The sequence below is a fragment of the Ruegeria sp. BE10 genome (assembly GCF_056538905.1).
Genome location: NZ_JBQFTX010000001.1, coordinates 1 through 55962 on the forward strand (window position 1 = coordinate 1; position 55962 = coordinate 55962).

Genomic DNA, 55962 nt, shown 5'->3' on the forward strand with positions numbered 1-55962 from the left:
CGCCATTGTTGCCGCCGTTGCCGTTGCCGGAATTGCCACCGCCGCCATTGTTGCCGCCGTTGCCGTTGCCGGAATTGCCACCGCCGCCATTGTTGCCGCCGTTGCCGTTGCCGGAATTGCCACCGCCGCCATTATTGCCGCCGTTGCCATTGCCGGAATTGCCACCGCCGCCATTATTGCCGCCGCCGTTATTGCCGCCGCCACCGCCGCCGCCGCCGTTATTGCCGCCGCCACCGCCGCCGCCGCCATTGTTGCCGCCGCCGTCGTCACTGCTGCCGCCGCCGTTATCACCGTTGCCTGAAGCGCCAAAGGTGTCGCTGTCACTATCGCGATCAGATGCAGCCGTGGACGCCGTTGGCAAATCAGTCAGGACAGCCGCAAAAGCCGGACAACTATCAAGTGTACGGGCCAGAATGTCCTCGAAATCAGCTCGGCGTTGGATATAGCGCAACATGCGCGTATCGACGACTGAGCAGCCGCACAACGTTTCTGTCGATACCGATTGTCGGGCTGTTTTGATGTTGCATCTTTCCGCCTGCGCCGCGCTGGCGGTGATGAACGGTAATGTTGCTGAGACAAATACAAAAGATAATAAATGGGATTTCACGCGCATGGCGCCGCTCCTTCAGAACTCGTTACTAACACTATTGCACTACAGTTTGTGCTTTACGTTTTGGTACATCAATTGTGCCATACTTCAACCATAATTACACCCATTTTGGGTCACATTTACAAGGGGTGTTTAATTTGAATTAATTTTAGGAACAAATTTTACGCGAAAAAAATACACTTAAAACAAAGAGAAAGCCCGCCAAAACGGCGGGCTTTTCGTATATTTGCGCAGTTCATGCGCGCACAAAATTGTCAGATGTGTGGCATTGTTGCAATTGCGGCAACTATACTTAAGGGAGACTCAAGCAGACTTCGCCATACGCTTGCGTTCATGCGGGTCCAGGAAGCGTTTGCGTAGACGAACAGCGTTTGGGGTGACCTCAACCAATTCATCATCATCGATATAAGCAATCGCCTCTTCCAGCGAGAACTGAACGTGGGGCGTAAGCCGTACGGCATCGTCAGATCCGCTTGCGCGAACGTTGGTCAGCTTTTTACCCTTGAGAGGGTTTACTTCCAGATCATTGTCGCGCGAATGCTCACCGATAACCATGCCCTGGTAAACGTCGGTTTGTGGGGCAACGAACATGCGGCCACGCTCTTCCAAGTTCCACAGGGCATAAGCCACGGCCTGACCCTTCTCCATCGAGATCAGAACGCCTGCGCGACGGCCCGGGATCGGGCCCTTGTGCGCGGCCCAGCCGTGGAACACGCGGTTCAGAACACCGGTGCCACGTGTGTCTGTCAGGAACTCGCCATGATACCCGATCAACCCGCGTGAAGGGACGTGTGCGATGATCCGGGTTTTGCCTGCACCGGCGGGGCGCATTTCGGCCAATTCACCTTTGCGTGCACCGGTGATCTTTTCGATCACCGAGCCCGAAAACTCGTCATCGACGTCGATGGTGACTTCTTCGATGGGTTCCAGACGCTGGCCGTCTTCCTCACGGAACAAAACCTGCGGGCGCGAAATGCTGAGTTCGAAGCCTTCACGGCGCATATTCTCGATCAGAACGCCCATTTGCAATTCGCCACGACCCGCGACCTCAAACGCCTCGCCCCCGGGGGTATCGGTGATGCGGATGGCGACGTTGGATTCGGCCTCTTTCATCAGTCGGTCACGAATGACGCGGGATTGGACCTTTTTGCCGTCACGACCTGCCAGAGGGGAATCGTTGATGCCAAAGGTCACAGTGATGGTCGGTGGATCGATGGGCTGGGCGGGCAGGGCTTCTTCGACCTGCGGGGATACCAACGAATCCGCAACGGTGGCTTTGCTCATCCCTGCGATGGTAACGATGTCCCCAGCTTCGGCCACGTCGATGGGTTGCTGCGCGAGGCCACGAAACGCCAGAATTTTCGACGCGCGGAAGTTCTCGATCAGGGTGCCATCGCGGGACAGCGCCTTGAGGCTGTCGCCCGCCTTCAGCGTGCCGCTTTCCACGCGGCCGGTCAGGATACGGCCGATGAAGGGATCACTGCCCAGCGTGGTCGCCAGCATGCGGAACGGTTCGTCCTTGCGTTCGGCCTGTTGCGGGGCAGGGACGTGATCAACGATCAGGTCGAACAGCGCGGTCAGGTCCTTGCGCGGTCCGTCCAGTTCCATATCTGCCCAGCCCGAACGGCCCGATGCGTACATTGCCGGGAAGTCCAGTTGGTCATCATCAGCGCCAAGGTTGGCGAACAGGTCGAAACATTCGTCCAGCGCGCGGTCGGGTTCGGCGTCGGGCTTGTCGACCTTGTTCAAAACGACGATCGGGCGCAGTCCCAGCGCAAGCGCCTTGGAGGTCACAAACTTGGTCTGTGGCATCGGGCCTTCGGCGGCATCGACCAGCAATACAACGCCGTCAACCATGCTGAGAATCCGCTCAACTTCGCCACCAAAATCGGCGTGGCCGGGTGTGTCGACGATGTTGATGCGCGTGCCCTTCCACTCGACCGAGGTGGCTTTAGCCAGGATGGTGATGCCACGCTCGCGTTCAAGATCGTTGCTGTCCATGGCGCGTTCAGCCACAGCTTGGTTTTCCCGGAACGCGCCGGATTGTTTGAGCAGCTCATCCACCAGGGTCGTCTTGCCGTGGTCCACGTGAGCGATGATTGCGATATTGCGCAGGTCCATGAGAGGTCAGCCTTTGAACGGGAAGTTGCCGCGCGCATAGCGTGGTTTGACCAAATAGACCAGCCCTAACCGGCGATCAGTGGCCGGCCGTCTTGGAAAACAGGTGAATGATAAGGATTCCGGCCAAAATCATGATCAATCCAATGACGGCTGGCCAGTCCAGCCTTTGCCCGAAAACAATGAAGCCAATGATCGCGATCAGAAAGATGCCAAGCCCGGACCAGATCGCATAAACAATTCCGACTGGCATGTATCTTAGCGTCAGGCCCAGCAGGTAAAAAGCAATGCCATAGCTGACAACCACCAGAACGGAGGGCCAGAAACGACTGAACTGTTGGCTGGCTTGCAGGGACGTTGTGCCGATGGTCTCTGCGATGACCGCCAGCAACAAGATCAGATAGGCTTTGGGCACGGTAGGTATCTCGACAAATGTTTTGCGAGGTTGAGCATGAAAACGGCAAAGCGAGCAAGCAAAATTTCGGAATCTCGGCATGCGCAATGACGCTAAGGCAAAAACATTAGCCATTTGGGAAGTATGGATAACCTGACTATTTTTTGACCCTAGGTTATGTTAAAAACGCGTTGTTTTTTAATGATTTTTGTTTTCCAGGTTACATCGCATGACTAAATTTGCAGGAATAATAGTTTTTGTTTCGGCTTTGATCGTGGCGCTTGGGTGGCTTGCTGGCGGGGGGTCCGTCGACAAAAACGCGGCCAAGTTTGTTGAACGGTTAGATAGTTTTCAGGTTTGAGCGCCTGCCGAAACAAGGGAAAAAGAGGCCTTTGCGCCTCTTTTTTCTTTTCCTACATGGTTGCCGTGGCAGCGAAATAGGCATCTAGCTGGGGTTGCAGCCACGCCCATAAGTCGGGTGCGCCGCGTTTGACCGGAGTGCCGACACGGGTTTCGATCTGCGCATAACTGACATCATAATCCACCCATGATCCGCCGCCCGTTGCCAGGTTTCCGACTGGTGCCTGAAAACGGTCGACTGCCTTGGCAAAGCGGGCATCGGGACTGTCGGCTGCTTCGAACTCATGCCACAGAGACAGAAAGGTCGCCTTTTGATTATCCGGTAGCATCCCGAACAGGCGCTCTGCTGCGGCTTGTTCTTCGGCTTCTTGGGCCGCGTGGTCGACATGACCATGAATGGGGTTATCCCCGGCGTCGATCTCAACAACATCATGCAGCAGAAGCATTTGTAAAACGCGGTCAATGGACACATCGGGTGCTGCGTATTCGGACAGAATCCAAGCGTACAGCATGATGTGCCATGAATGCTCGGCCGAATTCTCGAACCGCTCACCGCTGAGCAGGCGCGAAGCCCGGTAGACGGATTTCAGTTGGTCGCTTTCGGCAAGAAATCCAAGGCGAGCTGAGAATGAAGTCTGTGCAGGGGTGTCTCCGTTCAGCAGGCATTGCGCTGCGGTATAGGCGTCTGGAAATTCGGTCTTCAGATAAGCGGCCCGCCCGCCGTTCAGATTGTCCTGAACAATAGCTTTGTGATCCGCCCTCGGGGCCGCGGCGCAGAGGACCTGAAACATCGGCTGGCAGCGATCAAGGGATTTCGCGAATCTGGCGTCTTGGGTCTGATCGGCCTCGAACTCTTGCCACAGGTTCAGACAAGCCTCGGCCTGCTCTTCGGGCAAAAGATCGAACAATTCTGACGCGGCGGCTTGCTCGGCCCGTTCGACCGCTTGCCAATCGGTTTGCAGATGGATCGGATGATCGCCGACAATGATTTCGACCAAATCATGCAGCAACAGCATGCGGATGACCCGATCAATGCTGACACCTTCATCAGCCAAGGGTTGCATAACCAGCGCCCAAAGCGCGAGTTGCCAGCTGTGTTCTGCCGCGTTTTCAGCGCGGGATTGATCCAGAAGAAAATTCGCGCGATCAACCGATTTCAGCCTGTCCACGCGTTTAAGAAATTCGATTTGCGCGGACAGTCTGTTTGTCATTGTTTTTCGATCGCTTTCAATTTGGAGCGGTGATCCGAGAGCCTCTGGATCACGAACTTGCGGGCTTTGCGCTCGGCCAACCGCACGCGAATTTCGGTCAGGAAGGCTTCTTCCAAAGTCTGCGAGGACGCTCCCAGATGTTCGCCCACTTCGACAAAGAAACGGTCGTCGCCGGTTTCATCCATCACTTTCATTGTGTCCTCGGCCAGCTTGGCGGCCAGGGTGGTGATGGTGTCAGACATCAGCGTGTGTTCTCGGTCAGGCGGCGTTTCACATAGTCGCTGACTTCGGTCATCAGAGTATCCATGTGACGATCCTGGAAGAAGTGATCGGCGCCATCAACCTCGTTATGGGTGATGGTGATTCCCTTTTGTTCGTGCAGCTTGTTCACCAGCGAGGTTGTGTCCGCAGGTGGTGCCACGCGGTCGGCTGATCCGTTGATGATCAGGCCCGAGGACGGGCAGGGTGCCAGGAACGAAAAGTCGTACATATTTGCAGGGGGTGACACGCTGATAAAGCCGGTGATTTCCGGGCGCCGCATCAACAACTGCATTCCGATCCATGCACCAAACGAGAAACCCGCGACCCAGCAGTGTTTCGAGTTGTTGTTCATTGACTGCAGGTAATCCAGCGCCGAGGCTGCGTCGCTCAACTCACCAACACCCTGGTCGTATTCACCCTGGCTGCGACCCACGCCACGGAAATTGAACCGCAAAACGGTAAAGCCCATGTTGTAGAATGCGTAATGCAGGTTGTAGACCACCTTGTTGTTCATGGTCCCGCCAAATTGAGGATGCGGATGAAGCACGATGGCGATCGGTGCGTCTTTTTCCTTTTGCGGGTGGTAGCGGCCTTCCAGGCGGCCTTCGGGTCCGGGAAAAATCACCTCGGGCATGTGTGCTTTGGTCCTGTCTTTTTCTTCTTGGTGCCGGGATATACTTGACGGTTATCGTCGGGCACCTTAGAACGGTTCTAATAATTTTGCATTGCGCAATGCGCTGCCCGTCGGAGATACGCACTGGCAGCGGCGGCGTCAATGTTTTCGCGCGGTATCGACCAAAAGGGGACGAGAATGAAGCTTTCGACCAAGGGTCGCTACGCGATGGTAGCTATGGCCGATATCGCCCTGCAACCGACAGATACGCTTGTAACGCTGAGTGAGATTTCTGAGCGGCAGGACATCTCACTGCCTTATCTTGAGCAATTGTTCGTGAAACTACGCCGAGCCGATCTGGTCTCATCGGTTCGCGGACCGGGTGGCGGGTATCGGTTGTCGCGGTCGCCTTCGGAAATTCGCGTGGTCGAGATTCTGTCGGCGGTCGACGAAACAGTGGATGCGCTGCAAAAAGGCGCAGGGGCGTCGGGTGCGTCATCAGGAAGCCGGGCGCAATCGCTAAGCAACCGTTTGTGGGAAGGGCTAAGCGCCCATGTTTATGTTTTCCTGCATCAAACCCGACTGTCGGACGTAATCAGGAACGATTTGGCCCCGTGTCCCGCGGTTCCGAGCCTGTTTGCAGTAGTGGACGAGTGAGATTATGCACTTGGTCTATGAAAACGCGATACCACTTCGCATTCGTGAAAAGGTGACTCCATGAGTCGTGTTTACCTGGATCATAATGCCACGACTCCTTTGCGCCCCGAGGCCAGAGAGGCGATGATCGCGGCGATGGAGGTTTGCGGCAACCCGTCTTCGGTGCATGCCGAGGGACGTGCCGCCAAGGCCTTGATCGAGAAGGCGAGGGCGCAAATCGCGGCGGCCTTTGGTGCGGATGGGGCGGATATCGTATTCACGTCGGGTTCCACCGAGGGGGCGGCGCTGACCTTACGCGGGCGTGGCCTGCATGGATCTGCTGTTGAGCATGACGCGGTAAGATCCTGGATTACAGAAGACTTGCCAGCGGACGCCTCGGGCCGCGTTCAAGTCTCCGATCCTGCTCAATCGACCTTGCAGCTGGCGAATTCGGAAACCGGTATCGTGCAGGCTTTGCCTGCGGGGCTTGCCGTAACCGATGCGACGCAAGCTTTTGGAAAACTACCGGTGGCCTTCAACTGGCTGGGTGCCCAAATGGCGCTGATCTCAGCGCATAAATTGGGTGGGCCCAAGGGTGTCGGCGCTGTTGTGATGAAACGCGGCACGGATTTGCCTGCCCAAATTCAAGGCGGTGGTCAGGAAATGGGGCGCCGGTCGGGTACCGAAAATGTCATTGGAATCGCGGGCTTCGGGGCCGCAGCAGAAGCCGCTGCACGGGATCTTGCCAATGGGGTTTGGGACAAGGTCAAAGAAATTAGAAATATTCTAGAAAATGCCCTTGAGGCCGGTTCTAAATTGACTATTTTTGTCGGGAAGGATCAGGATCGCCTGCCTAACACATTGTGTTTTGCCACTCCGGGATGGAAAGGCGAAACGCAGGTCATGCAAATGGACCTGGCGGGGTTTGCCATCAGCGCGGGTTCTGCCTGTTCCAGTGGCAAGGTGCGCGCCAGCGCGGTCCTCACGGCAATGGGGTATGATGAGGTCACGGCAGCCAGCGCAATACGCGTTTCGCTGGGACCTTTTACGACGAAAGAAGATGTGCTGCGTTTCGCCGAAACGTGGCTGGAAAAAGAGAAAAAGCATCGCGCGCGTGCCGCGTGACTTGACGGAGTGAAGGAAATGGCCGCTTTGGACCAGACCCAGGTAAAAGAAGGTGTCGATCAGGAAACCGTGGACGCGGTGCGCGAGGCTGGCACTTATAAATACGGCTGGGATACCGATATCGAAATGGAGTACGCACCCAAAGGTGTGAACCCGGATATCGTTCGACTGATCTCTGACAAAAACGAAGAGCCCGAATGGATGACCGAATGGCGTCTGTCGGCATTTGAACGCTGGACCAAGATGGAAGAGCCGACCTGGGCGATGGTACATTACCCGCCGATCGACTTTCAGGACCAGTATTACTATGCCCGTCCCAAGTCGATGGAAGAAAAGCCAAAATCGCTGGAAGAGGTCGACCCCAAACTGCTGGCCACCTATGAAAAGCTGGGCATTCCGCTGAAAGAACAGATGATTTTGGCCGGCGTCGAAGGCGCCGAGAATGCGCCCTCCGAAGGCCGTAAGGTCGCTGTGGACGCGGTATTTGACTCGGTCTCTGTTGGTACGACCTTCAAGGATGAGCTTGCCAAGGCCGGTGTGATCTTCTGCTCGATCTCTGAGGCGATCAAGGAACACCCTGAACTGGTTAAGAAGTACTTGGGCACTGTGGTTCCGGTATCCGACAACTTCTATGCCACGCTGAACTCGGCCGTATTCTCGGACGGATCGTTCGTTTACATCCCGCCGGGTGTTCGCTGCCCGATGGAGCTGAGCACCTATTTCCGCATCAACGCCGAAAACACTGGTCAGTTCGAACGCACGCTGATCATCGCCGATAAGGGATCATATGTGTCCTATCTGGAAGGCTGCACCGCGCCGCAACGTGATACCGCGCAGTTGCATGCCGCTGTGGTTGAGATCATCGTCGAAGAAGATGCTGAAGTTAAATACTCGACCGTTCAGAACTGGTTCCCCGGTGATGAAAACGGCAAGGGCGGTATCTATAACTTTGTGACCAAGCGGGCGGATTGCCGGGGCGACCGGTCCAAGGTGATGTGGACGCAGGTCGAAACCGGCTCGGCCGTGACCTGGAAATACCCGTCCTGCATCCTGCGTGGCAATGAAAGCCAGGGTGAGTTCTATTCGATCGCGATTGCCAACAATTATCAGCAGGCCGACACCGGCACCAAGATGATTCACCTGGGTAAGAACACAAAGTCGCGCATCGTGTCCAAGGGCATCAGCGCGGGCAAGGCGCAGAACACCTATCGCGGGCTGGTTTCGATGCACCCCAAGGCGAAGGACAGCCGGAACTATACGCAGTGTGACAGCCTGCTGATCGGTGACAAATGCGGCGCACATACGGTTCCATATATCGAGGTCAAGAACAACTCGAGCCGTGTGGAACACGAAGCGACGACATCCAAAGTGGACGACGATCAGCTGTTCTACTGCCGCCAGCGCGGTATGGACGAGGAAGAAGCCGTGGCCTTGGTCGTCAACGGGTTCTGCAAGGACGTGCTGCAGGCATTGCCGATGGAATTTGCCATGGAAGCGCAGCAGCTTGTTGCGATCTCATTGGAGGGCTCGGTCGGTTGACCGGTCGAGCTTGACTATCGGCAACTCTAAAAGGTCATTCCTTGTGGAAACAGCTGCAGATTTCAAAAGATGGGTTAGAAGCTCCAGACGCTCTGGCGTTTTTAGAGCTACAGCAGGGCAGGTGGTTCGGGCTCGGGTTCATGACCGAACAGTCTTTTTTTCCGTGATCAATCCAAAAGATACGATACAAAAATGTCACTTTGGGGGTGCGTTCTACGAAGTCGAAGAGCTTGGGATGATTTCAGAACACTTCCCTGTTGGCGGCAGTTTTTTGGATATCGGCGCAAATGTCGGGAACCACAGCCTGTACTTGGCGCTGTTCCTTCACGCGTCTCTAGTAGTTCCTGTTGAACCCAATCCAGTGGCTGCCGAGATTTTGGTTAGCAACCTCCACTTGAATGGGATGGAAAGTAAGGTTGATTTCAACTGGGTTGGGTACGGTGTTTCGAACGAGGCACGCTCGGACCTTGGTGTGTCTTGGAACGCCAGGAATTTGGGTGGGGGCAAACTGATTGAGCAACAAGGGTCTATTCCCGTTGTCCCGGCTGCAGAATTGGTTAAAGACCGCTCATTCGACTTTATAAAAATTGACGTCGAGGGTATGGAAATCGCCGTTCTGGAAAGTCTTTTACCCAGTTTGGGACAAAATCGCCCTGTGATTTTTGTCGAAGTGGATGACAAGAATGCTACCGAATTCCACGAACTGATCGCGACCAATGGTTATGAGGTGGTCGACCAGTTCAGGCGCTACCGCGTTAACGAAAACTTCCTGATCAAACCCAGCGAGGGACCGGCAAAGGTCGCTAAGTCTGCATAACCATCAGGTAGAAACCAAAATTCAAACAAGGCGGCAGGCAATCAAACTGGCGCGAAAAGAGGAAAAATCATGCTGGAAATCAAGAACCTGCACGTACAGCTTGAAGACGAAGACAAGCAAATCCTCAAGGGTGTGGACCTGACGGTCGAGCCTGGCAAGGTACACGCGATCATGGGACCGAACGGCTCGGGCAAATCGACGCTCAGCTATGTGCTGTCAGGACGTGACGGCTATGAAGTCACCGAAGGTACGGCGACGTTGGAAGGCGAAGACCTGCTGGACATGGAGCCAGAAGAGCGTGCTGCCGCTGGCGTCTTTCTTGCGTTCCAGTATCCGGTCGAAATTCCCGGCGTTGGCAACATGACTTTCCTGCGCACGGCGGTAAACGCTCAGCGGAAAGCGCGCGGAGAAGAGGAGCTGTCAGCGGCAGACTTCCTGAAAGAAGTGCGCGCCAAGGCCAAGACGCTGAAAATCGACGCCGATATGCTCAAGCGTCCGGTCAATGTTGGTTTCTCGGGCGGTGAGAAAAAGCGCAACGAGATCCTGCAGATGGCTATGCTGGAACCCAAGATGTGCATCATGGACGAAACCGACTCGGGTCTCGACGTGGATGCGATGAAGCTGGTGTCCGAAGGCGTGAACGCGCTGCGCAACGAAGGTCGCAGCTTTTTGGTCATCACCCACTATCAGCGGCTGCTGGATCACATCAAACCGGACGTCGTACACATCATGGCCGACGGTCGTATCGTGAAGACCGGCGGACCCGAGCTGGCGTTGGAAGTTGAACATAACGGCTATGCCGACATTCTGGCCGAGGTGAACTGATGGCTTTGCCACAAGAGAAACTGACCGCAACCGAGGAGCGGCTGGCATCCCTGGCCATGCCTGAGATGTGCGGATGCACCCGTGCCGCACGCGAGGATGCGCTTGCGCGTGTGCAAGAGATGGGCCTGCCTGGCCGTCGCGATGAGTACTGGAAGTACACACGTCCTGATACGCTGATCTCGGCTCAAGCACCGCGCGCCGAGGTTTTCGACGCGGGCGAGCCCATGATTTTCGAAGACATGGACAATCTGAAAATTGTCTTCGTCGACGGAGTATTCAGCCCCGAGGAATCCGATGATCTGACACTTGAGGGTGTGATGATCGACCGGATCGAGGATATCTGCGGCAAGGACATTCACTGGGCCAAAGAGCTGTATGGCACGTTAGAGAGCCGTGGCCAGACCCCGGTGCCACGTCCGTTGGCTGCGCTGAACACAGCCTTTGCCAAAGATGGTGTTGCCATCCATGTGACAGGCAAACCGTCCAAGCCGATCTGCCTGATGTATCGTCACGCCTCGGAAACATCGGACGCGATGCTGCATCACGTGATCCGTGTCGAACCAGATGCCGAGGTCACCGTGCTTGAGGTTGGTCCGGCCGCGTCGCGCTTTAACAAGGTGATGGAGATCGACATCGCCGACAATGGGACGCTGCATCATGTGCGCGCGCAAGGTCGCGATCATGAACGTCGGGCAATGACTCATATGTTCGCCCGTCTGGGAACGGAATCGACCTATAAGTCATTTACCCTGACCGCAAACGGCGTTCTGACCCGCAATGAGCAGGTCGTGGAACTGACCGGAGATGATGCGGTTGCCCATGTGGCAGGTGCATGTGTCGGAGACGGTGATTTTCACCATGACGACACAGTGTTTATCACCCATGACGCGGTGAACTGTGAAAGCCGCCAGGTGTTCAAGAAGGTTCTGCGCAACGGTGCGACCGGCGTCTTCCAGGGTAAGATCCTTGTGAAAGAAGGCGCGCAGAAGACAGATGGCTATCAGATCAGCCAGTCGCTTCTGTTGGACGACGACAGCCAGTTCCTCGCCAAGCCCGAGCTTGAGATCTATGCCGATGATGTGGCCTGTTCACACGGCTCGACCTCGGGCGCGATTGACGAGACGGCTCTGTTCTACCTGCGATCACGCGGCGTTCCGGTCAAAGACGCAACCAACATGCTGACACTGGCCTTTCTGGCCGAAGCGGTGGACGAGATCGAAGACAGCGAAGTTGCTGAAAAGATCGTGAACCGTTTGGAAGATTGGCTGGCGCGCCGCAGCTGATGCCAGTCACATCGGATATCGTGGCCACGTACCGGGGGCCGGGGCGCGTCGTGCGTCGGCTTCTGGATTTGGGGCAGCGGGAAGACAGGGCCTTGGTCTTTGTCATGGGGTTTTGCGTGGTGGCTTTCATCGCACAGCTTCCCGGCCTCGCGCGGCGGGCGCATTTGGAAGGGCTTGAGCTGAACGCGCTGATGGCCGCGGCTTTGCTAGGCACTGTTTTCATACTGCCGTTGCTGTTTTACCTTCTTGCGTTCGTATCATACGGGGCCGCTCGTTTGGTTGGCGGTCGCGGCACGGCTTATGGTGCCCGTCTGGCTTTGTTTTGGGCTTTACTGTCGTCGACACCATTGGTGTTGTTGAACGGTCTGGTGGCGGGTCTCATCGGGCCAGGACCTGCGTTAACCCTGGTAGGGGCAGCCTGGTTTGGCGTGTTTATCTGGTTCTGGCTGGCGGGCTTGAGACAAACACAAAGGCAGGCGGAATGAATTTCTCGACCCTAGGTAACATTGCGGTCCTGACGCTGGTCAACCCGGCTGAAGCGGCCCGGCACCTATTATCCTTTCGCGCCGGGCGCGAAGTTCTGTGGCTGGCCTTCTGTCTGGCCGTCGTTTTGAATGGGCTGGTGCAGTTTGGGATCGAACATCTGGTTCCTTCGCCGGAAGGCCTGAATGTTCCAACACCCGAACCGATTTTCATGAGCCTTATCCGCTCGGCCGCCCTAATGATGTTCAGCATTGCGGCGTTCCTGTTCGTCGGGCGTTTGCTAGGCGGGTGCGCGTCATTCGACGAGATCATGACGCTGACGGTCTGGTTGCAGTTCCTGCAAAGCGCGGCGATGTTCGTAACGCTTGTGCTGGCCATTTTCGTTCCGGTTTTGATGGTGCTGTTTTTGTTCGCCACAGCGCTGGTGAGCCTTTACGTCACGCTGCATTTCCTCAATGAAGCGCATAAGTTCGGAACGCTTTGGAAATCCTTTGGGGTCATAGTGTTGTCTGCGTTGATCGCAGCCCCCTTTGTCCTCGCTTTAACACCCAGCGGCCCGGTATAGGGATTTGAAGACCATGTATGACGTAGAAAAAATCCGCGCGGACTTTCCGATTCTGTCGCGTGAGGTAAACGGCAAACCGCTGACTTATCTGGACAATGGTGCCTCTGCGCAGAAACCTCAGGTGGTGATCGACGCGGTGACCCGCGCCTATGCCGAGGAATACGCGAATGTGCATCGTGGTCTGCATTACCTGTCCAACCTCGCGACCGAAAAGTACGAGTCCGTCCGCGGCACCATCGCCCGTTTCCTTGGGGCGGCGGATGAGAATGAGATCGTCCTGAACTCGGGCACGACCGAGGGGATCAACCTTGTGGCCTATGGCTGGGCGATGCCGCGCCTTCAGGCCGGGGATGAGATTGTCCTTAGCGTCATGGAGCATCACGCCAACATCGTTCCCTGGCATTTCGTGCGCGAACGGCAAGGGGTTGTCCTGAAGTGGGTCGATATCGATGCGGATGGCGGGCTGGACCCGCAGGCCGTGATCGATGCAATCGGTCCCAAGACCAAACTGGTCGCGGTCACGCAATGCTCGAACGTGCTGGGAACGGTGGTGGATGTTAAGGCCATTACCGAAGGTGCGCATGCCAAAGGCGTTCCGGTGCTGGTCGACGGCAGCCAGGGTGCCGTGCATATGCCGGTCAATGTGTCGGATATCGGCTGCGACTTTTATGCAATCACCGGGCACAAGCTGTATGGCCCGTCCGGTTCGGGCGCGATCTATATCAAATCCGAACGCATGGCCGAGATGCGCCCCTTCATCGGTGGCGGCGACATGATCAAAGAGGTCAGCAAAGATCAGGTGATCTACAACGACCCCCCAATGAAGTTTGAGGCCGGAACACCCGGTATCGTGCAAACGATTGGTTTGGGCGTGGCGCTTGACTACATGATGGACCTGGGGATGGAGAACATCGCCGCCCACGAAGGCGCGCTTCGCGACTATGCGATGCAGCGGTTGACTGGTTTGAACTGGCTGCAGGTACAAGGCACACGTCCCGATAAGGCCGCTATTTTCAGCTTTACGCTGGATGGGGCAGGGCATGCGCATGACGTGTCGACGATCCTCGACAAAAAAGGGGTTGCCGTGCGGGCCGGTCATCATTGCGCTGGTCCACTGATGAATTTCTTCGGCGTGACCGCCACCTGCCGCGCCAGCTTTGGTTTGTACAACACCAAGGATGAGGTCGACACGCTGGTCGATGCCCTTGAACTGGCGCATGATTTGTTTGCCTAAAAGCTGGCCGATCCGGGTGGATTTTCAGTTGCACCCGGATCGGAACAAGGATAGCTAACGGCCAAGGCACCTGTAGCTCAGCTGGATAGAGCGCTGCCCTCCGAAGGCAGAGGCCAGAGGTTCGAATCCTCTCAGGTGCGCCATACCACCTCGCATTAGCAGTTATTCTGAGTGTCTTATATTGGAGAGTGCTTCCCTTAATTTGACGCTATGATGACTGGTCCTGGTACAGTCCGGTAAGCGACAATATCTGGTCGATGGAACGCAGTTCATCGAGGTTGAGCTGTTCTTTTCATAAGGAATAATTCTAGGTTACATAAAAACAAAGAGCGCCCAGAGGCGCTCGTTGTTTTTTAAGATTTTGGAAGTCTTAACCGCCCCAGCTACGGACCTCACCGCAGTCCATATGGACGAAATTCGAGCGGGAGTACTTGCCCACTCCACCAGCGCGGCAGGACATTGCAGCCTTGGCCATTTGCGACACTGAACGCGACGACAGGCGAAGGTCAGCCGCCTGACCTTTCATGTGCAATGAGTTCTTGGCAACCCGACGAGAACGAGACCGAAGCATCGCGTTGGTTTGCGGAGAACGATAGCCGGACAGCAGCATATAGGGCTCATTTACATCCAGAAGGTTATGCGATGCAGCCATGATGTCGATCGTGCGCAGATCCATGTCTTTGCTCTGATCGGTCCGCCAGTCACGCATGAAGTGATTCACTTCTTTGACAGCGTCCTTGATGTATTTTCCATCGACCCAATATATCATGTCAATCCGTTCGCCGGTGCGACCGGAATACATACGAATACGGCGGATATCGCCGCCGCCTCGAAGGAAACCTGCTGCATTGGAATAGGTCGGTGCGGCCACAACTGCCGTAGCTGCAAATGCGCCCAGAAGGGCACGCCGGGTCAAGCCCGATGTACTGCTCATCGTCATTTCAGTTTCGTCCCGTACTGTTCCTGCCTGCACACGATGTTACGCGCGCGATATTAATTTTTTCCCATCCCAGATGCGGGATTTATGACACAGTCGGATTTGTCCGCCAAGAAGTCTTTCGGATTCATCAATTCAAGGGGGAATTTTCGGCAGTTTTTTGCGCAGGTGATGCGAATATGTATAATATTGAGACATTTGGCGGCGCATTTCCGCCGGGCGATGCAAAGACGCATCACGCACCGAAAGATGCGCCAGGTTGATACGTTTGTGAATAGACAACGCGCCCAAGGCGTAACCATATTTGATCCGCGCGCATTTCTGCTGCGTAAAATAATGAATAATTAAGGCCATCCAATGTTCTCAGGTATTCGGACCCGTTCTGGTATTATTTTCACCGCATGTTTTCTGGCTTCGGCGTCCGTAGTGAATGCAGACACCCGGCCAGCGACGGCGTTTCAGATGGCTGTTGCCGAATTTGCGCCCTCGGGGTCAGGAATCGCCGAGTTTTACCGCGAGAATGGTTTTGCCCCGGTTTGGGTTGGCGAAACGCCGCTGCATTCGGCGCGCCGCGCACGGCTGATCCAGGCCTTGTCATCGACCGATATGCATGGATTGCCGCAGGGTTCGGACAGCGTCCAGTCCCTTGTGGAACAGATGCAAGAGGCCCGTACGACGCGCGATCTGGGCGCTGTTGAGGTCAGTCTGACCCGCGCCTTCGCTGAATACGCGCGCAATCTTCAGTCGGGCGCGCTGCGCCCATCCCAGATTGATGATGGGTTAGTGCGCAAGGTTCAAAGGGCTTCGACAAAGGAGCACTTGCAGGGGTTGATCGCAGGGGAAAATGGCTCGTATTTCGATCAATTGGCCCCGCAGACAACCCAGTACCGGGCCTTGATGAAGCAGAAGTTGGTGCTGCAGGACCTCATCCATCAAGGCGGTTGGGGCGCGACGGTTCCTGTTGCTAAGTTGGAATATGGCGACACCGGACCCAATGTAATAAAACTGCGCAATCGTTTGGTTTCCATGGGGTATTTGCGTCCTACCGCCAGCCCGGAGTTTGATGCGGCTTTGTTGGGTGCCGTTCAGGCGTTCCAGACAGATCATGGTCTTGCGCCGGACGGTGTGGCCGGTCAGGGCACGATTTCCGAGCTGAACCGCAGCGCCTCAGACCGTCTAAAGGCTGTCTATGTCGCATTGGAGCGCGAGCGCTGGTTGCCGCGCGAACGGGGTGAGCGGCACATTTTGGTAAATCAGGCTGATTTCTCGGCCAAGATCGTCGATGACGGTCTGATCACGTTCGAAACGCGCGCGGTGATCGGCAAGAACACACATGACCGACGCAGCCCCGAGTTCTCGGACAAGATGGAGCATATGGTCATCAACCCCAGTTGGTATGTGCCGCGCTCGATCATCACCAAGGAATACCTGCCCCAACTGCAATCAAATCCCAACGCCGTTGGCCATATCCAGATCACCGACCGCAGCGGTCGGCAGGTCAATCGCGGCGCGGTGGATTTCACCCAGTTCAACGCGCGGAACTTCCCGTTTGCGATGCGCCAACCGCCCAGCAAAAGCAATGCGCTGGGGCTGGTGAAGTTCATGTTCCCCAACAAGTACAACATCTATCTGCATGATACGCCTCAGAAAAGTCTGTTCGCGCGTGAGGTGCGGGCGTTCTCGCACGGGTGTATCCGCCTGGCAGATCCGTTTGATTTCGCCTATGCGTTGTTGGCCAAGCAGGAAGAAAACCCAAAGGCGTTTTTTCAGCGTGTTCTGGCCACGGGTAAGGAAACCACGGTGCAATTGGAACAGCATGTTCCGGTTCACCTGATCTACCGCACGGCTTATGTCGGCCCCAAGGGTGAGGTTCAGTATCGCCGGGATGTCTATGAGCGTGATCGGAAAATCTGGGAGGCCTTGCAGAAAGCAGGGGTGGCCCTGCCGGACGTTCAGGGGTAATCAGCGGGGCAGATCCTTAAACCGGGAAGCCCGATATGCACTATACCATCCAGCAAATCGCCGACGCTCTTGGGGCAGACTGCCAGGGCGATACTGGCCTGATCGTTGAACGCGCGGCTGAGCCGGGTGATGCAGCGGCGACCGATCTGGCGATGGCGATGTCTCCGAAATATGCCGAGGCTCTGAGCGGCAGCTCGGCACGGACAGCCGTGTTGTGGGAAGGTGCGGATTGGCAAGCGCTAGGGTTGGAGGCGGCCATCTTTGTGCCCCGTCCGCGTATGGCGATGGCCGGGATCACCACAATGTTGGATCGCGGGCAGGGCGTAGCGCCGGGTATTCACCCTTCGGCCGTGATCGACCCGACCGCGGAAATCCCCAAAGACGCAGCCATCGGGCCCTTGGCCGTCATCGGTGCGCGGGTTCGTATTGGCAAAGGCGCAGTTATCGGCCCGCATTGCGTGATTGGCATGGATACGGTTCTGGGCGAAAACGCCATGTTGCGTGAGATGGTTAGCATCGGGTCCAGGGCGCAGATCGGTGATCGTTTCATTGCCCAACCCGGCGCACGGATCGGGAGCGACGGGTTCAGCTTTGTTACCCCCGAGGTTTCGGATGTTGAGAATGTCCGCAAAACAATGGGCGACAAAGGTGATGCGCGGGCGCAAAGCTGGCTTCGCATTCACTCGCTGGGTGCAGTTGAGATCGGGGATGACGTTGAAGTCGGCGCCAATTGTACCGTCGACAACGGAACGATCCGGAATACCTGCATCGGAAACGGGTCCAAGTTGGACAATCTTGTGCATGTGGGGCACAACACACGGGTTGGGCAGGATTGTCTAATTTGTGGTCAGGCTGGCGTGTCCGGCTCGGTCGAGATTGGCAATAACGTGGTACTGGGTGGCCAGACCGGCGTGGTCGACAACATCTTTATCGGTGACGGCGTGATAGCGGCGGGCGGCACTAAAATCCTGTCCAACGTTCCTGCGGGTCGGGTATTAATGGGATATCCGGCCATCAAAATGGAAACCCATACCGACATCTACAAAGCACAACGTCGTTTGCCCCGCATGGCGCGTGACGTCGAGGCGTTGAAAAAGGCTGTTTTCAAACAGCCCCCGAGTGATTAAATCATCCGCAACGGGAAAATCAGAGGACCGACATGAGCATCACCGACCGCGTCATCGCAATCATTGCTGAGCAGGCCGTGCTGGAGCCTTCGGACGTCACGCCCGAAAGTACACTTGAAGATCTGGGTATCGACAGCCTGGGTCTGGTCGAGAGCATTTTCGCCATCGAAGAAGAGTTCGATATCTCGGTCCCGTTCAACGCGAATGAACCACAAGCCAGCGATTTCGATATCTCAAATGTGGCAGCGATCATTGCCGGGATCGAAAAGCTTGTGTCGGAAAAGGTCTGACCTGAAGTTATGAAACGCGTTGTTATTTCCGGGGCCGGGACGATTAATTCGCTGGGTCACTCTGTCCCTGATACGCTTGAAGCTATGCGCGAAGGGCGTTGTGGTATCTCGCAACTTGAATTCCGCGATGTTGAGCGGCTTTCCATCAAAATCGGCGGCCAAGTGCGCGGGTTCGAGGCCGAAGGGCGGTTTAATCGCCAGCAGATGAGCCTTTACGATCGCTTTACGCAATTCACGCTGACCGCAGCTAAAGAGGCGATTGACCAATCCGGGATCGAGTTTCACGGAGATCTTGCTGCTCGGTCCGGTGTGGTTCTTGGCACCGCCGGTGGCGGCGTGTCCACTTGGGACGATAATTACCGTTCCGTCTACGAGGACGGTAAAAACCGTGTGCATCCATTTGTGGTGCCCAAACTGATGAACAACGCGGCGGCCAGCCATGTGTCTATGGAACATAACCTGAAGGGGCCAAGTTTTACGGTTTCAACCGCTTGCGCCTCATCCAATCACGCGATGGCATTGGCGTTTCAGATGGTCCGCAGCGGCGCAGCACCTGCAATGATCACGGGTGGATCAGAATCCATGTTGTGTTTCGGCGGCGTCAAAGCCTGGGAAGGCCTGCGCGTGATGTCCAAGGACGCTTGCCGCCCGTTCAGCGCCAACCGAAATGGAATGGTGCAGGGCGAAGGGGCCGGGGCTTTTGTCTTTGAAGAATACGAACATGCGCGCGCACGAGGGGCAGATATTCTGTGTGAGGTTGTCGGCTTTGCCATGTCCTCGGATGCGTCTGACATCGTAATGCCCAGCAAACAGGGCGCGGCACGGGCCATGGCCGGTGCGCTGACCGATGCGCGCCTGAATGCGGATCAGGTCGGATACATCAATGCGCATGGGACGGGCACAGCGGCGAATGACAAGACCGAATGCGCGGCGGTGGCCGGTGTGTTCGGGCCGCATGCAGATGACCTGATGATTTCGTCGACGAAATCCATGCACGGGCATTTGATTGGGGGTACTGGCGCGGTCGAGTTGCTGGCATGTATCATGGCGTTGCGCGACGGGGTGATCGCCCCAACCATCGGTTATGAAGATCCAGATCCCGAATGTGCATTGGACGTGGTGCCAAATGAGGCGCGAGACGCGAAGGTGGATGTTGCGCTTAGCAATGCGTTTGCCTTTGGCGGGTTGAACGCGGTTTTGGCTCTGAAACGGGTCTGAAGCTTAGGAAGCAAAACGACAAAACGCCGCCCGAAGGACTGGGCGGCGTTTTCTGTTTTACTAGTCATTAGTTTTTGATGACTTCCAGCTGGTCAAACCCGGCAGTGAACCCTGCTAGAGATATTTCCAATTGCAGTGCCTGCGAAGGTGCCAGAACAGAAACCATCGACAAGGTACCTTTGGTCCCACTCTTCAAAGCTTCGACGTCTTGCTGGGTAAAGCCCACTTGCGCAAGGCACCCAATGGGGTTGCAGTGGTGATAGTTGTATCGTTTGCCCGGCGCTCCGTCGATCGACAAGGATATCTGAGCTTGCAAAAGCACTTCGAGGGGCACAACGATGATCGCAGCAGCTACGGCCGGAGCTTCTTCGGGCAGCTTTTCAATCGTAATTTCCGCAATAGGCTGGTCTTGCTGACCGGTCAGAATCTGTCGCATGACACAAGGTTCGCTGTCAGTTCCTGTATTGATGCACATGACTGCCCAGTCGCCGGTCTCTTCCTTAAGGTACTGCTCGCCAATACGCGGGCCGGATTCCCCAAGATCCAGGTCAGCACCGGTTTGGGTTTGCGGAGCCTCGGCATCCTGCGTTGCTTCTTGTGCATAAGCGGCACCACACCAAAGCGCAGCGGCCACCAGGCTGAGAGATAGAGTGTTCTTGATCATGAATGCCTCGGCAATGTGATTGAGCTTTTTGACCCGTCTATCATCCTTGGATCATGGTGTCAGGCATTAAGCTGCACAAATGGGTGACCGTAGTCAGCTTTTTGCCGCTTTCCAGTGCTTGAAACCTGGATGAAACAAAAAAGAAAGGGAACCGGTGGAGCGGCTCCCTTTCATAAAATTTTCTCCCCGTCGGACTGGCCGACTTAGTTATGCGCAGACGTTACGAAAGGCGGTCGCATGCGTCAACTGAAAACCTAAAATTTTAATGGAAGAACCAGCATTGCTTTAAAAAAACCGCGCCCGAAGGCGCGGTCAGTCGACAGGGAGGAAGTTTGCCGCACCCTACCTCTGACAGCGAGGGCAGCAAAATGACTATCGCAGTCAAAGGTTAACTTTGTATGCTGGGTTCAGATCGGTGGAAATTAAGGCCTTACCTACATGGACAAAAACATTTTTCTGGGCGGCGCGGGTGAAGATTACAGCCAGCCTCAAAACCTGACCCTCAAATATGCCAACCGGCACGGGTTGATCGCGGGGGCGACGGGCACAGGCAAAACGGTGACGTTGCAAATCCTGGCCGAGGGGTTCTCGGCTGCGGGCGTCCCGGTGTTTCTATCCGATGTCAAAGGCGACTTGTCCGGGTTGGCAATGGCGGGCAGTGAAAGTCACAAGTTGCACCAGGCGTTTCAGGATCGCGCGGTTCGCATCGGCTTTCAGGATTATACCTATGCCGCATGCCCGGTGACATTCTGGGATCTGTTCGGCGAACAAGGCCATCCTGTTCGAACGACCGTTACAGAAATGGGGCCATTGCTATTGTCTAGGCTCATGGACCTGAGCGAGGCGCAGGAAGGTATTTTGAACATTGCTTTCCGAGTGGCGGATGAAGAAGGGATGCCGTTGCTGGATCTCAAGGATCTGCAAGCCCTACTGGTCTGGATCGGTGAGAACCGCACACAGTTATCCCTGCGCTATGGCAATGTCTCGACCGCTTCGATTGGGGCGATTCAGCGGCGGTTGTTGGTGTTGGAAAACCAGGGCGGGACCAATTTGTTCGGAGAACCCGCGCTGGAATTGGCCGATCTGATGCGTACTGATGCAAACGGGCAGGGGATGGTGAACATCCTGGCCTCGGATAAGCTGATGGGGTCGCCGCGTCTCTATGCGACTTTCCTGTTGTGGCTGTTGAGTGAGCTGTTCGAGGAATTGCCCGAGGTTGGCGACCCCGACAAACCCAAGTTGGTGTTCTTCTTTGATGAGGCCCATTTGTTGTTCGAAGATGCGCCCAAGGTTTTGGTAGACAAAGTAGAGCAGGTCGCACGGCTGATCCGTTCCAAGGGTGTCGGCGTCTACTTCATCTCGCAAAACCCGGCGGATATTCCCGAAGATATTCTGGGACAACTTGGCAATCGGGTGCAGCACGCGCTGCGTGCCTTTACCGCGCGGGATCGCAAGAACCTGCGTTTGGCGGCCGAAACCTATCGCGAAAACCCGGCCTTCGACACCGAAACCGCAATCCGAGAGGTTGGCGTGGGTGAAGCGGTCACGTCGATGCTGCAGAAGAAGGGCGTGCCAGGTATTGTTGAACGGACGCTGATCCGTCCACCGGGAACACAACTTGGGCCAATCACCGCGTTCGAGCGTCAGGCGATCATGACAGCGTCACCGATGCAGGCCAAGTATGGTACATTGAAGGATCGGAAATCGGCCTTTGAAATTCTGCAGGCACGCGCCGATCAGGCCGCGCAGGCTGCTGCAAAAGCAGAAGAACAAGAAGAGACACAATCTGTCGCTGAACGCGAGTTCGCCACGGCCAGGCGCTATTCCGGTGGCCGGGTCGGGCGATCTTCCTCTCGCGTTAAGCGGCAGAAAGATACCTTTGCTACAGCAATGAGCGAGGCCGTCATCAAAGAGCTAAAAGGAACAACCGGGCGCCGCATTGTTCGTGGAATTCTGGGCGGGTTGTTCCGCGCTAGGTAAGCCCAAGGCGCCGCACAGCGGTTTCGTTGCGCGGCGCTATTTAGGTTACTTCAGACGACGCTGACCTTCCTGCCGGCAGTAGCCGTCAGCCTCGGCCACAGACATCTTTGTCGCGGGGTAGTCGATGGCACGATCCCAGATGACGCGATCCGGGCGGTACAACTGGCACGTCACCACACCCTTTGAGGTCTGGACCTGAACTGGATCGGTTTCCAGATCTTCGGGTGACGGGATACATGCGGCCAGGCTGGCAACAACTGTCAGCATTAGGATTTTTGGGATAAACGAAGTTTTCATGTGTCGTCTTCTTACTCTCGAGAGGTGACCTGTAGTATCAGCGTCAACTGACTAATTAACCGTGAAGGCGATCTGGCGCAGGTCCGGAAACTGCCCAACGATAATTCGGTCTATTAAGGTTCGGTTCATGAATCAAGAAACCGCGCCGATTTTGAGGCGCGGTTCCGAATATTCCCCTGAAAGTGATCTATTTCTCGGGGATCAAACCCCTTGGACTGAATCTGAGAACAATCAGCAGGATCAACCCCATGGTCAGCAGGCGCATATGCGCGGCGCTTTCGATCAGATGTGCCTTAAGCGCGCTGCCATCAGGTAATCCAGCGGTGATCAGGTTCATCAGCCACAGCCCGATAGGTTCGACCTGAACCCACAGGAACCAGATCACGAACGCGCCCAGTACCGCACCAAAATTGTTACCTGATCCACCGACGATCACCATTACCCAGACCAGGAATGTAAACCGCAATGGCTGATACGCGCTGGGGGTCAACTGGCCGTCCAGCGTTGTCATCATAGCACCTGCAATTCCGCAGATGGCCGAGCCCAGCACAAAGATCTGCAAATGGCGGCGGGTCACGTCCTTGCCCATCGCCTCGGCCGCGACCTCGTTGTCACGAATGGCGCGCATCATGCGGCCCCAAGGGCTGTTCAGCGCCTTTTGCGCCATCCAGAGCAGTACCAGCAAAACGATCAGGAACAGAAACGAATAGCCCAGCTTAACCGCCAGCGTCGAAGCCGTGACTGTATCCAGCCCCAACCATTCGGCGCGCGCGACAAAGCCAGGGTCATTCTGCAGATCGACCTCGTACCCAACGACCGGCGCAGGGCGCGGGATGCCGTAGACGTTTTTGACGCCTCGGGCCAACCAGTCCTCGTTTTTCAAGATCGCGATGATGATCTCGGCAATACCCAGCGTGGCGATGGCCAGATAGTCCGAGCGCAGGCCCAGAGCAGTTTTGCCGATTAGCCACGCAGCGCCAGCCGCCAGCAGTCCACCTGCGGGCCAGGCCAGCAGAACAGGCAGATTCAGACCGCCGAGGTTGCCCGCAACAGCCGGTTCAATGGCTTCGACCGCTGCGGTATTGGGGTCGAGAACAGCGCGGTAAACAAAGAAGCCGATGATGAGAATGGCAATGATCGACAAAGTCCGAACCCGACCTTTGGGCATCTTCTGCGCCACCAGAACTGTGGCCACAACGGTTGCAGCGCCCAGCAGCAGGGCCAGTACAATACCGAAACCTCCGGCAGACCAGGCGCCAGGTGTTGTCGGGGTCGAGACCAGAACAACGGCAAGCCCGCCCAACGCAACAAAGCCCATGACCCCGACGTTGAACAAACCGGCGAACCCCCATTGCAGGTTCACCCCAAGCGCCATGATGGCCGAGATCAGTCCCATGTTCAGGATCAATATCGCGGCGTTCCAGCTTTGCGTGAACCCGGTCAGCAGGATCAGGCCACCGACAACAGCGAAAAGCAGCGTATTTTTGACAGGCTCGGTCATACCGCTTTCCCCTTAAACAGACCCGTTGGTTTGAACAGAAGCACGATCAGCAAAATGACAAAACTTACGGCGAATTTGTAATCGGTGGACAGGAATTGCACCAATCCCGACGGCTCCAGGCTTTCCGGGGCAAGATAGGTCAGCACCTTTTTCCAGGCGTAAGTGATCGTGACCTCGGAAAAGGCGATGATGAATCCACCCGCGATGGCCCCCACAGGGCTGCCCAGACCGCCGACGATGGCCGAGGCGAATATCGGCAGAAGCAGCTGGAAATAAACGAAAGGTTTAAAACTCTTGTCCAGCCCGTACAGGACCCCGGCCGTGGTCGCGAGCGCCGCAACGATGATCCATGTAATCATCACCACCCGCTCGGGGTTGATACCGGACAGTAGGGCGAGATCTTCGTTATCCGAATACGCACGCATCGATTTGCCAGTGCGGGTTTTGTTGAGGAACCAGAACAACAGCACAACGGCAACAACTGCAACGATGACGGTAATGCCCTGAGATGTCTTGATCGCCAGCCCCTCATTCAGCCCGGTCATGGCCTTGAATTCACGTGCGGAGATCACAAACCGCTGACCGTCCGAAAACCTCTGATCGTCCGGGCCGATGATGAACCGCACCAGGCCGTTCATGATGAACATCACGCCCATCGACACGATAACCAGAATGACCGGCTTGGCCTTTTGCTCGCGATAAAATCGATAGACCAATCGGTCGGTGATCAGCACCAGAACGATACAGCCCAATATGGCAAAGGGCAGGGCCAAAAGGGCGGTCGGCAGCGGACCAAAACTGACCCCAGCGGCCTGCAGCCCCCAGGTGACCAGAACGGCGATCATCGCGCCAAAGGCCATCGTGTCGCCATGGGCAAAGTTGGAAAACCGCAGGATACCGTAGATCAGCGTGACCCCCAGCGCCCCCAGTGCCAGCTGGCTGCCATAAGCAATTGCAGGCACCAACACAAAATTCGCAAGCGCGACAAGCGCGTTCAGTATGTCCATCTCACCTTCTCATTCCGCCGGGTGCGGCCTTATGGCATACCCGCGCGCAAAGACACAATATTTCAACGGTTATGGACGGTCGAATTCCGAAGAAAAACTGCATATGGGCAGCGTTCCTTTCGGGCAATCAAGGCGCGCCTGACAGGATCATGTCCGTCAGACGCGTCGCTGGTTCAGCTTTGCTGTTCTTGGGATAGTAAATGTGGTCAATTATTGAGCGTACAGACCCCGCGTTCGTTGCGCTGTTGCCCGCCAGAGGCGCGAACTTCAAGATGACCGGTCTCTGAATCTACCGTGTATCCCACGCTACCGTTGCTTTGAATTTGCAGAAATTCCTGCGCGCCGAGGCTGGGGATCACAAGGACTTCATGTTCTTGACCCTCGGCCAAAAGCAAGCCCTTGGATTGCCCTTCGACCTGTTTCAGCACGACTTGGTGGGCTGGTTCAATTGGGTTGCACCCACCGGGGTTGCAGGTTTCGGTAATCTGGCACTCGTAAACAAATTCACCTTGCGCGGGGGCTTGCGACACGGCCTGCGCGGTCGCAGGCAGAACGATGGCGGCAAGCGCAGCCAGATATTTCATAATATGTCTCCTGAAGGGGGCAATTGCCCGAAATATTTGAGAATCCAATCAGGATTCCCGCTGTTCGCGCGTTCGTGATTAGGCGGGGATCGTGGCGGAAATTGAGCCGAGACGAGGCGGAATTCTGAAGGGATTAATTTTAACAATTCTTAGGGGAGTAGGGTAACCAGCCGGGAACAAACCGTTTTATTGGAGGTTGTTTATCCGACCAGTGGCGCAAAGCTGCAAACGCCATTTTCTCGCCACGATTGGTTGCCTGAAAGCACGCGGTTTAACCGTGTCAAAGAGGCGTTGACACGCGAACACAGCCTTTCACCTGGGATCAACTGAAAGTGAGGACCGTCGTGCAGCCTGTTGAAGTTATTTAGCTAAATGATGATCTTGCCCTGTGCCAGAGGGCGCTGACTAATGGGAGGTACATCATGAAAATCTGTGCAGCAGTGATATTGAGCGCGGTTTTGCCTGCGATGGCGCAAGCCGCATCAAGCGACCCTCTGGACGGGGCGGATTTCGTCGTCAACTGCGTGTCGGACAGTACTGGTGGCGCGGTGACATTAGCGAGGTCCGGAGCCACGGATAAGGGATTTATCGTCACAGATGATATCCGCGGAGAGGCGACGATCATTGCGGGTCTGAACTCGCTGACCTTCCTGCACATCATGGACAAGGATGTCGTGACCTTTGTCGTGGATTTCGAGGACTTGAATTATGACATGTCGATCAAAGGCCCGCATGCTGCGCAGGACTTCGGGTCTTGTGGTGATCCGATTGGGTGATTGAAATCAGGTGTATGGGTGGTGAAGACAGGGCTGACGAGAGAAGGTCCCGTTTTCTCACCTCGAAAACTTAAAGCTATTTTGGCAACACGAATTCCGTGCTTCAAGATTTGGTTTTTCACCCTGCATATGGTTACAGCTGGAGAGCGCAACAAGTGCAGCTAGGAAGCTTAATTTCGTTATTAGTCTGAATCGCAAAGTAATTTCTGAGTGTGGTATTTGCCAGGTTCACCCCAAAATTTTCTATATACGGTTATTTCCCAGGGTAAATCATCATCCTTGTCTAAATTGGCTCTACTATAGCTAATTTCTTCTAAGTCACCAGTCATAACAAGCGCATAACCTTTTACGTTGTAAGGGGAATCTTGTTGCCCATTGAGCCAATCTTCCAGACGGAAGGTTATCTCTGGATCAAAACCAGCATCGTCCAGATACCAAACAGGCAATGGGAGCTTACCAGCACGAGGATTTATGAAATCCACCCAAGCTGTTACTTCCTGCCAAGTGTCAAACGGGTAATCAATCGGAGTTATCGACTTGGAAACTGACAAGTCGTGAACCAATGCCGTGTAAGCTATTTGAGTAGATTCATCAGTTTTCTTACAAAGAAACTGGTGGTCGCACTTTTGAATTATGGTGCAATCGAATTCTACAAAATGGCTTTGCGGCCCCGAATACGCCAATACAGCGGTTGATGAAATTGCAAGAAATAATGAAGTAGCGGCGTATTTTTTCATCACCCCCCCAAGAAACTCTTCCGAACTTCGGGATCAGCCAGCAGTTCCTTACCCGTGCCACTATACGCATTCCGCCCCTGCACCAGGACATATCCCTTGTCCGCAATCTCCAAAGCCTGACGGGCGTTCTGTTCCACCATCAGGATTGGCAGGCCGGTGCGTGAGACCTCAATGATCCGGTCGAACAGTTCATCCATCACGATGGGTGAGACACCGGCGGTGGGTTCGTCCAACATCAGCACCTTGGGCTGGGTCATCAGCGCCCGGCCGACGGCGACCTGCTGGCGTTGACCGCCCGAAAGCTCTCCGGCCGCCTGGTTGCGTTTGTCGCGGAGGATAGGGAAGAGGTCATAGACCTGCTCCATCGTCTGACTGATATCGTCGCGGCGGATGAAGGCACCCATTTCGAGGTTTTCCTCAACCGTCATGGACGTGAAGATATTTGACGTTTGCGGCACAAAGCCCATCCCCCTGATCACCCGATCCTGCGGTGAAAGCTTGGTAATGTCCTCTCCGTCCAGTCGGACTGCGCCGGCGCGCACGTCCAGCATACCAAACACGGCTTTCATCGCCGTGGACTTGCCCGCGCCGTTGGGGCCGACGATCACGGCAATTTCACCCTTGTCGACGGCAATAGTGCAGTCGTGAAGGATGTCGGGTCCCTTGCCGTAGCCACCGGTCATGGTATCTCCGATCAGGAAAGGGCCACCGCTGACCTTGTGGGTTTCGCCGCTGGTGGGATGCGCGGGGGTCATTGTGCCAATGCCCTTGGTATTGGCAATTGTTGCGTCCTTGTTGCCGTGATCGTCCTGATAGGGGTTGTCGCTTGCGCCCGCAGTCATGTCTGGGCCTCCAGCTTGTCTTTGTTCTTCAGGCCGGTGCCCAAATAAGCCTCGATCACGTGTTCGTTGGCCTTGATCTCGTCCAAAGTGCCCTCTGCCAGAACCTTGCCCTCGGCCATGCAGATCACCGGGTCGCAGATTTTGCCGATGAAATCCATGTCATGCTCGATGACGACAAATGTATAGCCGCGTTCTTTGTTGAGGCGCAGGATGGTGTCGCCGATGGTCATCAGCAAGGTGCGGTTGACGCCTGCGCCGACCTCGTCCAGAAACACGATCTTGGCGTCGACCATCATGGTGCGGCCAAGTTCCAACAGTTTCTTTTGCCCGCCCGAAACCTGACCTGCCTTGTGGTCGGCCAGGTGTTCGATGGTCAGGAACTCCAACACCTCGTCCGCCTTGGCGCGCAGGGCGCGTTCCTCGTCGGCGATGCGTTTGCGGCCAAACCAGGTGTTCCACAGTGATTCACCCGATTGCGCGCCGGGCACCATCATCAGGTTCTCGCGGCAGCTCATTGACGAAAACTCATGCGCGATCTGGAACGTGCGCAGCAGCCCTTTGTGAAACAGCTCATGCGGAGGCAGGCCAGTGATATCTTCGCCATCCATGAACACCTTGCCGCTGGTCGGCGGCAGCACACCTGCGATCACGTTGAACAGGGTTGTCTTGCCCGCACCGTTCGGTCCGATCAGGCCGGTGATCGAGCCCTTTTGGATTTCCAGCGAAGCACCGTCCACCGCGTGGAACCCGCTAAAATGCTTATGCACGTCCTCAACGACGATCATGGTTTTCCCTTGCCTTTTCCCCGAAAACAGAGGTGCAGCCTTTTGTCACTGAAACAGCCCGGACACAAGGCCCGGGCTGTTCGGTTTTGCTCTGTCAGATGAGGATTTAACGGTAGTTAACCGTCTTCATCTCACCATCGATGACTTCGATTTCGCGGTATGCACCGGCGCTTTCGCCGGGGCCGATCAGCTCAACACCCGAGGCGCCGACATAGTCGATGTCTTGGCCCGCTGCGAGGAGCTCCAGACCCTTGGCCAGCTCACCCGGATAGATCTTTTCACCCGGTTCGTTGGCAACATCCATGATCTTGCCGCCATAGTCCGCCGGGTTACTGGAACCCGCGGCCTGCATGGCCAGCAGGAACAGCGCCGCTGCGTCATAGGATTCGGGTACAAAGATCGACGAGCCGTCAAAACCTTCGGCTTCGGCCATGGCAAAGAACGAATCCGCAGCTTCGCTTTTCGATCCCGGGGCCTGACCATACGAGCCGTTCAGATCCGGACCGACGTTTTCAGGCAGCGAGTCACCGATCATGCCACCCGGCAGACCAAAGGTGTCAAATGCGCCGCTGTCCAGCGAGGACTGAATGATGCCCAGACCGCCCTGATCCAGATAGCCCGCAACGACCAGAATGTCGCCACCTGCCGATGCCAGCGCGCCGACTTCGGCCGAATAGTCGGCTTTGCCGTCTTCATGCGCGGCGACGATGGTCACTTCACCGCCCAGCGCCTCGAACGAGGATTTGATCGCCTCGGACAGGCCCTTGCCGTAGTCGTTGTTGGTATAGGTCAGAGCGATCGAGTTGACGCCGCGCTCTTTCAGGATGTCGGCCATGATTTCGCCTTCGCGCGCATCCGATGGGGACGTGCGGAAGAACAGGCCGTTATCTTCCATAACTGACAGGCCCGGAGAGGTGGCCGAAGGTGAGATCATGACCATACCGTTCGGCACGGCGACGTTTTGCAGAATGGCACCGGTTACGCCCGAACAGTCTCCGCCAACAAGGCCATTGATGCCTTCGGCAACCAGACGTTCCGCATTAGCGGTGGCTAGAGCATTGTCAGCGCAGCCCGTATCAGCACGTACGGGCGTTACGGTGGACCCTTCCAGCAGTTTGCCGGAATCCGAGACTTCTTTCATCGCCAGCTCAGCGCCGGACGCCATTGCTGGCGAAAGCGATTCAATCGGGCCGGTGAAACCGAACATAATGCCCAGTTTAACGTCTTCGGCCATGGCGGTGCCGGCCAACAGTGCGGTTGCTGCGGTTGCAGTAAGCAGCTTTTTCATGTGGTTACTCCCAAATTGGAACGTGTTCGTTCTGGGCACGACCCTAGGCAAGCTGTTCGGAAAAGAAAAGTCCTCACGCAATTGTGTGGTTGTCACCTGAAGTTCTGATTGTTTTGTTGGGTTTGTCCCGTTTCTGGCGGCTGGCATGCTGCAGGTGGAGAGCTGAATGTTGAGAGTTTTCACGATTCTGTTTCTTGTCTTTAAGGCGGGGCTGCTCAGTGCCGACGTACTGCAAACTTCTTCTGGCCCTGTGCGAGTGACGCCGATGGTCGAAGGATTGGATGCCCCGTGGGCAATTGGTATTTTGCCGAACCAGGGGGTTTTGATCACCGAACGTGATGGCAAACTGCTTTATGTTGCGGATGGGAAAGCCAAATCCGTCAAAGGTGTGCCCGACGTTTTGGCCAAAGGGCAGGGCGGTTTGTTGGACGTGACGGTCGCCCGTGATTTTAGCCAAACACGCGAGATATTCCTTACCTTTTCCAAACCACAGCGCGGCGGCGCCGGAACGGCCCTTGCGGTGGCCCGATTGTCTGAACGCGGTGATCGGCTGACCAACCTGCGTGTGATCTTCGAGGCTGTCCCGGGTGGCTCATCAGGGCGTCACTACGGTTCCCGCGTGGTGGAAGCCAAGGACGGAACTTTGTTCGTCACAATCGGCGACAGGGGGGAACGCCCCAAGGCGCAAGACAGGTCCAATCATAATGGCACAGTGATCCGCGTGAACCGTGACGGATCGGTTCCCGGTGACAATCCCTTTATTCAGGCAAGCGGCGTGCGGCCTGAGATCTGGTCCTATGGCCATCGCAATCCGCAAGGGGCCGGTTTGGACGCAAGGGGCCGCCTTTGGATATCGGAACACGGGGCAAAAGGTGGGGATGAGGTCAATCTGGTTCAACCAGGGTCGAACTACGGTTGGCCAGTCATCTCCTATGGCGTGCATTATTCCGGCGACAAAATAGGAGAAGGCACCGCGAAGCCGGGTATGGAACAACCAGAGCATTATTGGGACCCTTCCATCGCCCCTTCGGGTCTGATGGTTTATTCCGGCAAGCTTTGGTCGGACTGGAAAGGGGATATCTTCGTTGGGTCGCTCAAGTTCGACTATATCGCGCGGCTGGCGGGATCGCCGCTGCGCGAGGTTGAACAGATCAAGGGCCCTGAAACGATTCGGGTGCGCGACATAGTCGAGGCCCCTGACGGGTCAATCTGGTTCATTTCCGTGGGTGAAGGGGCCGTCTATCGTATGACCCCTGAGTAACTTACACCGACAACCGGTCGCCCTGCGCTCCACGCTCGCGATAAGGCGTGGTATTGTAATGCGCCCGGTAGCATTTCGAGAAATGGCTGGGCGAGGCAAACCCGCAGGCCAGCGCCACATTGATCACACTCATATCTGTTTGCATCAACAAGTTGCGCGCTTTGTGCAGGCGCAGCTCCATGTAATACCGTTTGGGCGAACGGCTCAGGTAGCGGCGGAACAGACGTTCCAACTGCCGCGTCGACATGCCGACATCCTTGGCCAGAATCGAGGGTGAGATCGGTTCCTCGATGTTCTTTTCCATCATCAGGATGACCTGGCTCAGTTTTGGGTGGCGCACGCCGATCCGAGTTGGTGTCGATAGACGCTGGGTGTCTTGGTCGGTGCGGATCGAGGAATAGATCATCTGATCCGCAACGGCATTCGCCAAATCCTCGCCGAAGTCATCAGCAATGATTTTAAGCAGCAGGTCGATGGAAGACGTGCCGCCTGCCGTCGTCATCCGGTTGCCGTCGACGATAAAGACGGACTTGGTCAGTTCAACCTCGTCGAATTCCTCGACAAAGCTGTCGGAGTTTTCCCAGTGAATGGTTGCGCGTTTGCCATCCAACAGCCCGGCCTTGGCCAAAGTATAGGCCGCTGTGCATAGGCCACCGATGCGCAAGCCGCGCCTTGCCTCGCGGCGCACCCAGTTCAACACCTTCTTGGTGGTCGCCGCCTGAACGTCGACCCCACCGCAGATCATGACAACATCGTCGCGCTGCAGCTCAACCAGGTCTGAATCCAGCGCAAAGGTAGTTCCGGCCGAACAGCTGACTGTTTCGCCACCTTCACCCATCAATGTCCACGTATACAGCGTTTTGTCCGCCATACGGTTGGCTATGCGCAGGCTGTCTAGTGCCGAAGCAAACGACAGCAGAGAAAATTTGTCCAAAAGGACAAATACGAAATTGCGGGAGTTGGCCGCAGTGTCTTCCACCGTGACAACTTGGCGTTGCTCTTGCATGGCGAGGTGTCCTTGATTCGGCGCCCGGCGACTTTTTGTCCGACGTCAGATTTGGCAGCCACCTTGATCAAAGCTTGTTTGCTGCGTCAAGAGGGCCAAATCGTATATGGTCAGTCTTCAATGCATTTTGTATAGAAGCAACCTGAATACTTCAGCGGAGATCAAAGCTATGACTGAATGGCAAAAAACGAACTGGCGCAACAAGCCCCGGGTTCAAATGCCAGACTATACCGACGCGGCCGCGCTGGCCAAGGTCGAGGCGCAGCTTTCACAGTATCCCCCGCTGGTCTTTGCGGGCGAAGCACGGCGTCTAAAGCAACATTTGGGTGCCGCCGGTCGCGGCGAGGCCTTCCTGCTACAGGGCGGGGATTGTGCAGAAAGCTTTGAACAATTCAGCGCGGATGCGATCCGTGACACGTTCAAGGTGATGCTGCAGATGGCAATGGTTCTGACCTATGGTGCCAAGGTACCGGTGGTCAAAGTGGGCCGCATGGCCGGCCAATTCGCCAAACCGCGCAGCGCCCCGACCGAGGTGGTGGATGGCGTTGAGCTGCCCAGCTACCGTGGTGACATCATCAACGAACTGGCCTTCACACCCGAAGCACGGATTCCGAATCCGGGCAAGATGCTGCAGGCCTACACTCAGGCGGCTGCGACCCTGAACCTTTTGCGCGCTTTCTCGACCGGTGGTTTCGCCGATATGAGCATGGTGCATTCCTGGACTTTGGGCTTCACCGATGTACAGGACGTGCAGAAATACTCGGAAATCGCCGACCGTATTCAGGACACTATCGACTTCATGGGCGCGGCGGGGATCACGGCGGACACCACACATGAGTTCTCGACCGTTGAGTTCTACACCAGCCATGAAAGCCTGCTGCTGGAATACGAAGAGGCGCTGACCCGTCTTGATTCCACCTCTGGCAACTGGCTGGCCGGTTCGGGCCATATGATCTGGATCGGTGACCGCACCCGTCAGCCGGACGGGGCGCATGTAGAATTCTGCCGCGGCGTCCTGAACCCGATTGGTCTGAAATGTGGTCCCTCGACCACGGCAGAAGACCTCAAGGTTCTGATGTCCAAGTTGAACCCGGAAAACGAGGAAGGTCGCTTGACCCTGATCGCGCGCTTTGGTGCGGGCAAGGCGGGTGAGCATCTGCCGCGCCTGGTCAAGGCCGTCAAGGAAGAGGGTGCCAAAGTCACATGGGTCTGCGACCCGATGCACGGTAACACAATCAAATCGGCGACGGGCTACAAAACCCGACCGTTTGATTCAGTCCTGCGCGAGGTGCGTGACTTCTTTGGTGTGCATCAGGCCGAAGGCACCATCCCTGGGGGCGTGCATTTTGAGATGACCGGTTTGGACGTGACCGAATGCACCGGTGGGGTGCGTGCCGTGACCGAGGAGGACCTCTCGGATCGTTATCACACTGCGTGCGACCCGCGACTGAACGCGACGCAATCGCTGGAACTGGCCTTTTTGGTTGCGGAAGAACTGACCAACCTGCGCCGCGATCGCAACAAACGTGAAGCCAGCTAAGACTTGCTGTCTTTAAGGTTAAGAGGCGGGCTGCACTGGCCCGCCTTTTTTGTCAGTCGTCCCGTGACGCAACCAGTCGTAGATGTGATCCGGGTTTCTTGAATTCTGCTTGCTCTTCCGCAAACCCGGCCGAGATTTGCTGCGCCGGTTGTTGCGGTGCCTGAACGTCTGAAACAGCCCGCACTCTGGTGTCGGGGATTGAGAAACGGCGAGGCGTCGCGCCGAGTGCGCCGTCGGACATCATGACACCCAACACGCGGCTGACATCGCCAAGATCGCTTTTCAGGGGCAACAGGATCATACGTGCCTGCAACTGGCTGCGGCCCAGTTTACCGGCGGCGACCAATCCAAGCTCGGCAATTGCCGGCTGGGCAAAGACCTGCTCCAATACGTCCGATATCTGGCCACGAGCGCTGGGTTCGAAAAACGCGGTTAACGGCATGCCGCGCACTTCCATGCCTGCCAGCTGTGTTAGGTGGCTTCCAGCCAGACGAAACCGGGCCAGACCGGGCGCGATACGTTCCAGAATGAAAGTGTATTCCAGAACGTTCTCAAGCCCGCGCGGATCGATCTGCGCACGTTTGGGGACACCGTCGCCGGTTAACAGCGCGGTCCAGTATGCCTCGACCTGTCGGATGGGCGAGAGGCTGCGCCCGCTGTCAAAACGATCCATTGCGACGATCTTTCCAGAGTTCGATCCGAACCTGTTACCGAAAAACGTTTTCATTTACATCACCCTAGCGTCAATCGCCCGTCATTTATCTAAAATTCCAGATATCGGGACCCTTCAGGTCCGATCATCCCTGACCAAAGCCAAATTGACACGAGTTGAGTCAATTTTGGAGGAATTCTTTAATGAATGGTTAACTTCTGGGCGAAGGCCGAAAACCAGCAAACTCTTGCCCTGCGCCCGCCGATGGCATTAGGTGCGACAACCGAGCAGACAAGGACAGCCAACATGATCAGATCCATGACCGGATTCGCCGCAGGCAAAGGGGCGTATGGACCGCATAGCTGGACGTGGGACCTGCGCAGCGTGAACGGCAAAGGTCTGGACTTACGGCTGCGCATGCCCGAGTGGCTGACCGGGCTTGAAACCGCCTTGCGTGGCCAGCTGTCCAAATCACTGAGCCGGGGAAATGTCACCTTGTCCTTACGGTTAAGCCGCGAAGAAACTGCCCCTGATCTGGTTCTGAATGAAGACGCCATGGGCGCGGCACTTGCTGCGCTGGCCCGTACGCAGGAAATGGCGGTAGAAAGCGGCGTCGCGCTGGCACCTTCGACCGCGGCGGACCTGATAGGGCTGAGAGGAATGTTGGAGGCTGGCAGTGAGGTGGACGACCCCGCGCCTCTGGTCAAGGAATTGACGAACGAATTTGCCGACCTGTTGGCAGCTTTCGTCGACATGCGCCAGACAGAAGGCAAGGCTCTGGCAGACATTCTGGACGGGCAGCTTGCTCAGGTCGCCGACTTAACGGCGCAAGCGGCCGAGCTTGCAGAACAACGCAAGGACAAGACCGCCGAGGCACTGCGCGAAAATCTGGCCCGTGTGCTGGACAATGCGCAAGGGGCTGACCCAGACCGGGTCGCGCAGGAATTGGCGCTGATCGCGGTCAAATCCGATATCACCGAAGAAATTGACCGCCTGAAAACGCATGTGAACGCCGCACGCGATCTGCTGTCGCAGGATGGAGCCGTGGGGCGCAAGCTGGATTTTCTGATGCAGGAGTTTAATCGCGAGGCCAACACGCTGTGTTCAAAGGCGCAAAGCGCCGAGCTGACCTCGGTTGGGCTTGAGCTGAAGGCGGTAATAGATCAGATGCGCGAACAGGTGCAAAATGTTGAATGACGATGGGAACAACTGACATGGCAGATCGCCGCGGCCTACTTATCATCCTGTCTTCGCCTTCCGGGGCGGGGAAATCCACTTTGGCCCGAAGGCTTATGGCCTGGGATGAAGGTCTGGAGTTCTCGGTTTCGGCCACGACCCGCGCACCTCGTCCGGGCGAAGAACACGGACGGGAATATTACTTTCTTTCAGAGGATGAATTCAGACAGCAGGTTGCCAAGGGTCAGATGCTGGAACATGCGCACGTGTTTGGGAACTTTTATGGCTCTCCGGCTGGCCCGGTGCAGGACTCGATAAATGCGGGCCGCGATGTTCTTTTTGACGTGGATTGGCAGGGTGAGGTTCAGATCCGCAATTCGGATCTTGGTAAGCACGCATTGTCGATTTTCATTCTGCCACCCTCGATCCCCGAATTACGCCGCCGCCTGGAAACCCGCGGGCAGGACAGCGAGGACGTGATCGCCAAGCGGATGCTCAAAAGCTGGGATGAAATCAGCCACTGGGGCTATTACGACTATGTGCTGGTCAACGATGACCTGGATACAACCGAGGAAAAGCTGAAAACCATCGTCAGCGCAGAGCGTATGCGCCGTATCCAACAACCAAGACTGCAAGACCACGTACGCACCTTACAGAACGAATTTGAAGGTTTGTCATGACTATCTATGCCTTGGGCGAACACGCACCACAGATCCACGACGATACTTGGGTTGCACCCGATGCCAACTTGATTGGCAAAGTAGTGCTGGAAGAAGGGGCCTCGGTTTGGTTCGGCTGCACCATCCGCGCTGATCATGAAGAGATTCGCGTGGGCGAAAGCAGCAATGTGCAGGAAGATTGCATCATGCATATTGACGCCGGTTTTCCTCTGACCATCGGTAAGAATTGTACCATCGGCCACAAGGTGATGCTGCATGGGTGTACGATCGGGGAAAACACGCTGATCGGCATGGGAGCCATCGTGTTGAACGGGGCAAAGATTGGTAAGAATTGTCTGATCGGGGCAGGGGCCTTGATCACCGAAGGCAAGGAAATCCCCGACAACTCGCTGGTCATGGGAACGCCGGGCAAGGTCGTGCGGGAACTGGACGAAGCCGCGGCGCAGAAAATCACGCTCAGCGCGTTACATTATCAACAGAATATGCGCCGGTTCCGTGACGAGATGAAGCCTGTGTCCTAACTTGCCGGGAAGGGTCTGAAGAATGTCAGACGACCTGCTTGCCGAATTTGTCTCGGCCATTCCGATGCCGGCTTTGATGGTTGATCAGACCGAACGGATCATCGCCGCCAATGACGATGCCAAAACCCTGCTGACGCAGAATATCGTCGGTCGGCATTTCGCGACGATTTTGCGGCAACCTGGGGTGATTGACGCAATTGAACAGTGCCTGCATACCAATGGTCCGGCAAAGGCGCGCCACCTGTCCAATGACGGAGCGCAGGACACCACGTTCGAGGTCGAATGCCGTTATCTGAACGGTGTAGGGGCGGTGTCCGGCGGTGCCATGCTGGCGACTTTCCAAGATGTCTCGCATGTCGAGCAGGCCAGCCAGATGCGGCGGGATTTCGTGGCGAATGTCAGTCATGAGTTGCGCACACCGCTGACAGCGTTGATGGGCTTCATCGAAACGTTGCGTGGTCCGGCGCGTGATGACGCCGCCGCGCGCGCCCGGTTTCTTGAGATCATGGCCGACGAAGCCAATCGTATGAACCGATTGGTGGGGGATCTGCTGTCACTGAACCGTGTCGAAAGCGAAGAACGTGTGCGGCCCAAAGATCAGCTTGAATTGACGGGGCTGTTGCAATCAACGCTGAACTCACTGCGCCCGCTGGCCGAGAGTGCCAACGTCGAGGTGAGCTTGAACGCGCCAGAAGGGCCTGTCTCGCTGATCGGGGATGGCGACCAGCTGCGTCAGGTCTTCACCAACCTAATCGAGAACGCCATCAAATACGGTGGCAGTGGGGGCAGCGTCGACATTCGGGTGGAATCATCCGAACGCGATTCCGTCATGCGTGGCCCGGCTGTCAGGGTATTGGTCAGTGACAAGGGGCCCGGCATTGACGCGATACACCTGCCCCGCCTGACCGAGCGATTCTACCGTGCCGACAGCCACAGATCGCGACAACTGGGCGGAACTGGGTTGGGCCTTGCGATTGTAAAACACATAATCAACCGCCATCGCGGGCGTTTGCGGATGCAAAGTGAAGTTGGAAAGGGTTCAACCTTTACCGTAATATTGCCGCGATAGCAAAAGCTTGCCAGCCGTGGTCTGCCTGCCATGTAAAAAGCGCATTGCAGCTTTGCGTTCCAACGGCCTGTTTTCATGCGATCTGTCATAAAGCTGTTACATACCTGTCACAAAAGGCTTACGCGCGACTTTTAGACGTTGGCGCAAGATCATCATGGGGATGATCACAAACTGATATGATCAAGGAGACTGGAATGTCCTTTGTAAAACTGTCGGCTTCGGCGCTTGCTATCGCTGCCGTATCGGCCACCGCTGCTACTGCGCGTGACCAGGTTCAGGTTGCGGGTTCTTCGACCGTGCTGCCCTATGCTTCGATCGTTGCAGAAGCCTTCGGTGAAAACTTTGACTTCCCGACACCAGTAGTCGAGTCGGGTGGTTCGTCTGCGGGCCTCAAGCGGTTCTGCGAAGGTGTTGGCGAAAACACCATCGACGTGGCAAACGCATCGCGCGCGATCCGTGAAAAAGAGATCAAAGCCTGTGCCGAAAACGGTGTGACCGACATCATCGAAGTGCAGATCGGTTATGATGGCATCGTGTTCGCCTCGGACATTAACGGTAACACGTTCGAGTTCACGCCGGAAGATTGGTACAAAGCCCTGTCCGCTCAGATCGTTGTGGACGGCGAGTTGGTCGACAACCCGAACAAAACCTGGGCCGACGTGAACCCGGATTTCCCGGCGCAACCCATCGCAGCCTTCATCCCGGGCACCAAGCACGGCACCCGTGAAGTGTTCGAAGACAAGGTGATCCTGGCCGGTTGTGAGCATCTGGGCGACTTTGACGTCTACAAAGCGGCCAACGGCGACGACAAAAAGGCGGCTGAGAAAGCCTGTATCGCTCTGCGCACCGACGGCGTTTCGGTCGACATCGACGGCGACTATACCGAGACCCTGGCGCGCATCGATAGCAATAAGGACGGCATCGGCGTCTTTGGTCTGGCGTTCTACGAAAACAACACTGACAAGCTGCAGGTTGCGACCATGTCAGACGTTGTTCCGTCGACCGAATCCATCGCATCGGGCGAATACCCGGTGTCGCGCCCGCTGTTCTTCTACGTGAAGAAAGCGCATATCGGCGTGGTTCCCGGCCTGAAAGAATATGCTGAGTTCTTTGTCGCGGATGAGATTGCAGGCCCCGATGGCCCGCTGGCCGAGTACGGCCTGGTCTCTGACCCGGAGCTGGGCAAGGTTCAGGAAACCGTTGCAAACGAAGCCGTTCTGGGCGGTGGTTCCTAATCCATATCGAAAACCGAACCGGGGCGTTTTCTTCACGCCCCGGTTCTTTTTGGCTCCACTCACTGCCATCCTCACGGAGTTCTCATGGCGTTATCATGGCTGTTGCTAATCCTGCTTGCGCTGGCAGTGATCGGATATTTCACGGGCCGTTCCCGAGCCCTGGCTAGCGCGGGGGGTAACGCCCGCGAACTGCATTCGTTGCCGTCTTATTACGGCTACAATGTTGCCTTCACGGCGCTTGTTCCGGCCTTGGGCGTACTGATCATCTGGCTTTTGGTGCAGCCAATGATCATCGACAACGCAATATCCGGTTTGATCCCTGACAACGCGATCGCCGAAGGGTCGGATCGCGGCCTTGTTATGAGCGAGGTGCGCCGCGTGGCTGACGGCCTGAACGGTGCTGTTGCCGCTGGCACGATGACCGAGGCACAAGCGCAGAACGCGAATGCGGATATTGATACACTGACCGCGGCCCTGAAGGACGCGGGCCAGGTTCTGACGCAAGATATCACCCAGCCAATCTTGATGGACGCTCAGAAATACCGCAGCATGACCAGCAGCGGGTCTGTGGCGATGCAGGTCGTAGTGCTGGCGCTGGCCTTGTTGGGTGCGGCCTTTGCTTATGTTCGCACGAATAAGGAATTCCGCGCGCGCAACGTGGTCGAGCAAGGTGTTCTGGCCTTGCTGCTACTGGCTGCGTCGATTGCTATTCTGACCACCGTAGGCATCGTCTTGTCGATGTTCTTCGAGACGCTGAACTTCTTCCAACTACACTCGTGGAAAGACTTTTTCTTCGGCAGCACCTGGGCCCCGAATTTCCGCGGTGGGAGTGAGCTATCGATCCTGCCGCTTTTGTGGGGTACGCTCTATATCTCGGTGATTGCCCTGTTGGTGGCGGTGCCCATTGGCCTGTTTGCGGCTGTGTATCTGTCAGAATACGCCTCGACCGTGACGCGGTCGGTCGCGAAACCTTTGCTGGAAATCCTCGCGGGTATTCCAACCATCGTTTACGGCCTGTTTGCCTTGCTGACCGTGGGGCCTGCGCTGGTGTCCCTATTCGGAAATGGCGGCGCGTTGGGGTTGGGGTGGATGGCAAGTTCCAATGCCGTTCTGACCGCTGGTTTGGTGATGGGCATCATGCTAATCCCGTTTGTCTCATCACTGTCTGATGACATCATCAACGCGGTGCCACAGTCGATCCGGGATGGCTCGCTTGGACTGGGCGCGACGAAATCTGAAACCGTGCGTCAGGTGGTTCTGCCCGCCGCGCTGCCGGGGATCGTGGGCGCGATTCTGCTGGCCGCCAGCCGCGCCATTGGTGAGACGATGATCGTGGTGATGGCCGCCGGTGCAATCGCCAAGTTCTCGGGCAACCCGTTCGAGGCAATGACCACCATTACAACCCGGATCGTCAGCCAGCTGACCGGCGACACCGACTTTGCCAGCCCCGAGACACTGGTGGCCTTCGCACTGGGTCTGACACTGTTCATCATAACGCTGGGGCTGAACATCTTTGCCCTCTACATCGTACGCAAATACCGGGAGCAGTACGAATGACCGATATTTCCCAAACACCTGGCGCTGCTCCTGCGGCGAAACCCAAGGGCGGTTCGCTGTTTGAAAAGGACGCGCGCACCAAGCGGCGCAATGCGGCTGAAAGTCGGTTCAAGATGTACGGTGTCGCCGCAATCGGTATCGGGTTGCTGATGCTGGTCGTGCTGGTCACGAATATTGTGACCGCTGGGACCGGGGCCTTCCAGCAGACCTATCTTGAACTGAATGTCGAGCTAAAGGCCGACAAGCTTGATAAGAAGGGCAACCGCAATATTGAGGACATCAAGAAGGTTTCGACCTTCGGTTACGCGCCCCTTATTGCATCGGCTCTGGAAGCCGAAGTTCAAGAGCTGGGCATTCAGACCGATCTGAAACCCAAGGCAATGGGTAAAATCCTGTCCAAGGCAGCGCAAGCCGAGCTGCGCAATTACGTCATCGCCAACCCAGATGAGATCGGCAAAACGGTCAGTTTCCGCTTTTTGACCAACAGCCGCGTCGATGGCTATTTGAAGGGCCGTGTCACACGTGAGTCGATTGCCAACGATAAGAGCATCACGGTCGAACAACTTGATTTCGTTGATCAGTTGCGGGATGCGGGCGTGCTGTACAAAGCCTTCAACCCTGATTTCATCTTTGGCTCGGACGCATCTGATCAGCGGCCCGAGGCTGCGGGGATCGGTGTATCGATGCTGGGTTCGCTGTTCATGATGTTTGTGGTGCTTGCGCTAGCGCTTCCGATTGGCGTTGCGGCCTCAATCTATCTTGAGGAATTCGCACCGCAGAACCGACTGACTGATATCATTGAGGTAAACATTTCGAACCTCGCTGCCGTGCCGTCCATCGTGTTTGGTATTCTGGGTCTGGCCGTGTTCATCAACTATATGCACCTCCCGACATCCGCTCCGCTGGTCGGTGGTCTGGTGCTGACGCTGATGACCTTGCCGACGATCATCATATCGACCCGCGCGTCGCTGAAGGCGGTTCCGCCGTCGATCCGTGATGCAGCGTTGGGGGTAGGGGCCTCGAAAATGCAGGCGGTGTTCCATCACGTTCTGCCTCTGGCCGCGCCCGGCATCTTGACTGGCACGATCATCGGCCTGGCGCAGGCGCTGGGAGAAACCGCGCCCCTACTGCTGATCGGAATGGTGGGCTTTATCGCCTCGAACCCACCGGATGGCATCGTCGCGGGCTTCCTGTCGCCAAACTCGGCCATGCCGGCGCAGATCTATGAATGGTCCAAGCGCGCCGACCCGGCCTTTTATGAACGCGCATGGGGGGGCATCATCATTCTGTTGATCTTCCTTGTGACAATGAACACCATCGCGGTACTTCTGCGCCGCCGCTTTGAACGCCGCTGGTAAAAGGGGCCCAAGATGAACCAGATGACAAGTGTGGAGAGAAACGTGGACTCCAAAAACATCAAGATCGCCGCGAATAACGTTCAGGTCCATTACGGCGATACGCACGCCATCAAAGACGTAAATGTTGAAATCGAGGACAAAACCGTCACGGCATTCATCGGGCCGTCGGGCTGCGGCAAGTCCACTTTTCTGCGGTGCTTGAACCGGATGAACGACACGATCGACATTTGCCGGGTGCAGGGCGATATCCTGCTGGATGGCGAGGATATCTATGACAAGCGCGTCGACCCAGTACAACTGCGTGCAAAAGTGGGCATGGTGTTTCAGAAACCCAATCCGTTCCCCAAGTCGATCTATGACAACGTGGCCTACGGTCCGCGCATTCACGGTCTTGCGAAAAACAAGGCGGAACTGGATGAAATCGTGGAAAAATCCCTGCGCCGCGGTGCGATCTGGGACGAGGTAAAGGACCGCCTGGACGCCCCTGGCACCGGCCTGTCCGGCGGTCAGCAACAGCGCCTGTGCATCGCCCGCGCTGTGGCGACGGAGCCCGAGGTTCTGCTGATGGACGAGCCATGCTCGGCCCTGGACCCGATTGCAACCGCTCAGGTTGAAGAACTGATCGACGACCTGCGCGCGCGCTATTCGGTGGTGATTGTCACTCACTCGATGCAGCAGGCCGCACGGGTCAGCCAGAAGACCGCATTTTTCCATCTGGGCAATCTGGTGGAATTTGGGGAAACCGGGCAAATCTTTACCAATCCCGTCGATCCCCGCACGGAAAGCTACATCACCGGCCGGATCGGCTGAACACAGGTATTCAGATATGAGCGAACAACATATTGCATCCGCCTTCGACCGCGACCTAGAAGCCATTCAGGCCCATATCATGAAGATGGGCGGTCTGGTCGAAGCCGCCATCATGAACTCGGCCCGGTCCCTTGAAACACGCGACGAGGAACTGGCTCAGCAAGTTCGTCAAGGTGACAAGGCCATCGACGCTCTGGAAGAGTTGATCAACGAAGAAACCGCCCGCCTGATCGCGCTGCGTGCGCCGACCGCCAGCGATTTACGTCTGGTGCTGTCAGTTCTGAAGGTATCTGCCAACCTGGAACGCATCGGCGACTATTCCAAAAACATCGCCAAGCGCACCACGGTTCTGGCCAGTGGGGGGGATATCAACGGCAGCGCGGCTGCCTTGCGTCGTATGGCGCGCGAGGTTGAACGCATGCTGCGCGACGCACTGGACGCATATATTCAGCGTGATGCCGAACTGGCCGCCGAGGTGATCGACCGCGATGAAGAGGTCGACCAGATGTATAACGGTCTGTTCCGCGAATTGCTGACTTTCATGGCCGAGGACCCGCGCAATATCTCGTCCTGTATGCACCTGCATTTCATCGCCAAGAACATCGAGCGTATGGGTGACCATGTCACCGCGATTGCAGAACAGGTCGTGTATTTCGTCACCGGCGAGCGCCCGACCGAGGCGCGCCCGAAAGCCGATATAACCTCTCAATCCGCCTAGGAGTTCAGACGAATGTCCGCTGATCAACCAACCGTTCTGGTGGTCGAGGATGAACCGGCCCAACGTGAAGTGCTGGCCTATAACCTCGAAGCTGAAGGGTTCCGCGTATCCAAGGCCGCCAATGGCGATGAAGCCATGCTGTTGGTCGACGAGGAACAGCCTGACATCATCGTATTGGATTGGATGATGCCGAATCTCAGCGGGATTGAGGTCTGTCGCCGTCTTAAAATGCGCCCTGATACCCGCGCAATTCCGATCATCATGCTGTCGGCGCGTACGGAAGAGATCGACAAGGTGCGCGGTCTGGAAACCGGCGCAGATGATTATGTGGTCAAACCGTATTCAGTGGTTGAACTGATGGCGCGGGTGCGAACGCAGCTGCGCCGGGTCCGCCCGGCAACTGTTGGTATACGTCTTGAATTTGACGACATCATTCTGGACGCGGAAACGCACAAGGTGAGCCGTAACAGCAAACCATTAAAACTTGGCCCAACCGAGTTTCGCCTGCTGAGCACATTCATGGAAAAACCCGGCCGCGTCTGGAGCCGCGAGCAACTGCTTGACCGGGTTTGGGGCCGCGATATCTATGTCGATACGCGCACCGTAGACGTCCATATCGGTCGGTTGCGAAAAGCACTGACGCAGCATGGCGGCAAGGACCCGGTTCGAACCGTTCGCGGCGCCGGTTACGCTCTGGGTTGAAGGTCGGGGCAGGGGTATGAGTTTTGCTCATAGTCAGATGCCAAACTCTTACTGTCTTTTGCTGAAAGGCCGGGTTAGTTTGCCGCGAAGTTGATTGAGCGGAGAAGCACCATGAACGCCCCTGACACCAAGCCAACTCTGCGCGCCAAAGATGCGCCTGATATGGGTAAATTCACATGGGATGATCCTTTTCGTTTGTCCGATCAACTGACGGAAGACGAACGTATGATCGCCGCCAGCGCCAACGCTTATGCGCAGGAAAAGCTGCAACCAAGGGTGACCGAGGCTTATCAGAACGAAGAAACCGACCCCGAGATCTTCCGCGAAATGGGTGAAATGGGCCTGCTGGGCACCACGATCCCCGAGGAATACGGCGGACTGGGGGCAGGGTACGTGTCCTACGGTCTGGTCGCGCGCGAAGTTGAGCGTGTAGATTCGGGCTATCGCTCGATGATGTCGGTGCAAAGCTCATTGGTGATGTACCCAATTTATGCCTATGGCAGCGAAGAACAGCGCCGGAAATACCTGCCGAAACTGGCCAGCGGTGAATGGATCGGGTGTTTCGGTCTGACCGAGGCTGATGCAGGATCGGACCCGGCAGGTATGAAAACTCGGGCCGAAAAAATAGACGGCGGATACCGTTTGACCGGCAGCAAGATGTGGATCTCGAACTCTCCGATTGCGGATGTGTTTGTGATTTGGGCCAAGTCTGACGCCCATGACGGTAAGATCCGTGGCTTTGTCTTGGACAAAGGTCTTAAGGGACTGAGCGCTCCGAAAATTCAGAACAAGCTGAGCCTACGGGCGTCGATCACCGGCGAAATCGTTTTGGACGGCGTTGATGTCGACGAAAACGCGCTGTTGCCGCACGTTCAGGGGCTGAAAGGTCCGTTTGGCTGTTTAAACCGTGCGCGTTATGGCATCAGCTGGGGCGTGATGGGGGCGGCTGAAAACTGCTGGCACACCGCGCGCGAATACGGGTTGGATCGAAAACAATTCAATCGTCCGCTGGCGCAGACGCAGCTGTTTCAACGCAAGCTGGCAGACATGCAGACCGAAATCTCATTGGGCTTGCAGGCAAGCCTGCGTGTTGGCCGTCTGATGGATGAGGCGAACGCCGCACCCGAGATGATTTCGATCGTCAAGCGCAACAACTGCGGTAAAGCACTGGATATCGCTCGGATGTCGCGGGATATGCACGGCGGTAACGGTATCTCGCTGGAGTTCCATGTCATTCGCCACATGGTCAATCTTGAGACTGTGAATACCTATGAAGGGACCCATGATGTGCATGCGCTGATCCTGGGGCGGGCTCAAACCGGGTTGCAGGCATTCTATTAAGGTTTGCGTGTAATTGGTATTATGGTAAAAAGATGATATGCCTGATATGCCAATTACACTATTTTAACAATGGATTACGACGGTTCACTGAACTGTCGTTTGAATAAGCTGAATGGAACTGCGCGGAAAAACTGTGGTTGTCACCGGTGCCGCTCAGGGTATTGGCAAAGGTCTGGTTGAGCGGTTCGCCAAAGACGGTGCCACTGTTGTCTGTTCAGATATCAACCAGCGCGGCGCAAAATCCGTGGCCTCACAAATCGGAGGTCACGGACTGGCATGCGATGTGTCGAGCGAAGACGATATCAAAACTCTGATCAACACTGTTGAAAACGAAATTGGACCCATTGATCTTTTCTGTGCCAATGCCGGTATTCTCACACTTGGCGGTCTGGATGTTCATGACCAGGATTGGGATCGCATCTGGAAGATCAATGTCATGTCCCACGTCTGGACCGCGCGCCATATGGTGCCGCGTATGGTTGCGCGTGGCGGTGGTTATATCATGATCACGGCGTCTGCGGCTGGCTTGCTAAATCAACCCGGCGCCGCACCGTATGCCGTCACAAAGCATGCGGCAGTCGGATTTGCCGAGTGGCTGTCAATTACATACGGCCAGAAAGGTTTGCGTGTGTCCGTTCTATGCCCACAGGCGGTTCGCTCCGAAATGACGCGCGGGCATGAAACTTCGGTCGCTGCAATAGACGGCATGTTAGAGCCTAAAGAAGTGGCTGATGCCTGTCTTTCAGCTATTCAGTCCGAGCAATTTCTGGTCCTGCCGCATCCCGAGGTTCGGGATTACATGCAACTTAAAGCTGGTGACTACGATCGCTGGCTGTCCGGAATGCAAAAGCTAAATCAGCGGTTTATCGAAGATACCTAAGGTTTGTGCCGCACCTTGCGCATCAAACCTTCCTGCGCCACCGAAGCGACCAGTGTGCCGTCTTGGGCATAAATGGACCCACGATTGAAATTACGTCCCTGCCCGCTCCAGGGAGAATCCATTGCGTATAGATGCCAGTTTTCGAAATTTATCGGCGCGTGGAACCACAAAGCGTGATCCAGGCTTGCTCCGTTGACGTCTCCGGCAAACCAACTAAGCCCATGCGGGCGCAGGCCGGACGTCATCAGGTACATGTCAGACGCATAAGCCAGAATCAGATGCTGCGTCACCGGATCAGTTCCGGCGGCAGCTTTCATGCGAAACCAGATCTGGTTTCGGTCGTCTGATTTTTCGGGGGAAAATGGATTTTGGTGATCCACTTCGCGCACCTCGATTGGACGTTCTCGCAGCAGTTCTTCGCGTAATTTTTCGGGAACCTGGTCCACGTATCTTTGGCGCAATTCCTCGCGGGCCGGATAAGCTTCGGGTGCTTTGGTCTGCGGCATGGCGTGCTGGTGATCCCATCCTTCGTCCTGAACATGAAACGAAGCTGACATGTTGAGGATTTGTTTGCCATGTTGGATCGCAACGACGCGACGTGTGGTCATGGAACCTCCATCACGCGCTCTATCAACTTGATAAATAACAGGAATAGACGGATCACCAGCGCGAATGAAATAAGCGTGCAGTGAGTGGCACAGGCGATCTTCGACAGTTCGATAAGCCGCTGCTAGGGCCTGAGCGATCACCTGACCTCCGAATATGCGTGTTGGTGTTTCACCTCCGGATCCTGTGCCACGGAACAGATCAACCTCAAGCCTTTCGATGTCCAAAAGGTCCAGAAGAATACGTTCTGCTTCGGTCATGTTGCGGTCTCCGGGTGTTTTAAGTCTTGGGTATCAGCGGTCAGAACGTCATTCAATCAATGCCCCGAGGACAAGCGCCTTTAGCTCTGCCCGCGATGGGTATGAACTGGAGGGTGACAACTGGGTGAAGAAGACTGTGGTCAGGTCGTTGACCCGGTCGATCCAAAAGTATGTCGACGCCATGCCGCCCCAGCCAAAATCCCCCAATGAGCCTGGCACTCGGGTTCGACCGGGGTTTATCACCACAGCACCGCCCAGGCCGAATCCGGTACCCTCCATGGGCTGTTCTGCGAAACTTTGCGGACCCATCGAGGCGATGTCGCCTGGCAAATGGTTGCGCATCATGTAGTCCACAGTTTTGGGACCTAAAATGCGGTGTCCCGCGCCCTGCCCGCGATTTCGCAATATCTCCGCAAACCGTGAATAGTCGTCGATCGTGCCAACCAAGCCGCCGCCACCCGAAAACGTCGTAGCGTTTTCGAACGGAGACCCTTTGGCCTGATCAACCAGCCGCAGGGTCTCGGCACCGGTTTGTGCCGAATTCAAGGCCATCGCGTCCCCGGCCAACGGAGTGTACAGCGACGCAAACCGATCCCCTGCCCCTTTTGGCACTGAAAACCCGGTGTCCTTCATTTCAAGCGGTTCAAGAATTTCCGTCGCGAAAAACTGGTCCAGAGTTTGGCCCGAAACAACCTCGATCACGCGACCAATTACGTCGATGCCCACGGAATATTCCCAGCGAGTGCCCGGTTGAAATGCCATAGGCAGAGCAGCGAGGTCTCGGACGCGATCGGCTAGAAGACCTTGATCTGGTTTGAACATAAGGTCCTGTTCATCCATCGCTAGCGGCAGCACTCCGGGGTTGAAGGGATAGCTGAACCCACTTGTATGCGTCAGGAGTTGATGCAGCGTCGGCGTAGGTGCGTCTTCGGTTTGATCTAACCGCGCGGCCCCCGGAATCAGTGCCTGCATTTTGGAAAATTCTGGCAGAAATTCTGATAGTTGCGCATCGAGGTGAAACAAACCCCGCTCGGCCAGCATCATCAGAGCGACAGTGGTGATCGGTTTGGTCATTGAATAAATGCGCACAACTGTATCGCGCTGAAAATCCAGATCATCTTCAACGCTTCTTTTGCCGCAGGCGTTGAAAAACACCTCGGAACCCTTGTGTTTCACCAACAGGGAGTTGCCCGCGTATTTTTGCTCATCGACATAACGCTGCATCCAGTCGGCAATGCGGCTCAGGCGGTTCGCGTCGAAGTTTGTCATTGATGATTAACCCCTTGGTACATGGGCGCGATCTTGCGGGCTTACGTGCTGAATTGACAGGGAAATCGACCACACGGACTGCAAGCCTGTTACACTAGGGTCGTAGCGGATTCGCTTGTCACGAGTTGGTTCATTTCTAGTGTTCAAATTCTCGGAGGAGCAACATGGCGCAACATATAGATTTCGTTTATGATTTTTGCAGTCCCAATGCATTTTTGGCGTTTAAGACCTTGCCGGACTTGGCAGGCGAACACGGTGTGCAGGTGAACAATGTGCCGGTCCTGCTGTCGACGGTTTTCAAGGTGACCAACAACCAAAGCCCGTTTCAGGCCTTTTCGGAAAACCGTCAGAAATCGGCCTATCTGACTCATGATCTGCATCGATTTGCGCGCACGCGGGGCCTGAGCTTTCACATGAGTCCTCATTTTCCGATTAACACCAAATTTGCCATGCGTGGGGCTGTGTTTGCGTCCGGAAAACCCTGGGAAGACAAATATATGAACGCTGTTTTCGATGCGATTTGGGTGCATGGTCAGAAGGTCGATGAACTGGGTGTTCTGTCGGAAATCATGCAAGAGAACGATCTGCCAGCGCGTAAAATACGCGAGGCGATGACCAGCGTCGACATCAAGCAACAACTGAAAGACCAGACCAAGGCTGCCGTAAAACGCGGTGTGTTCGGCGTTCCCAGCATGTTTGCGGGGTCCGAAATGTTCTTTGGCAAGAATAGTCTGGGAAATCTAGGGTTGGAGCTGTCAAAAACCCCTTAGCCTTCTATGGCGTCCAGCCCGTGGCGTGCGAATATTGGAACATACGAACCAAGTATCATCGCCCGTTCCGGGTCGGAAGCATTTCCGTCCTGCGCGCGTTTGAAGACCCCCTGCAAAATCGCGGCCATACGAAAGAAGTTAAAGGCTAGATAAAACCCGAAATTGTCGATCCCGGAAAGGCCACGACGCTGGCAATACTGATCGATAAATGCCTGATCTGAGGGCAGCCCTAGACTTGCCCGATCAATTCCGGCCAGACCCCTGCCCTCGGCACCCGGCGGCATCTGCCACTGCATGATAACTGCCGCCAAATCTGCATACGGATGCCCGATCGTCGACAATTCCCAATCCAGAACCCCGATGCACTGTGTGCCGTCTTTCTCAAACATCAGATTGTCGATACGGTAATCACCATGCACCAGCGTTCTTTGGCCGTCATCTGCGGGTATCGAACCTTCAAGGGCGGTCATCAGCGCATCCATCTCGGGGATATTTGCGGTCTCAGAGGCGCGGTACTGTTTGATCCAGCGCGCAATCTGGCGTTCAAAGTAGTTTCCGGGGGGGCCATAGTCAGATAGTCCGGCGGCATCGATATCCACCTCGTGGAGGTCGGCCAGTACACGGTTCACTTCATCCAGCACTGCGGAGCGGGTGGCATCGGTTTCCCCGCTCAATGTAGGTTCTAGAAATACGCGCCCTTCCAGATGCTCCATAACATAAAAATCCGACCCGATGACATCGCCATCCTCGCACAGCAGGTACATTTTGGGGACCGGTACGGCACTGTTGGCCAACGCGCTTTGAACACGGAATTCCCGATCCACCGCATGGGCAGATTTCAATAACGCACCCGGAGGCTTGCGACGCAGAACATAAGACTGATCGGGGGTCTTCAGCAAAAAGGTCGGATTGGATTGCCCTATCGCAAACTTTCTCGCCTGCAACGGCCCACAATAGCCCGGAAGATGCGACTTGAGGTACGCATCCACAGCTGCCAGATTCAAACTCGTGCTGTCCATCTACGCCTGAATCCTCACAAAGCTTCGGCAAATATGTTCCCGGCCGTCTCGACGTTGATCCCACCGGACACCGGGATCACTGCACCGGTGACATAGCTGCCGCCACGACCGCATAGGAACAGCATACAGCCGGCAATATCCTCATCGCGCCCAACCCGACCCAAAGGAACCGAGTTACCAACCCTTTCGCGTGTCTCTTCATCGGCCGTGGCAAAGGCAGTCATCTTCGAGACGAACGGCCCCGGTGCCAGCGCGTTGACCGTGATGTGGTAGGGTGAAAACTCCTTGGCCATGACCTTGGTCAGGTGCAGCACTGCCGCTTTCGAAGCCGAGTAGCTATAGGCCCCATCGCCCATCGGCACCTCACCCATGACCGAACCGACATTGACCACTCGCGCCGGGTCGTCAACTAAGCCAGACTGCATCAGCATCGGCAACAGTTTTTGGGTCAGCTCGAACAAACCCGCGACATTGACCGACATAACCTTGTCCCAGGCCTCATGTGGGAATTGTCCCATAGGCGCACCCCAGGTTACGCCTGCATTATTCATTAGGATATCAAGGCGATCTGTTCGCTTGTTAACCTCGGATACAAGCGCCGCGATTCCATCTTTGGTTGCAACATCTCCGCCGAACCCTTCGGCATGACCGGGCGCATCCAAAGCGTTCAGCTCAGCCGCAACGGCTTCGCAGGCGTCTGCCTTGCGGGATGCGATCAGAACACGCGCCCCTGCCCGCACCAATGCCTCGGCCGCCATTCGCCCGATGCCTGTTGCGCCACCGGTGACCAGTGCGGTTTTGCCTTGCAATGAGAATAACGTGTCGGGGGTCATGGTCTGCTCCTCGGTAAAGTGGCTATAGGCACGTCTGGGAAATGGTTGATTTCTTGACAACTCATTGGTCCGCGCCAAAGCTCCTCATATCCGAATAACAGGGATAACGGGTTTAATATGCAAGCTTTACTCAGCGTCGCGCCGGGCGGGCCAGATACACTAGAGCTGACCAGCCTGCCTGATCCAGTACCGGGTAAAGGCGATTTGCTGATCGGGGTTAGGGCCGCAGGCGTTAATTTCCCCGACACACTGATCATTCAGGACCTCTATCAGATCAAGCCACCCCGCCCCTTTGCGCCGGGCGGTGAAATCGCCGGGGACGTTCTAGCCCTTGGCGAAGGTGTAACGGGTTTCAACGTTGGAGACCGTGTTCTGGCGCTGACCGGGCATGGCGGGTTTTCAACACATCTAACAATCTCCGCTGCAACCGCCATTAAATTCCCAAGCTCGATGCCATACGAGGATGCGGCCTGCTTTGTCTTTACCTACGGCACGTCTTATCACGCGTTGAAAGACCGCGCCGCCCTGCAGCCCGGGGAAACCCTGTTGGTGCTGGGCGCTGCCGGAGGGGTCGGGTCTGCCGCGATTGAGCTGGGCAAGGCCATGGGTGCACGTGTGATTGCCGCAGTCTCCTCGCCCGACAAAGCGGATTTTTGCCGAGATTTGGGGGCGGATGAAACGCTTATCTACTCCCGTGAGATGAACAAAGAGGCACAAAAAGAATTCTCATCGGGAATCAAAGATTTGGCAGGGCCGTTAGGTGTAAATGTCGTTTATGATGCTGTAGGTGGAGATTATGCGGAACCTGCGCTGCGTAGTATGGCCTGGGCCGGGCGATATCTTGTGATCGGTTTCCCGGCGGGCATTCCCAAAATACCTCTGAACCTGCCATTGTTAAAAAGCTGCCAAATTGTAGGGGTTTTTTGGGGAGCATCGGTGCTGCGCGATCCTGTAGGGCATTCAAAAAATGTGAATGATTTGTTCAAGTTATACGTCGATGCTCGTATAAAACCGCGGATCAGCGCCAAATATCCGTTCGACCTTGCCTCCAAAGCTCTGACTCATCTGGCCAACCGTTCTGCCCTTGGTAAAATCGTGGTGACAATGCCTGCAAGGGCTGAATATGATTGACGGTTTCTTTAATCGCTCGCCCTATACGCGCGTTGGCCGGTGGACATTCCCACCTGTTCGCGTTTAAGAAACTGGTATGGGAACAGTGAAATAATGCACAAAGCTTTGATTTTGAATGGCCCGAACCTGAACCTTTTGGGCACCCGACAACCCGAGGTTTATGGAAGCACCACGCTGGAGATGGTTGAGAATCTGTGCGTCAGCCACGGATCTTCCATCGGTCTTGACGTGTCGTGCTTTCAGTCAAACCACGAAGGTGCCCTGATTGATGCCATCCACGCGGCCAAGGGGGATCAGGACGGTATTGTTCTGAACGCAGGTGCTTATACGCATACCTCAATCGCCCTGATGGATGCGATTGCGTCCGTTGAACTTCCAATGATCGAGGTCCACCTGTCCAACATCCATGCCCGCGAAGAATTCCGGCACGTGTCCTATATCTCGAAGGTGGCGATCGGCCAGATTTGTGGCTTTGGCCCGCAGGGCTATGTGATGGCTCTGGACGGATTGGCGACGCATCTGAAAGGCGGGTCGACTGCATGAAGCTGAGCGAATACCTGCACTTTCTCAGCTATACCAAAACTTTGGAAGAGCTTTGGGACGCCCATTGCCGTCAGATGGCCGAATACGGGTTTGATCGGCTGATCTATGGCTACACCCAATACCGCACCGAGACATCGCTGGGTGATCCAGAGGATTTCGTGATTCTGACCAATCATGGAAAGTCCTATCTGGATGGATTCCTGCGTGGTGGCCTGTATTTTCATGCTCCGATGTTGAAATGGGCGCTAAGCAACGAAGGTGCCGCCAGTTGGAATATTGCCCAAGATTTGGTGTCCAACCGCGGATTAACACAGCAAGAACTGGACGTTCTGGAATTCAATCGAAAGCACGGCGTTGCGTTCGGATATACAGTCAGTTTCACCTCGGTTTCGATGCGTTCCAAGGGGGCGATTTCCCTTTCCGCCGGAAATGCGACCAGCCAGGACGAAGTGGATGCGATGTGGGATGAGCATGGTGACGATATCCTGCTGATGAACAATGTTGCGCATCTTAAAATCCTCACCCTGCCCTATAACGCGCCGAACCGAGCGCTGACCAAGCGCCAGCGTGAAGCGTTGCAATGGGTCGGTGACGGCAAGACCACCCAGGACATTGCCCTATTGATGGGGCTGACATCGGCTACGGTCGAAAAACATTTGCGATTGGCGCGCGAGGCACTGTCGGTGGAAACCACCGCTCAGGCCGTTCTGAAGGCGTCACTACAGAATCAGATGTTCGTTATGGAGGTCTAAGGTCCGAGAATTGACGCTCAGGAGCGTCAATTTACCCTAGGTAAGGAAATCATGACTTTCCAATCTGGGGGGCTGGTTGCAAAGTGAGAGTGTTCCGTGAGTGGTGGCTTTAGCCAGGGAACATTTGGTTGGATCTTTGTAATACCAAGGCTCTCCAATCGCTCTGACACAAAGGCGCCTATTTGTCCGCGTCAGTTTGTCGGAATTTTGAGGGGCCTCGACCATCCCCATCATGCGGGGCCCCTCATACCTTTTCAGAAACGTTCAGGACGCGAGTGCGTCCTTTTTTATTGGCCAATGGCTTGAGTGGCCTAAAAAAACCGGCCACGACTTGCGCGACCGGTTTCTTTGGCTCCCCGAACTCTGCAGAGTTCGGGAGTGCTTTTTTAGCCCTGTGCGGCTTTGGCAACTTCTGCTGCGAAGTCTTCTTTTTCGACAACGATGCCTTCGCCAACTTCCAGACGGACAAAGCCGGTGATGGTTGCGCCTGCCTCTTTCGCCGCTGCTTCAACGGTCAGGTCAGGGTTCACAACGAAAGACTGGTTCAGCAATGTGGATTCCGCGACGAATTTCTTCATGCGACCAACGATCATCTTTTCGATCACCTGCTCCGGCTTGCCGGATTCGCGGGCAATGTCCATCTGAACCTGCTTTTCTTTTTCAACAACAGCCGGGTCCATGTCTGCCTCGGACAGGGCCGCCGGGTTCACGGCTGCGATGTGCATTGCAACTTGTTTGCCGATGGCTTCATCGCCGCCAGACAGAGCAACCAGAACACCGATTTTGCCCATGCCGTTGGTGGCCGCATTGTGGACATAGGACACAACAGTGTCGCCCGACAGCTTGGCCATACGGCGGACCGACATGTTCTCACCAATGGTGGCGATTTTGTCGGTCAGAGTGTCCGCAACATTCTTGCCGCCCAGATCAGCAGCCAGCAGCGCCTCGACATTGTCGACGCCTTCTGCGGCATATGCGATCTTGCCAACCATTTCCTGGAACTCGGCGTTTTTCGCGACAAAGTCGGTTTCCGAGTTCACTTCGACAGCAACACCGTTGCCACCGTTGACGTGAACAGCGACCAGACCTTCTGCAGCGGTACGGCCCGATTTCTTGGCCGCTTTGGCCAGGCCCTTGGTGCGCAGCCAGTCAACGGCTTCGTCCATGTTACCTTCGGTTTCGGTCAGCGCTTTTTTCGCGTCCATCATGCCTGCGCCGGTCGAGTCGCGCAGTTCTTTAACCATTGCTGCTGTGATTGCCATCTCTTGGCTCTCCTCAATTCAAACGGAATTGGGGCAGGTCTACCCTGCCCCATATGTCATTTAGGTGACGGGCAGCTTACGCTTCGGCTTTGGCTTCCGGCGCGGCTTCTTCTGCGGGTGCTTCTTCCGCAACAGCTTCTTCAACCGGAGCTTCTTCGAACGCACCCAGATCAACGCCTGCTGCACCCATCTGCGCGGTCATACCGTCCAGAGCGGCCCGTGCGGCCAGATCGCAGTACAGCGCAATCGCGCGCGCCGCGTCGTCGTTGCCGGGAATGATGTAATCAACACCGTCGGGCGAGCAGTTGGTGTCGACAACGGCCACAACCGGAATACCCAGTTTGTTGGCTTCGGCGATGGCCAGTGCTTCTTTTTTGACGTCGATGACGAACAGCAGATCAGGAACGCCGCCCATTTCGCGGATACCGCCCAGCGAAGCCTGCAGCTTGCCCTGGTCACGTTCCATGCCCAGACGCTCTTTCTTGGTCAGGCCCTCGGCGCCCGATTCCATGGCTTCGTCGATCTGGTTCAGACGGTTGATCGACTGAGAAACGGTTTTCCAGTTGGTCAGCGTGCCGCCCAGCCAGCGGTGGTTCATGTAGTACTGAGCCGACTTTTCAGCTGCTTCAGCGACGGGCTGAGCTGCCTGACGCTTGGTGCCGACAAACAGAACGCGGCCACCTTTTGCGACGGTGTCACGAACGGCTTGCAGAGCCTGATCCAGCATCGGAACGGTCTGAGTCAGGTCCATGATGTGGATACCATTGCGCGAGCCGTAGATGAACGGGCCCATGCGGGGATTCCAACGCTGTGTCTGGTGACCAAAGTGAACGCCAGCTTCCAGCAGCTGACGCATGGTGAACTCGGGAAGAGCCATGCTATTTTCCTTTTCCGGTTTACGCCTGGGCGGGGGTGAAAGAAGCGGATGCTCCAACCGGCGGT

The 55962-nt window shown here is 56.0% G+C and carries 58 protein-coding genes and 1 tRNA gene; 34 read left to right on the forward strand and 25 right to left on the reverse strand.

Annotation, left to right across the window (positions count from 1 at the left end; all coding sequences use genetic code 11):
* The 6 genes from ACR0M2_RS00005 to ACR0M2_RS00030 all read right to left on the reverse strand — a co-directional run.
* Positions 1-613: hypothetical protein (locus tag ACR0M2_RS00005; protein WP_480703720.1), on the reverse strand; the 613-nt coding region annotated here is incomplete at its 3' end.
* 300 nt (positions 614-913) lie between these two features.
* On the reverse strand, positions 914-2731 hold the full coding sequence (gene typA / locus ACR0M2_RS00010) for a translational GTPase TypA (RefSeq protein WP_170375397.1): 1818 nt from the start codon (positions 2729-2731) through the stop codon (positions 914-916).
* A 76-nt stretch (positions 2732-2807) separates the two neighbouring features.
* Positions 2808-3143, reverse strand: coding sequence for a DMT family transporter (locus tag ACR0M2_RS00015; RefSeq protein WP_226688434.1), 336 nt, complete (start codon positions 3141-3143; stop codon positions 2808-2810).
* Positions 3144-3535: 392 nt separating this feature from the next.
* On the reverse strand, positions 3536-4693 hold the full coding sequence (locus tag ACR0M2_RS00020) for an HD domain-containing protein (RefSeq protein ID WP_480703721.1): 1158 nt from the start codon (positions 4691-4693) through the stop codon (positions 3536-3538).
* Positions 4690-4935 carry a hypothetical protein gene (locus ACR0M2_RS00025; protein ID WP_170348755.1) on the reverse strand — a complete coding sequence of 82 codons (246 nt, stop codon included), beginning with the start codon at positions 4933-4935 and terminating at the stop codon, positions 4690-4692. Before ACR0M2_RS00025 ends, ACR0M2_RS00020 begins: the two co-directional genes overlap by 4 nt.
* Complete coding sequence (locus tag ACR0M2_RS00030) at positions 4935-5588, reverse strand: alpha/beta hydrolase (RefSeq protein ID WP_480703722.1); 654 nt, start codon at positions 5586-5588, stop codon at positions 4935-4937. Before ACR0M2_RS00030 ends, ACR0M2_RS00025 begins: the two co-directional genes overlap by 1 nt.
* A 177-nt stretch (positions 5589-5765) precedes the next feature.
* Here ACR0M2_RS00030 and iscR point away from each other — a divergent pair, with 177 nt between their 5' ends.
* The 10 genes from iscR (at position 5766) to ACR0M2_RS00080 (ending at position 14217) form a co-directional block, all read left to right on the forward strand.
* Positions 5766-6224: a Fe-S cluster assembly transcriptional regulator IscR gene (iscR, locus tag ACR0M2_RS00035; RefSeq protein WP_170348753.1), complete on the forward strand. Its 459-nt coding sequence runs from the start codon at positions 5766-5768 to the stop codon at positions 6222-6224.
* A gap of 60 nt (positions 6225-6284) precedes the next feature.
* The gene (locus ACR0M2_RS00040) at positions 6285-7328 is read left to right on the forward strand and encodes a cysteine desulfurase family protein (protein WP_425080617.1); all 1044 of its coding nucleotides are present in this window, start codon (positions 6285-6287) and stop codon (positions 7326-7328) included.
* 18 nt (positions 7329-7346) lie between these two features.
* The gene (gene sufB, locus ACR0M2_RS00045) at positions 7347-8867 is read left to right on the forward strand and encodes a Fe-S cluster assembly protein SufB (RefSeq protein WP_170409925.1); all 1521 of its coding nucleotides are present in this window, start codon (positions 7347-7349) and stop codon (positions 8865-8867) included.
* Positions 8868-8910: 43 nt separating this feature from the next.
* Positions 8911-9684 carry an FkbM family methyltransferase gene (locus ACR0M2_RS00050; RefSeq protein WP_226688436.1) on the forward strand — a complete coding sequence of 258 codons (774 nt, stop codon included), beginning with the start codon at positions 8911-8913 and terminating at the stop codon, positions 9682-9684.
* Between the two features lie 69 nt (positions 9685-9753).
* Entirely contained in the window at positions 9754-10509 is a 756-nt protein-coding gene (sufC, locus tag ACR0M2_RS00055; protein WP_170348749.1) for a Fe-S cluster assembly ATPase SufC, read from the forward strand.
* Complete coding sequence (sufD, locus tag ACR0M2_RS00060; protein WP_480703723.1) at positions 10509-11792, forward strand: Fe-S cluster assembly protein SufD; 1284 nt, start codon at positions 10509-10511, stop codon at positions 11790-11792. The genes sufC and sufD overlap by 1 nt, the downstream gene beginning before the upstream one ends.
* Positions 11792-12277, forward strand: coding sequence for a YIP1 family protein (locus tag ACR0M2_RS00065; RefSeq protein WP_170348747.1), 486 nt, complete (start codon positions 11792-11794; stop codon positions 12275-12277). The genes sufD and ACR0M2_RS00065 overlap by 1 nt, the downstream gene beginning before the upstream one ends.
* Entirely contained in the window at positions 12274-12840 is a 567-nt protein-coding gene (locus tag ACR0M2_RS00070; protein ID WP_480703724.1) for a YIP1 family protein, read from the forward strand. Before ACR0M2_RS00065 ends, ACR0M2_RS00070 begins: the two co-directional genes overlap by 4 nt.
* A gap of 13 nt (positions 12841-12853) precedes the next feature.
* Complete coding sequence (locus ACR0M2_RS00075; RefSeq protein WP_480703725.1) at positions 12854-14074, forward strand: cysteine desulfurase; 1221 nt, start codon at positions 12854-12856, stop codon at positions 14072-14074.
* A gap of 66 nt (positions 14075-14140) precedes the next feature.
* Positions 14141-14217 (forward strand) — tRNA-Arg (locus ACR0M2_RS00080).
* A 227-nt stretch (positions 14218-14444) separates the two neighbouring features.
* Here ACR0M2_RS00080 and mepK read toward each other — a convergent pair.
* Entirely contained in the window at positions 14445-15014 is a 570-nt protein-coding gene (mepK, locus tag ACR0M2_RS00085) for a peptidoglycan L,D-endopeptidase MepK (RefSeq protein ID WP_170348744.1), read from the reverse strand.
* 132 nt (positions 15015-15146) lie between these two features.
* Complete coding sequence (locus ACR0M2_RS00090) at positions 15147-15365, reverse strand: hypothetical protein (protein ID WP_170548952.1); 219 nt, start codon at positions 15363-15365, stop codon at positions 15147-15149.
* A gap of 3 nt (positions 15366-15368) precedes the next feature.
* Between ACR0M2_RS00090 and ACR0M2_RS00095 the strand changes: the two genes are divergently transcribed.
* From ACR0M2_RS00095 to ACR0M2_RS00110, 4 genes are read left to right on the forward strand one after another with little or no spacing between them, the layout of a single operon-like run.
* Entirely contained in the window at positions 15369-16973 is a 1605-nt protein-coding gene (locus ACR0M2_RS00095) for a L,D-transpeptidase family protein (RefSeq protein WP_480703726.1), read from the forward strand.
* Positions 16974-17008: 35 nt separating this feature from the next.
* Complete coding sequence (gene lpxD / locus ACR0M2_RS00100) at positions 17009-18100, forward strand: UDP-3-O-(3-hydroxymyristoyl)glucosamine N-acyltransferase (protein ID WP_480646674.1); 1092 nt, start codon at positions 17009-17011, stop codon at positions 18098-18100.
* Positions 18101-18132: 32 nt separating this feature from the next.
* Positions 18133-18390 carry an acyl carrier protein gene (locus ACR0M2_RS00105; RefSeq protein WP_170348740.1) on the forward strand — a complete coding sequence of 86 codons (258 nt, stop codon included), beginning with the start codon at positions 18133-18135 and terminating at the stop codon, positions 18388-18390.
* A gap of 9 nt (positions 18391-18399) precedes the next feature.
* Positions 18400-19608 carry a beta-ketoacyl-[acyl-carrier-protein] synthase family protein gene (locus ACR0M2_RS00110; RefSeq protein WP_170348739.1) on the forward strand — a complete coding sequence of 403 codons (1209 nt, stop codon included), beginning with the start codon at positions 18400-18402 and terminating at the stop codon, positions 19606-19608.
* A gap of 67 nt (positions 19609-19675) precedes the next feature.
* Here the strand turns inward: ACR0M2_RS00110 and ACR0M2_RS00115 are convergent, their stop codons facing one another.
* Complete coding sequence (locus ACR0M2_RS00115; RefSeq protein WP_170348738.1) at positions 19676-20272, reverse strand: invasion associated locus B family protein; 597 nt, start codon at positions 20270-20272, stop codon at positions 19676-19678.
* 438 nt (positions 20273-20710) lie between these two features.
* Between ACR0M2_RS00115 and ACR0M2_RS00120 the strand changes: the two genes are divergently transcribed.
* Complete coding sequence (locus tag ACR0M2_RS00120) at positions 20711-22252, forward strand: helicase HerA-like domain-containing protein (RefSeq protein WP_425080626.1); 1542 nt, start codon at positions 20711-20713, stop codon at positions 22250-22252.
* Between the two features lie 45 nt (positions 22253-22297).
* Here ACR0M2_RS00120 and ACR0M2_RS00125 read toward each other — a convergent pair whose 3' ends face one another.
* The 4 genes from ACR0M2_RS00125 to ACR0M2_RS00140 form a co-directional block, all read right to left on the reverse strand.
* A complete protein-coding gene (locus ACR0M2_RS00125; RefSeq protein ID WP_170348736.1) occupies positions 22298-22549 on the reverse strand; it encodes a hypothetical protein in 252 nt (83 codons plus the stop codon).
* Positions 22550-22736: 187 nt separating this feature from the next.
* Positions 22737-24050 (reverse strand): branched-chain amino acid ABC transporter permease, encoded by a 1314-nt coding sequence (locus tag ACR0M2_RS00130; RefSeq protein WP_170358509.1) that lies wholly within the window; start codon positions 24048-24050, stop codon positions 22737-22739.
* Positions 24047-25057, reverse strand: a complete 1011-nt coding sequence (locus ACR0M2_RS00135) for a branched-chain amino acid ABC transporter permease (RefSeq protein WP_170375377.1) — start codon at positions 25055-25057, stop codon at positions 24047-24049. The genes ACR0M2_RS00130 and ACR0M2_RS00135 overlap by 4 nt, the downstream gene beginning before the upstream one ends.
* A gap of 206 nt (positions 25058-25263) precedes the next feature.
* Complete coding sequence (locus tag ACR0M2_RS00140; RefSeq protein WP_480703727.1) at positions 25264-25641, reverse strand: hypothetical protein; 378 nt, start codon at positions 25639-25641, stop codon at positions 25264-25266.
* Between the two features lie 422 nt (positions 25642-26063).
* Between ACR0M2_RS00140 and ACR0M2_RS00145 the strand changes: the two genes are divergently transcribed.
* Positions 26064-26417: a hypothetical protein gene (locus tag ACR0M2_RS00145; RefSeq protein WP_480703728.1), complete on the forward strand. Its 354-nt coding sequence runs from the start codon at positions 26064-26066 to the stop codon at positions 26415-26417.
* Between the two features lie 182 nt (positions 26418-26599).
* Here ACR0M2_RS00145 and ACR0M2_RS00150 read toward each other — a convergent pair whose 3' ends face one another.
* The 4 genes from ACR0M2_RS00150 to ACR0M2_RS00165 form a co-directional block, all read right to left on the reverse strand.
* Positions 26600-27154: a hypothetical protein gene (locus tag ACR0M2_RS00150; RefSeq protein ID WP_480703729.1), complete on the reverse strand. Its 555-nt coding sequence runs from the start codon at positions 27152-27154 to the stop codon at positions 26600-26602.
* The gene (locus ACR0M2_RS00155) at positions 27154-27996 is read right to left on the reverse strand and encodes an ABC transporter ATP-binding protein (RefSeq protein ID WP_170358501.1); all 843 of its coding nucleotides are present in this window, start codon (positions 27994-27996) and stop codon (positions 27154-27156) included. Before ACR0M2_RS00155 ends, ACR0M2_RS00150 begins: the two co-directional genes overlap by 1 nt.
* Positions 27993-28781, reverse strand: a complete 789-nt coding sequence (locus tag ACR0M2_RS00160; RefSeq protein ID WP_170358499.1) for an ABC transporter ATP-binding protein — start codon at positions 28779-28781, stop codon at positions 27993-27995. Before ACR0M2_RS00160 ends, ACR0M2_RS00155 begins: the two co-directional genes overlap by 4 nt.
* 106 nt (positions 28782-28887) lie before the next feature.
* Complete coding sequence (locus ACR0M2_RS00165) at positions 28888-30069, reverse strand: ABC transporter substrate-binding protein (RefSeq protein WP_480643774.1); 1182 nt, start codon at positions 30067-30069, stop codon at positions 28888-28890.
* A gap of 166 nt (positions 30070-30235) precedes the next feature.
* Between ACR0M2_RS00165 and ACR0M2_RS00170 the strand changes: the two genes are divergently transcribed.
* Entirely contained in the window at positions 30236-31330 is a 1095-nt protein-coding gene (locus tag ACR0M2_RS00170; RefSeq protein ID WP_480703730.1) for a PQQ-dependent sugar dehydrogenase, read from the forward strand.
* A gap of 1 nt (position 31331) precedes the next feature.
* Here the strand turns inward: ACR0M2_RS00170 and ACR0M2_RS00175 are convergent, their stop codons facing one another.
* Positions 31332-32336: a GlxA family transcriptional regulator gene (locus tag ACR0M2_RS00175; protein ID WP_170348726.1), complete on the reverse strand. Its 1005-nt coding sequence runs from the start codon at positions 32334-32336 to the stop codon at positions 31332-31334.
* A 169-nt stretch (positions 32337-32505) separates the two neighbouring features.
* On the opposite strand from ACR0M2_RS00175, the gene ACR0M2_RS00180 reads away from it, so the two are divergent.
* Positions 32506-33876, forward strand: coding sequence for a class II 3-deoxy-7-phosphoheptulonate synthase (locus tag ACR0M2_RS00180; protein WP_170348725.1), 1371 nt, complete (start codon positions 32506-32508; stop codon positions 33874-33876).
* 52 nt (positions 33877-33928) lie between these two features.
* Here ACR0M2_RS00180 and ACR0M2_RS00185 read toward each other — a convergent pair whose 3' ends face one another.
* Positions 33929-34603 (reverse strand): PAS domain-containing protein, encoded by a 675-nt coding sequence (locus tag ACR0M2_RS00185; protein ID WP_226688443.1) that lies wholly within the window; start codon positions 34601-34603, stop codon positions 33929-33931.
* A gap of 231 nt (positions 34604-34834) precedes the next feature.
* Between ACR0M2_RS00185 and ACR0M2_RS00190 the strand changes: the two genes are divergently transcribed.
* From ACR0M2_RS00190 to ACR0M2_RS00245, 12 genes are all read left to right on the forward strand, one after another.
* Positions 34835-35725 carry a YicC/YloC family endoribonuclease gene (locus tag ACR0M2_RS00190; protein WP_480687890.1) on the forward strand — a complete coding sequence of 297 codons (891 nt, stop codon included), beginning with the start codon at positions 34835-34837 and terminating at the stop codon, positions 35723-35725.
* Positions 35726-35742: 17 nt separating this feature from the next.
* A complete protein-coding gene (gene gmk, locus ACR0M2_RS00195; RefSeq protein WP_170348722.1) occupies positions 35743-36384 on the forward strand; it encodes a guanylate kinase in 642 nt (213 codons plus the stop codon).
* The gene (locus ACR0M2_RS00200) at positions 36381-36905 is read left to right on the forward strand and encodes a gamma carbonic anhydrase family protein (RefSeq protein ID WP_480703731.1); all 525 of its coding nucleotides are present in this window, start codon (positions 36381-36383) and stop codon (positions 36903-36905) included. Before gmk ends, ACR0M2_RS00200 begins: the two co-directional genes overlap by 4 nt.
* Before the next feature lie 22 nt (positions 36906-36927).
* Complete coding sequence (locus ACR0M2_RS00205; protein ID WP_170358488.1) at positions 36928-37974, forward strand: sensor histidine kinase; 1047 nt, start codon at positions 36928-36930, stop codon at positions 37972-37974.
* Positions 37975-38168: 194 nt separating this feature from the next.
* Positions 38169-39209 (forward strand): substrate-binding domain-containing protein, encoded by a 1041-nt coding sequence (locus ACR0M2_RS00210; protein ID WP_480703732.1) that lies wholly within the window; start codon positions 38169-38171, stop codon positions 39207-39209.
* Between the two features lie 84 nt (positions 39210-39293).
* Positions 39294-40766, forward strand: a complete 1473-nt coding sequence (gene pstC / locus ACR0M2_RS00215) for a phosphate ABC transporter permease subunit PstC (RefSeq protein ID WP_480703733.1) — start codon at positions 39294-39296, stop codon at positions 40764-40766.
* Positions 40763-42124: a phosphate ABC transporter permease PstA gene (pstA, locus tag ACR0M2_RS00220; protein ID WP_170348717.1), complete on the forward strand. Its 1362-nt coding sequence runs from the start codon at positions 40763-40765 to the stop codon at positions 42122-42124. Before pstC ends, pstA begins: the two co-directional genes overlap by 4 nt.
* Positions 42125-42136: 12 nt before the next feature.
* Positions 42137-42934 carry a phosphate ABC transporter ATP-binding protein PstB gene (gene pstB, locus ACR0M2_RS00225; protein WP_170348716.1) on the forward strand — a complete coding sequence of 266 codons (798 nt, stop codon included), beginning with the start codon at positions 42137-42139 and terminating at the stop codon, positions 42932-42934.
* A gap of 16 nt (positions 42935-42950) precedes the next feature.
* On the forward strand, positions 42951-43652 hold the full coding sequence (gene phoU / locus ACR0M2_RS00230; RefSeq protein ID WP_058281268.1) for a phosphate signaling complex protein PhoU: 702 nt from the start codon (positions 42951-42953) through the stop codon (positions 43650-43652).
* 12 nt (positions 43653-43664) lie between these two features.
* Complete coding sequence (gene phoB / locus ACR0M2_RS00235; RefSeq protein WP_170348715.1) at positions 43665-44354, forward strand: phosphate regulon transcriptional regulator PhoB; 690 nt, start codon at positions 43665-43667, stop codon at positions 44352-44354.
* 111 nt (positions 44355-44465) lie between these two features.
* Entirely contained in the window at positions 44466-45695 is a 1230-nt protein-coding gene (locus tag ACR0M2_RS00240) for an acyl-CoA dehydrogenase (RefSeq protein ID WP_480703734.1), read from the forward strand.
* Between the two features lie 112 nt (positions 45696-45807).
* Entirely contained in the window at positions 45808-46575 is a 768-nt protein-coding gene (locus ACR0M2_RS00245) for an SDR family oxidoreductase (RefSeq protein WP_480703735.1), read from the forward strand.
* On the opposite strand, the gene ACR0M2_RS00250 is transcribed toward ACR0M2_RS00245, so the two are convergent.
* Both ACR0M2_RS00250 and ACR0M2_RS00255 read right to left on the reverse strand, forming a co-directional pair.
* A complete protein-coding gene (locus tag ACR0M2_RS00250) occupies positions 46572-47441 on the reverse strand; it encodes an acyl-CoA thioesterase (RefSeq protein WP_480703736.1) in 870 nt (289 codons plus the stop codon). The two genes, ACR0M2_RS00245 and ACR0M2_RS00250, sit on opposite strands and share 4 nt — an antisense overlap.
* Before the next feature lie 48 nt (positions 47442-47489).
* Positions 47490-48710, reverse strand: a complete 1221-nt coding sequence (locus tag ACR0M2_RS00255) for a serine hydrolase domain-containing protein (protein ID WP_480703737.1) — start codon at positions 48708-48710, stop codon at positions 47490-47492.
* Positions 48711-48874: 164 nt separating this feature from the next.
* On the opposite strand from ACR0M2_RS00255, the gene ACR0M2_RS00260 reads away from it, so the two are divergent.
* Positions 48875-49480 carry a 2-hydroxychromene-2-carboxylate isomerase gene (locus tag ACR0M2_RS00260; protein ID WP_170348710.1) on the forward strand — a complete coding sequence of 202 codons (606 nt, stop codon included), beginning with the start codon at positions 48875-48877 and terminating at the stop codon, positions 49478-49480.
* Here the strand turns inward: ACR0M2_RS00260 and ACR0M2_RS00265 are convergent.
* Together ACR0M2_RS00265 and ACR0M2_RS00270 are read right to left on the reverse strand one after the other, a co-directional pair.
* Entirely contained in the window at positions 49477-50499 is a 1023-nt protein-coding gene (locus ACR0M2_RS00265; RefSeq protein WP_480703738.1) for a phosphotransferase family protein, read from the reverse strand. The two genes, ACR0M2_RS00260 and ACR0M2_RS00265, sit on opposite strands and share 4 nt — an antisense overlap.
* A 14-nt stretch (positions 50500-50513) precedes the next feature.
* Positions 50514-51332: an SDR family oxidoreductase gene (locus ACR0M2_RS00270; RefSeq protein WP_480703739.1), complete on the reverse strand. Its 819-nt coding sequence runs from the start codon at positions 51330-51332 to the stop codon at positions 50514-50516.
* A 117-nt stretch (positions 51333-51449) separates the two neighbouring features.
* On the opposite strand from ACR0M2_RS00270, the gene ACR0M2_RS00275 reads away from it, so the two are divergent.
* The 3 genes from ACR0M2_RS00275 to ACR0M2_RS00285 all read left to right on the forward strand — a co-directional run bounded on the left by ACR0M2_RS00275 (position 51450) and on the right by ACR0M2_RS00285 (position 53758).
* Entirely contained in the window at positions 51450-52463 is a 1014-nt protein-coding gene (locus ACR0M2_RS00275; protein ID WP_480703740.1) for an NADPH:quinone oxidoreductase family protein, read from the forward strand.
* A gap of 93 nt (positions 52464-52556) precedes the next feature.
* Complete coding sequence (gene aroQ / locus ACR0M2_RS00280) at positions 52557-53006, forward strand: type II 3-dehydroquinate dehydratase (protein WP_170505288.1); 450 nt, start codon at positions 52557-52559, stop codon at positions 53004-53006.
* Complete coding sequence (locus tag ACR0M2_RS00285) at positions 53003-53758, forward strand: helix-turn-helix transcriptional regulator (protein ID WP_170348705.1); 756 nt, start codon at positions 53003-53005, stop codon at positions 53756-53758. Before aroQ ends, ACR0M2_RS00285 begins: the two co-directional genes overlap by 4 nt.
* A 386-nt stretch (positions 53759-54144) precedes the next feature.
* Here the strand turns inward: ACR0M2_RS00285 and tsf are convergent, their stop codons facing one another.
* Both tsf and rpsB read right to left on the reverse strand, forming a co-directional pair.
* Positions 54145-55020 carry a translation elongation factor Ts gene (gene tsf, locus ACR0M2_RS00290; RefSeq protein ID WP_170348704.1) on the reverse strand — a complete coding sequence of 292 codons (876 nt, stop codon included), beginning with the start codon at positions 55018-55020 and terminating at the stop codon, positions 54145-54147.
* Positions 55021-55096: 76 nt separating this feature from the next.
* A complete protein-coding gene (gene rpsB, locus ACR0M2_RS00295) occupies positions 55097-55897 on the reverse strand; it encodes a 30S ribosomal protein S2 (protein ID WP_170348703.1) in 801 nt (266 codons plus the stop codon).
* Between the last annotated feature and the right edge of the window lie 65 nt (positions 55898-55962).

Coding starts and splice junctions, on each gene's coding strand:
- typA (WP_170375397.1), bottom strand. CDS start 2,731: ATGGACCTGCGCAATATCGCAATCATCGCTCACGTGGACCACGGCAAG.
- ACR0M2_RS00020 (WP_480703721.1), bottom strand. CDS start 4,693: ATGACAAACAGACTGTCCGCGCAAATCGAATTTCTTAAACGCGTGGAC.
- ACR0M2_RS00025 (WP_170348755.1), bottom strand. CDS start 4,935: ATGTCTGACACCATCACCACCCTGGCCGCCAAGCTGGCCGAGGACACA.
- ACR0M2_RS00030 (WP_480703722.1), bottom strand. CDS start 5,588: ATGCCCGAGGTGATTTTTCCCGGACCCGAAGGCCGCCTGGAAGGCCGC.
- iscR (WP_170348753.1), top strand. CDS start 5,766: ATGAAGCTTTCGACCAAGGGTCGCTACGCGATGGTAGCTATGGCCGAT.
- ACR0M2_RS00040 (WP_425080617.1), top strand. CDS start 6,285: ATGAGTCGTGTTTACCTGGATCATAATGCCACGACTCCTTTGCGCCCC.
- sufB (WP_170409925.1), top strand. CDS start 7,347: ATGGCCGCTTTGGACCAGACCCAGGTAAAAGAAGGTGTCGATCAGGAA.
- sufC (WP_170348749.1), top strand. CDS start 9,754: ATGCTGGAAATCAAGAACCTGCACGTACAGCTTGAAGACGAAGACAAG.
- sufD (WP_480703723.1), top strand. CDS start 10,509: ATGGCTTTGCCACAAGAGAAACTGACCGCAACCGAGGAGCGGCTGGCA.
- ACR0M2_RS00065 (WP_170348747.1), top strand. CDS start 11,792: ATGCCAGTCACATCGGATATCGTGGCCACGTACCGGGGGCCGGGGCGC.
- ACR0M2_RS00070 (WP_480703724.1), top strand. CDS start 12,274: ATGAATTTCTCGACCCTAGGTAACATTGCGGTCCTGACGCTGGTCAAC.
- ACR0M2_RS00075 (WP_480703725.1), top strand. CDS start 12,854: ATGTATGACGTAGAAAAAATCCGCGCGGACTTTCCGATTCTGTCGCGT.
- mepK (WP_170348744.1), bottom strand. CDS start 15,014: ATGACGATGAGCAGTACATCGGGCTTGACCCGGCGTGCCCTTCTGGGC.
- ACR0M2_RS00090 (WP_170548952.1), bottom strand. CDS start 15,365: ATGGCCTTAATTATTCATTATTTTACGCAGCAGAAATGCGCGCGGATC.
- ACR0M2_RS00095 (WP_480703726.1), top strand. CDS start 15,369: ATGTTCTCAGGTATTCGGACCCGTTCTGGTATTATTTTCACCGCATGT.
- lpxD (WP_480646674.1), top strand. CDS start 17,009: ATGCACTATACCATCCAGCAAATCGCCGACGCTCTTGGGGCAGACTGC.
- ACR0M2_RS00105 (WP_170348740.1), top strand. CDS start 18,133: ATGAGCATCACCGACCGCGTCATCGCAATCATTGCTGAGCAGGCCGTG.
- ACR0M2_RS00110 (WP_170348739.1), top strand. CDS start 18,400: ATGAAACGCGTTGTTATTTCCGGGGCCGGGACGATTAATTCGCTGGGT.
- ACR0M2_RS00115 (WP_170348738.1), bottom strand. CDS start 20,272: ATGATCAAGAACACTCTATCTCTCAGCCTGGTGGCCGCTGCGCTTTGG.
- ACR0M2_RS00120 (WP_425080626.1), top strand. CDS start 20,711: ATGGACAAAAACATTTTTCTGGGCGGCGCGGGTGAAGATTACAGCCAG.
- ACR0M2_RS00125 (WP_170348736.1), bottom strand. CDS start 22,549: ATGAAAACTTCGTTTATCCCAAAAATCCTAATGCTGACAGTTGTTGCC.
- ACR0M2_RS00130 (WP_170358509.1), bottom strand. CDS start 24,050: ATGACCGAGCCTGTCAAAAATACGCTGCTTTTCGCTGTTGTCGGTGGC.
- ACR0M2_RS00135 (WP_170375377.1), bottom strand. CDS start 25,057: ATGGACATACTGAACGCGCTTGTCGCGCTTGCGAATTTTGTGTTGGTG.
- ACR0M2_RS00140 (WP_480703727.1), bottom strand. CDS start 25,641: ATGAAATATCTGGCTGCGCTTGCCGCCATCGTTCTGCCTGCGACCGCG.
- ACR0M2_RS00145 (WP_480703728.1), top strand. CDS start 26,064: ATGAAAATCTGTGCAGCAGTGATATTGAGCGCGGTTTTGCCTGCGATG.
- ACR0M2_RS00150 (WP_480703729.1), bottom strand. CDS start 27,154: ATGAAAAAATACGCCGCTACTTCATTATTTCTTGCAATTTCATCAACC.
- ACR0M2_RS00155 (WP_170358501.1), bottom strand. CDS start 27,996: ATGACTGCGGGCGCAAGCGACAACCCCTATCAGGACGATCACGGCAAC.
- ACR0M2_RS00160 (WP_170358499.1), bottom strand. CDS start 28,781: ATGATCGTCGTTGAGGACGTGCATAAGCATTTTAGCGGGTTCCACGCG.
- ACR0M2_RS00165 (WP_480643774.1), bottom strand. CDS start 30,069: ATGAAAAAGCTGCTTACTGCAACCGCAGCAACCGCACTGTTGGCCGGC.
- ACR0M2_RS00170 (WP_480703730.1), top strand. CDS start 30,236: ATGTTGAGAGTTTTCACGATTCTGTTTCTTGTCTTTAAGGCGGGGCTG.
- ACR0M2_RS00175 (WP_170348726.1), bottom strand. CDS start 32,336: ATGCAAGAGCAACGCCAAGTTGTCACGGTGGAAGACACTGCGGCCAAC.
- ACR0M2_RS00180 (WP_170348725.1), top strand. CDS start 32,506: ATGACTGAATGGCAAAAAACGAACTGGCGCAACAAGCCCCGGGTTCAA.
- ACR0M2_RS00185 (WP_226688443.1), bottom strand. CDS start 34,603: ATGAAAACGTTTTTCGGTAACAGGTTCGGATCGAACTCTGGAAAGATC.
- ACR0M2_RS00190 (WP_480687890.1), top strand. CDS start 34,835: ATGATCAGATCCATGACCGGATTCGCCGCAGGCAAAGGGGCGTATGGA.
- gmk (WP_170348722.1), top strand. CDS start 35,743: ATGGCAGATCGCCGCGGCCTACTTATCATCCTGTCTTCGCCTTCCGGG.
- ACR0M2_RS00200 (WP_480703731.1), top strand. CDS start 36,381: ATGACTATCTATGCCTTGGGCGAACACGCACCACAGATCCACGACGAT.
- ACR0M2_RS00205 (WP_170358488.1), top strand. CDS start 36,928: ATGTCAGACGACCTGCTTGCCGAATTTGTCTCGGCCATTCCGATGCCG.
- ACR0M2_RS00210 (WP_480703732.1), top strand. CDS start 38,169: ATGTCCTTTGTAAAACTGTCGGCTTCGGCGCTTGCTATCGCTGCCGTA.
- pstC (WP_480703733.1), top strand. CDS start 39,294: ATGGCGTTATCATGGCTGTTGCTAATCCTGCTTGCGCTGGCAGTGATC.
- pstA (WP_170348717.1), top strand. CDS start 40,763: ATGACCGATATTTCCCAAACACCTGGCGCTGCTCCTGCGGCGAAACCC.
- pstB (WP_170348716.1), top strand. CDS start 42,137: ATGAACCAGATGACAAGTGTGGAGAGAAACGTGGACTCCAAAAACATC.
- phoU (WP_058281268.1), top strand. CDS start 42,951: ATGAGCGAACAACATATTGCATCCGCCTTCGACCGCGACCTAGAAGCC.
- phoB (WP_170348715.1), top strand. CDS start 43,665: ATGTCCGCTGATCAACCAACCGTTCTGGTGGTCGAGGATGAACCGGCC.
- ACR0M2_RS00240 (WP_480703734.1), top strand. CDS start 44,466: ATGAACGCCCCTGACACCAAGCCAACTCTGCGCGCCAAAGATGCGCCT.
- ACR0M2_RS00245 (WP_480703735.1), top strand. CDS start 45,808: ATGGAACTGCGCGGAAAAACTGTGGTTGTCACCGGTGCCGCTCAGGGT.
- ACR0M2_RS00250 (WP_480703736.1), bottom strand. CDS start 47,441: ATGACCGAAGCAGAACGTATTCTTCTGGACCTTTTGGACATCGAAAGG.
- ACR0M2_RS00255 (WP_480703737.1), bottom strand. CDS start 48,710: ATGACAAACTTCGACGCGAACCGCCTGAGCCGCATTGCCGACTGGATG.
- ACR0M2_RS00260 (WP_170348710.1), top strand. CDS start 48,875: ATGGCGCAACATATAGATTTCGTTTATGATTTTTGCAGTCCCAATGCA.
- ACR0M2_RS00265 (WP_480703738.1), bottom strand. CDS start 50,499: ATGGACAGCACGAGTTTGAATCTGGCAGCTGTGGATGCGTACCTCAAG.
- ACR0M2_RS00270 (WP_480703739.1), bottom strand. CDS start 51,332: ATGACCCCCGACACGTTATTCTCATTGCAAGGCAAAACCGCACTGGTC.
- ACR0M2_RS00275 (WP_480703740.1), top strand. CDS start 51,450: ATGCAAGCTTTACTCAGCGTCGCGCCGGGCGGGCCAGATACACTAGAG.
- aroQ (WP_170505288.1), top strand. CDS start 52,557: ATGCACAAAGCTTTGATTTTGAATGGCCCGAACCTGAACCTTTTGGGC.
- ACR0M2_RS00285 (WP_170348705.1), top strand. CDS start 53,003: ATGAAGCTGAGCGAATACCTGCACTTTCTCAGCTATACCAAAACTTTG.
- tsf (WP_170348704.1), bottom strand. CDS start 55,020: ATGGCAATCACAGCAGCAATGGTTAAAGAACTGCGCGACTCGACCGGC.
- rpsB (WP_170348703.1), bottom strand. CDS start 55,897: ATGGCTCTTCCCGAGTTCACCATGCGTCAGCTGCTGGAAGCTGGCGTT.